This is a genomic window from Micromonospora sp. NPDC049114 (genome assembly GCF_040648635.1).
Classification (GTDB): Bacteria; Actinomycetota; Actinomycetes; order Mycobacteriales; family Micromonosporaceae; genus Micromonospora.
In genome coordinates, this window is record NZ_JBEZEA010000010.1 from 1 (window position 1) to 56,422 (window position 56,422).

The following is a 56,422-nucleotide window of genomic DNA, read 5'->3' on the forward strand; positions in this document are numbered from 1 at the left end:
CGCGCCCGCTCAGCCCCGGCCGCGCGCCCGCTCAGCCCCGGCCGCGCGCCCGCTCAGCCCCGGCCGCGCGCCCGCTCAGCCCGGCCGTGTGCTCAGCCCGGCCGTGTTCTCAGCCCGGCCGTGTTCTCAGCCGGCCGTGTGCGCCGCCCGGCCGTGTGCGCCGCTCGGCTGCGTGCGTTGCTCGCCCCCGTGCGCCGCTCGGCTGCGTGCGTTGCTCGCCCCCGTGCGCTGCTCGGCTGCGTGCGTTGCTCGCCCGCGCACGCCCCGCCTCCACCCGTTGGGCCTCCACGCGCGCACGCCCCGCCCCCGCGTGCCGGGCCCCCACCTCATGATCACGCTCGAACATGGATGTAGTGGCATCCCCGCGTTCGGTGGCCACTACATCCTGGATCGAGCGTGACCTTGATGCCTGCGGGCACCCCCGACCCCGCTCCCGGCCATGGAGCGCGCGCCCGTCACCAAGATCCGCGCAATATCAGGGATGTTGCTGTCTCCCGCGCGCCGGAGGCAGCAACATCCGGGAAGTTGCGTGGATCTTCACGCGGGGCACGAGACACGGGTCGCGCGGCGCGGCGCGGCGGCAGGTCGGGCGCGGGGCGTAGCGGCGCGGGGCGCGGGGCGCGGCGGCGCGGGGCGCGGGGCGCGGGGCGCGGCGGCGCGGGCGCGGGGCGCGGCGGCGCGGCACGTAGGTGCGGGGGCGCGGCACGTGGGGTGCGGGGGCGCGGCACGTGGGGTGCGGGGGCGCGGCACGTGGGGCCGGAGGGAGAAAGACGGGGTGCGCGCGGGGCGCGGGGGTGCGGATGTGAGCGCCGGACACGGTGGAGCCCCCGGTCCCGCACGGGACCGGGGGCTCTCCGACGGTCTCAGGTCAGCCGGCCTGCTCGGCGAGCTGGAGGAACTGCCGCTTGGCGGCGAGTGCCTGCTCGGCGTCCTTGATCCGGCGCGCGTCCCCGGCGCTCTGCGCCCGGGCCAGCCGCTCCTCGGCCTCCGCAACCTGCGCCCGCATCTGGGCGAGCAGCGGGTTGTCCTCCTTGGTGGTGCGGCGCCACGCCGAGTCCATCACGTCGCGGACCTTGTCGTCGATGACACGCAGCCGGCGCTCCAGCCCGGCGGCCGCCTCGCGGGGCACCCGGCCGGCCTCGTGCCACTGGGCCTGGATCTCCCGCAGCTTGGCCTGGGCGCCCTTCGGGTCGGCGTCGATGTCCAGGGCCTCGGCCTCGGCCAGCAGGGCCTGCTTACGCTCCAGGTTGCCGCGCTGCTCGTTGTCCCGCGCGGAGAACACCTCGCTGCGCCGGCTGAAGAAGGCGTCCTGCGCGGCCCGGAACCGCTCCCAGAGCTTCTGCTCGGCCTCCTTGGAGGCACGCGGGGCGGCCTTCCACTGCGTCATCAGCTCCTTGAGCTGGTTGGCAGTGGCCGCCCACTCGGTGGAGTCCTTGATCTTCTCGGCTTCGGCGACCAGCTCTTCCTTGACGGTCTGCGCCTGCTTGCGCGTCGCGTCCAGGGAGGCGAAGTGGGCGCCCCGACGCCGGGTGAAGCCGTCCCGTGCGGCGGCGAACCGTTTCCACAGCTCACCGTCGGCCTTCTTGTCGACCCCGCGAATGGTCTTCCACTCGTCGAGGATCTCCTTGAGCCGGTCACCTGCCGTCTTCCAGCCGGTGGACTCGGCGGCGAGCTTCTCGGCCTCCTCGACCAGCGCGGTCTTGCGGGCCAGGGCCTCGCCGCGGGCGGCGTCCCGGGCGGCGCGCGCCTCGGTGGCCTTCTCCTCGGCAAGTGTCGCCAGCTTGTCCAGCCGGGCGGCCAGGGCGTCGATGTCGCCGACCACGTGGGCCTCGGGCAGCGTGGTGCGGATCCGCCGAATTGTGCTCAACGAGTGCCCGGCGTCCGCCGCGCCCGAGTTGAGTCGTGCTTCGGTCAGGTCCACCTCGGTGACCAGGTCGGCGAAGCGGCGTGCGAAGTGCGCGAGACCCTCCTCCGGTGCTCCCGCCTGCCAGGATCCGACCACCCGCTCGCCCTCGGAGGTCTTGACGTAAACGGTGCCGTCCGCGTCCACCCGTCCGAAGGCAGTCCAGTCGCTCATGTGCCCATCCTCGTTCTCCCGGCGTCGAGGGAGCCATCCCCCGTCGCCGCCACGGCGCAGCCAAGTTACTTCCGGCATTGTCACAGGTCCGACCCGGTCCCCGTCGAGCGCCTATCGCCGACCGTGACCATACGGTGTCCTAGAGCCTGATTGACCGGATCGGCGCGTAGACGCACCGGGCGTTCCCGCTACGGTGAACGGGTGCCACTGGTCGCCGCCGCTGTCTGCCCGCATCCGCCCCTGCTCGTGCCGGAGGTTGCCGGTGCCGCCGCCAGCGAACTGGACGACCTGCGCGCGGCCTGTGACCTCGCCGTACGCCGACTGCTGGCAGCCGACCCGGACGCGGTGGTGCTGCTCGGCGTCGGCCCGTCGACAGGCCCGATCCGGCCCCCGGCCACCGGGTCCCTCCAGCCCTGGGGCGTCGCCCTGGACGTGCCCCTGGTCCCCGGTCAGCCGGACCGCGGCGCGGTGCTGCCGTTGAGCCTGACGGTCGGCGCGTGGCTGCTGGCCCGGCACGCCGAACGCCAAGCCGTGACCGCCGCGCCGGTGACCGCCGTGCAGGTGACCGCCGACGCCGGGTCGGTGGAGGTGGCTGCGCTCGCCGAGCAGGTCGCCGCGGCCGGTGACCGGGTGGCGCTGCTGGTGCTCGGTGACGGGTCGGCCTGCCGGGGGGAGAAGGCCCCCGGGTACGACGACCAGCGCTCCCTCCCGTACGACAAGCGGGTCGCCGCGGCCCTGGCCGGGGCGGACCTGGACGTCCTGCGCGACCTGGACGCGGGTCTGTCGGCGCAGTTGAAGGTCGCCGGCCGGGCGTCCTGGCAGGTGCTCGCCGAGGCGGCCCGGTCGAGCGGCGGCGGGTGGCGCGGCGAGTTGCTGCACGACTCGGCCCCCTACGGTGTGGCCTACTTCGTGGCGTCCTGGGAGCGGGCGTGACCGGCGGTGCGGCAGTCCCGGCCGGCACGGTCGTGGCGGTGGTCGGTCCGACGGCGGCGGGCAAGTCGGCGTTGAGCATCGCGCTCGCGCACGCGCTGGACGGGGAGGTGGTCAACGCCGACTCGATGCAGCTCTACCGGGGCATGGACATCGGCACCGCCAAGCTGACCCCGGCGGAGCGGGAGGGGGTGCCGCATCACCTGCTCGACATCTGGGAGGTCACCGAGCCGGCCAGCGTCGCGGAGTATCAGCGGCTGGCCCGCGCGGCGGTGGACGACATCCTGTCCCGAGGTCGGGTGCCGCTGCTGGTGGGTGGCTCGGGGTTGTACGTGCGGGCGGTGCTCGAACGCTTCGAGTTCCCCGGCACCGACGCGGCGCTGCGCGAGCGGCTGGAGCGGGAGTTGGCCGAGGTGGGCCCCGCGCCGCTGTACGCGCGGCTGCGCGCCGCCGACCCGGTGGCCGCCGAGGGCATCCTGCCCGGCAACGGCCGGCGGATCGTGCGGGCCCTGGAGGTGATCGAGTTGACCGGTGCGCCGTTCGCCGCGTCGTTGCCGCAACCGACTCCGTACTACCCGTCGGTGCAGCTGGGCGTCGATCTGGACACCGGGCTGCTGGACGAGCGGATCGCGCTGCGGGTGGACCGGATGTGGGCCGACGGTCTGGTGCCCGAGACCCGCGAGCTGGTGGGTCGGGGGCTGGCCGAGGGACGGACGGCCAGCCGGGCGCTCGGCTACCAGCAGGTGCTGCGCCTGCTCGACGGTGAGCTGACCGAGGCGCAGGCGCACGACGAGACCGTCCGGGCGACGCGGCGTTTCGTGCGCCGGCAGCGGTCCTGGTTCCGGCGCGACCAGCGGATCCACTGGCTGGATTCGGCGACTCCGGACCTGATCGGGGCCGCGCTGCGTCTGGTGCCGGCCGCTGCGCGATGATGGGGGCGTGGAGTTCACCAAGGGCCACGGCACCGGCAACGACTTCGTCCTCCTGCCCGACCCGGACGGTCAGCTCGACCTGACTCCGGAGCTGGTCGCGGCGCTCTGCGACCGGCGGCGGGGCATCGGCGCGGACGGCGTGCTGCGGGTCGTCCGGGCGGCCAAGCATCCGGACGGCGCCGGGCTGGCCGGCGAGGCCGAGTGGTTCATGGACTACTGGAACGCCGACGGTTCGTTCGCCGAGATGTGCGGCAACGGCGCGCGGGTCTTCGTGCGCTACCTGCTGGACAAAGAACTGGCCACGCCGGCCGGCGCGGCGCTGCCGGTGGCCACCCGGGCCGGCGTCGTGCGCGCGCTGGTCGAGGGCGACGCCGTGTCCGTCGAGATGCGCCGCCCCCAGGTGTACGACTCCTCGACCGCCACCCTGGGCGGTCTGACCCTGCCCGGCACGGTTGTGGACATCGGCAACCCGCACCTGGTCTGCGTCCTGCCGGCCGGCGTGGAACTGGCCGCGCTGGATCTCACCGTCGCGCCCGGGTTCGACCCGGAGGTCTTCCCGGCCGGCGTGAACGTGGAGTTCATCGTGGCGGGCGACCCGGTCGACGGCACCGACGGGCACTCCCTGATGCGGGTGTACGAGCGCGGCAGCGCCGAGACCCTGTCCTGCGGCACCGGCGCCTGCGCGGTGGGCGCGGTGGCCCTGCGCGACGCCGGCCGGGACACCGGCGTGGTCGCCGTGGACGTGCCCGGCGGCCGCCTGACGGTGACGGTCACCGAGACCTCGTGCTGGCTGTCCGGCCCGGCCGTCCTGGTCGCAACCGGCGAGGTCGACCTCTCCATCCTGTCCGCTGCGCCCGGGCGCTGAGGCCGGCCGCGCACCCGGCTGCGCGCCGGCGGCCAACTTCTGCTCACCGGCCGCTCACCGGCCGCTGCTGTCGGCCCTTTGCTCTGCTTCAACCCGCGCAACACCCGGTGTCCGATAACCGGACATCAGGTGTTGCGCGGGGTGAAGCAGAGCAAAGGAGGGAAACGACCCGGTCGGGGGCCTCCCTCGCCTAGCGCCCGCAGGCGTCGAGTTGCTCAGGGGGTGGCGCTGGCGTTCGCGGCGATCTCCGGGAGGTCCGACGGGCCGGGGTCGGCTGCCGGCAGGGGGCTGGGGTTGTGCGCGGCGGCGCGGACGGCGGCGGCGACCGCGGGGGCGACCCGGGAGTCGAAGACGCTCGGCACGATCACCGTCGGGTTGATCTTGTCCTCGCCGACGACGTCGGCGATGGCCTGGGCCGCCGCGATCGCCATCTCCTCGGTGAACTCCTCGGCGTGCGCGTCGAGCATGCCGCGGAACACGCCGGGGAAGGCGAGCACGTTGTTGATCTGGTTGGGCTGGTCCGAGCGGCCGGTGGCGACCACCGCGGCGTACTTGCGCGCCTCTCGGGGGTCGACCTCCGGGTCCGGGTTGGCCAGCGCGAAGACGATCGAGTCCTTCGCCATCTGCGCGATGTCGTCCCCGGTGAGCAGGTTCGGGGCGCTCACCCCGATGAACACGTCGGCGCCCCGGATCGCGCCCGGCAGGTCGCCGGAGTAGTTCTCCTTGTTGGTGTTCTCCGCCAGCCACTGCCAGGCCGGGTTGAGGTCGGTCAGCCCGCGGTGCAGGGCGCCCTGGCGGTCGTACGCGATGATGTCGCCGACGCCCTGGCGCAGCAGCAGCTTCATGATCGCGGTGCCCGCCGCGCCGGCGCCGGAGACGACGACCCGGACGTCCGCGAGCTGCTTGCCCACGACGCGCAGCGCGTTGGTCAGCGCGGCCAGCACGCAGATCGCGGTGCCGTGCTGATCGTCGTGGAAGACCGGGATGTCCAGCGCTTCGCGCAGCCGGGCCTCGATCTCGAAGCAGCGCGGCGCGGCGATGTCCTCCAGGTTGATCCCGCCGTACGCGGGCGCGATCGCCTTGACGATCTGCACGATCTCGTCGGTGTCCTGCGTGTCGAGCACGACCGGCCAGGCGTCCACGCCGCCGAAGCGCTTGAACAGCGCGGCCTTGCCCTCCATCACCGGCAGCGACGCGGCCGGGCCCAGGTTGCCCAGCCCGAGCACCGCCGAGCCGTCGCTGACGACCGCCACCGTGTTGCGCTTGATCGTCAGCCGCCGGGCGTCCGCCGGGTTCTCGGCGATCGCCATGCAGACGCGGGCCACCCCCGGGGTGTACGCCCGCGACAGCTCGTCACGGTTGCGCAGCGCGACCTTGGAGGTCACCTCGATCTTGCCGCCGAGGTGCAGGAGGAACGTGCGGTCCGACACCTTGCGCACGTCCACGCCGTCGAGCGCGGTCAGCGCCTCGACCACCTGATCGGCGTGACCGGCGTCGGCGGTGTCGCAGGTCAGGTCGACGATCACGTTCGTCGGGTCCGAGTCCACCACGTCCAGCGCCGTGACGATCGCTCCGGCCTCGCCGACGGAGGTGGTGAGCCGGCCGATCGAGGACGCGTCCGCGGTCACGGCGATCCGGATGGTGATCGAAAATCCGGCGCTCGGCAGTCGGGTGATGGCCACGGGATCCCTCCGTCACGGCTGTGCGGCCGGTCGGCCGCCGCCTGAGCATTTCTACCGGGTTGCCGTGGTCGACCGGTATTCGCCCCCACTTTTGGCGACCTCCAGCACGGGCATATAGCAGGTGCGTTCGGCGTTGTGTCATGTCAGGATTACGTTCTACTCATCATTTCGGACAGGAGAACCGCTTGCGAGACCAGGAGAGCTTCGTCCCCGTCGAGGACGAGTTCGACGACGTCACCACCGGCGAGATGGAGCTGTCGGAGCGACAGTCCCTGCGACGCGTCCCCGGCCTGTCAACCGAGCTCTCCGACGTCACCGAGGTGGAATACCGCCAGCTGCGGCTGGAGCGGGTCGTCCTGGTGGGCGTCTGGACCGAGGGCACGGTGACCGACGCCGAGAATTCCCTGACCGAGCTGGCCGCGCTCGCCGAGACCGCGGGCTCGCAGGTGCTCGAAGGGCTGATCCAGCGTCGCACCCGACCCGACCCGGCCACGTACATCGGCCGCGGCAAGGTCGACGATCTGGGCGCGGTGGTGCTCTCCACCGGCGCCGACACGGTCATCTGCGACGGTGAACTGTCCCCGTCGCAGCTGCGCAACCTGGAGCAGCGCACCAAGGTCAAGGTCGTCGACCGTACGGCGCTGATCCTCGACATCTTCGCCCAGCACGCCAAGAGCAAGGAAGGCAAGGCGCAGGTCGAGCTGGCGCAGCTCGAATACCTGCTGCCCCGGCTGCGCGGTTGGGGTGAGACGCTCTCCCGGCAGACCGGTGGTTCCGGCCGGGGTGGCGGCGCCGGCGGCGGCGTGGGCGTGCGTGGTCCCGGTGAGACCAAGCTGGAGACCGACCGGCGGCGCATCCGCCACCGCATCTCCCGGCTGCGTCGCGAGATCAAGAGCATGCGCACGGTACGCGTCACCAAGCGCGCCCGTCGCACCCGCAACTCCGTGCCCGCCGTGGCCATCGCCGGCTACACCAACGCTGGCAAGTCCAGCCTGCTCAACCGGCTGACCGGCGCGGGCGTGCTGGTGGAGAACGCGCTCTTCGCGACGCTCGACCCGACCACCCGCAAGGCGACCACCTCGGACGGGCGGCTCTACACGCTCTCCGACACGGTCGGCTTCGTCCGGCACCTGCCGCACCAGATCGTCGAGGCGTTCCGCTCGACGCTGGAGGAGGTCGCCGAGGCGGATCTGGTGGTGCACGTCGTCGACGGCACCCACCCGGATCCGGAGGAGCAGGTCCGGGCCGTGCACGAGGTGCTCGCCGAGGTCGGCGCGGACCGGCTGCCCGAGCTGCTGGTGGTCAACAAGACCGACGCGGCCGACGAGGACGCGCTGCTGCGTCTCAAGCGACTCTGGCCGGAGGCGATCTTCGTCTCGGCGTACTCGGGTCGGGGGATCGACGCCCTGCGGGCGGCGATCGAGGAGCGGCTGCCGCAACCCGCCGTGGAGGTACGGGCCGTCCTGCCGTACGACCGGGGTGACCTGGTGTCCCGGGTGCACCGCACCGGCGAGGTGCTCAGCACGTCGCACCTGCCGGAGGGCACTCTGCTGCACGTCCGGGTCAGTGCGGCGCTCGCCGCCGAGCTGGCGCCGTTCGACGTGCAGCGGGAGGGCCAGGCGGTCGGCAGCCGGCCCTGAGCGGCCCCGGCGTCATCCACCGGAAACGCGCGGCATGCGACACTGGCCGAATGCGCCGCGTTGTTTCCTCGGTCACGGTTGCCCTCGGCCTGCTCGGGGCAACCGTGGCGCTGGCCGGAGTCGCCGTAGCCGCTCCCGCTCCCGGATCATCCCAGCCGTCCGGCGCCATCCCCGGCAAGAAGCGCTGCTCGGTCACCGACGAGCGGCTGCGGGAGCTGTCCGGGCTGGTGGCGACCAAGACCGGCTACATCGTCATCAACGACGGCACCGATGTTGAGGCGCGCAAACGGATCTTCTTCCTCGACAGCAAGTGCAAGGTCGCCAAGGAGCCGGTCCGCTACTCGGGCCAGGGGCCGTTCGACACCGAGGACCTGGCCGTGTCGCCGAAGGGTGACATCCTGTGGATCGGTGACATCGGCGACAACACCAGCAACAAGGAGCGGCGGTCGCGGATCGCGGTCTGGACCATGCCGATCAACGGTACGAAGCAGCCCGTGCTGCACCGGCTCTCCTACCCCGAGAACAAGCCGCACGACGCCGAGGCGCTGCTGGTGGGGGCCGACGGCCTTCCGCTGATCATCACCAAGGTGTCGAGCGGCAACGCGGAGATCTTCACCCCGACGGCGAAGCTGAAGAACGGCGACACCGAGCCGGTGCCGATGAAGAAGGCCGGCGAGATCAAGCTGCCGAAGACCTCCACGGAGAACCCGCTCAGCGTCTACGGCCGGCTCGCGGTCACCGGGGCCGCCCGGTCGCCGGACGGTAGCCGCGTCGTCATCCGGACGTACGCGGACGCCTTCGAGTACGACGTGACCGGCGGCGACGTCCTCGGTGCGCTCACCACCGGCAAGCCCCGGGTGACGCCACTGGCCGACCCGTTCGGTGAGGCGATCTCCTACACGCCGGACGGGAAGACCTTCGTCACGGTCTCCGACGGCGGGCAGCTCACCGCGGACGAGCCCGTCGACATTCTGAGTTACACGCCGTCCACCAGCGTGGCGGCGCCCCTTGCCGCTCCCGGGGGTGGCAAGCCGGCGGCCGAGAAGTCCTGGATCGACGGGCTCAGTTTCGACGACATCACCTACCTCGTGGGCGCTGTCGGCGTGCTCGGTCTGCTGCTCGTCGGCGCCGGCATCTTCGGCATCCTGCGGGCCCGCCGCCGGCCACCCGCGGCCGACGATGCGGATTCGACGGACGGCCGGGACGATCGGCGCGGCGCGCTGCGGGACGAGGACGTCCCGCCCGGCGGTGGCCGTCCCGGCACGGGCGTGTACGGCGGTGCGGCGGCCGGTGGCGGCGGCGTCTACGGCGGTGCTTCGGGCCGGGGCGGTCCCGCTCCTGCCGGCGGTGCCGTGTACGGCGGCGGCGGTGCACGCCCGGCCGGTGGCGGTGGTGCGCGCCCAGCCGGTGAGGGCGGCGGCGGTTACGGCCCTGCCCGCCCCGGCGGTGGTGGCGGTGCTCCGGTCGGGGGCGGTGTCTACGGCGGCGGCGGCCGTGCCGGCGGCGGCCCTGGAGGCCGGCCCGGCGGTGCCGGTGGCCGACCGGGAGGCGCGGGCGGCGGAGTGTACGGCGGCGGTGGTGGCCAGCCCGGCGGCGGTCGGGCGGAGCCGCCACGGCGCGGTGGACAGGAGCCGGACTACCGGGGCCAGCGGCCCGGCCGTCGGCGGGACGGCGACGCGCCCGGCGACCCGTACGGGCAGTATCCCGGGGGCGGTCGTGGCCCTCGGGGCGACCGCTACTGACCCCGGTCGGCGACATCGGTCCGGCGGCGCGGGTGAGCGCGAAGGGCCACCCACCCGCGTGCCGGCCGGTCAGATTCGGCGGAGCACCGCCACGACGCGGCCCATGATGGTGGCGTCGTCGCCGGGGATCGGGTCGAAGGCCGGGTTCTGCGGCATCAGCCAGACGTGCCCGTCGCGTCGCCGGTAGGTCTTGACGGTCGCCTCGCCGTCGAGCATGGCGGCCACGATCTCGCCGGAGTCGGCCGTCGGCTGCTGCCGGACGACCACCCAGTCGCCGTCGCAGATCGCCGCGTCGAGCATCGAGTCGCCCTTGACCTGGAGCATGAACACCTCGCCCTCCCCGACCAGCTCGCGGGGCAGGGGGAAGATGTCCTCCACGGCCTGCTCGGCGAGGATCGGCCCACCGGCGGCGATGCGACCGAGCATCGGCACGTACGCCGGGGTGGGTCGTTGGGCGCGGGACAACTCGTCGTCGATGGCCTCGCTGGGGGCGCGGACGTCCACCGCCCGGGGGCGGTTGGGGTCGCGGCGCAGGAACCCCTTCTTCTCCAGCTCCTTGAGCTGGTAGGCGACGCTCGACGGTGACACCAGGCCGACCGCCTCGCCGATCTCCCGGACGCTCGGCGGGTAGCCGTGCCGCTCGACCCAGGTGCGGATGAACTCCAGGATGCGACGCTGGCGGGCGGTCAGGTCGACCGTCGCCGGGTCGGGGAAGGCGCTGACTACCGGGGTGACCGGGCGCACGGCGGGCTGACCCGTCCGGCTGCGCGCGGCGCTGCGGCGTCGGGTGGCCGGCGGGCCCGCCTCGGTGATCTGCTGCGGGCTCTTCGGCCGGCTGGCCCGGTCCTCGGTCACGTCCGTCCTCCCTGGTCGGCGCTGGGTGCCTCGTCGGCTCGTGGTGCGTGCGGTGGTGCCACGGATGGTGCTCGGTTGGTGCGTCGCCGGGTGCGGTGAAGATCCATCGCGCCCGGTTGTTCCTGACCGTATAGGTGAGATCGGTCATTTTCAAACATCTGTACGACCTCTCACCGGCGTGTCGGGGTGAAAAACCGCCCCGGTCGTACGGATGTTCTGATAAATGGTACGTCGGATAGCACGGATGTTCGATCGGTGGCTGTTTTCCGGGGCGTTCCGGCCGTGCGGCCGGTAACCGGGGCGGGTTCTCGGCGTTGGTTCTGCGGTGGCGCGGCGGTGTGCGGATGACCGGATGGTCCGTGACGCGCCGGACACGCCGGCCAACTTGACCGGGGTTCGCCAGCGACATACGGTCAACCCCTAGATGTAGTAGTGACATGGGCGTAAGTTGCCTACAGGTTGGGTTCGACTACCGACCGCACTCCCGTAATGTTGATCACGACAGGCGTCACCCGAGGTGGTGCCGTCGTGGCGGACCGTGTCCGGGAGTGCTGGGTGCGTCCGCGGTTGATCATGATTTTGGAGGTTGGGCGATGCGGTGTCCGTACTGCCGGCACGCCGACTCCCGGGTGGTCGACTCGCGGGAGGCCGACGACGGCCAGCTCATCCGGCGGCGGCGCTCCTGTCCGGAGTGCGGTAAGCGGTTCACCACCGTCGAGGAGGCGGTCCTCGCGGTCGTCAAGCGCAGCGGGGTGACCGAGCCGTTCAGTCGCACGAAGATCATCGGCGGGGTGCGCAAGGCGTGCCAGGGCCGGCCGGTGGACGACGACTCACTCGCGCTGCTCGCACAGCGGGTGGAGGAGACCGTCCGGGCCAAGGGGGCCGCCGAGATCCCCAGTCACGAGGTGGGCCTGGCGATCCTGGGCCCGCTGCGCGACCTGGACGAGATCGCCTACCTGCGGTTCGCCAGCGTCTACCGCTCCTTCGACTCGCTCGCCGACTTCGAGCGCGAGATCGAGACGTTGCGGGCCGTGGCGCGAGCCCGGGAGCAGGGCCGGGCCGACGCGGTCGAGGCCGCCGGCCGTACCAGTTGACTTCACTGTTTTTCGAGAGATCAGGACGCGCGGTGGGTGACCGCGCAGACGAGGGGGGCGACGGCGTGACAACGAGCCGTTCACGGAACAAGGCAGGCGCGGGGCTGAAGATCGAGCGGGTGTGGACGACGGAGGGGGTCCACCCGTACGACGAGGTGTCCTGGGAGCGCCGCGACGTCGTGATGACGAACTGGCGGGACGGCTCGATCAACTTCGAGCAGCGCGGGGTTGAGTTCCCGGAGTCGTGGAGCGTCAACGCGGCGAACATCGTCACCACCAAGTACTTCCGGGGCGCGGTGGGGACCCCGGAGCGGGAGTGGTCGCTCAAGCAGCTGATCGACCGGGTGGTCACCACCTACCGCACCGCCGGCGAGGAGTACGGCTACTTCGCCAGCCCGGCCGACGCGGAGGTCTTCGCCCACGAGCTGACCTGGATGCTGCTGAACCAGGTGTTCAGCTTCAACTCGCCGGTCTGGTTCAACGTCGGCACGCCGTCGCCGCAGCAGGTCAGCGCCTGCTTCATCCTGGCCGTCGACGACTCGATGGACTCGATCCTCGACTGGTACAAGGAGGAGGGGCTGATCTTCAAGGGCGGCTCCGGCTCCGGCGTCAACCTGTCGCGGATCCGCTCGTCCCGCGAGCTGCTCTCCTCCGGCGGCAACGCCTCCGGCCCGGTCAGCTTCATGCGCGGCGCGGACGCCTCGGCCGGCACCATCAAGTCCGGCGGCGCGACCCGCCGGGCGGCCAAGATGGTCATCCTCGACGTCGACCACCCGGACATCCAGGAGTTCGTGGTCACCAAGGCGCGCGAGGAGGACAAGATCCGCGCGCTGCGCGACGCCGGGTTCGACATGGACCTCGGTGGCTCCGACATCGTCAGCGTCCAGTACCAGAACGCCAACAACTCGGTCCGCGTCTCCGACGAGTTCATGTCGGCGGTGGAGAACGGCAAGGGCTTCGACCTGCGTGGCCGGCTGGACGGCGCGACGATCGAGACGGTCGACGCCAAGAACCTCTTCCGTTCCATCGCCCAGGCCGCCTGGGAGTGCGCCGACCCGGGCCTGCAGTACGACGACACGATCAACGACTGGCACACCTGCCCGGAGACCGGGCGGATCACCGCGTCGAACCCGTGCTCGGAGTACCTGCATCTGGACAACTCCTCGTGCAACCTCGCCTCGCTCAACCTCATGAAGTTCCTCCGCGCCGACGGTGGCTTCGAGGTGGAGAAGTTCGTCAAGTCCGTCGAGTTCGTCATCACCGCGATGGACATCTCGATCTGCTTCGCGGATTTCCCGACCGAGAAGATCGGCGAGACGTCCCGCGCCTACCGGCAGCTCGGCATCGGCTACGCCAACCTCGGCGCCCTGCTGATGGCCACCGGCCTGCCGTACGACTCGGACCAGGGCCGTTCGGTCGCCGCGGCGATCACCTCGCTGATGACCGGCACCGCCTACCGCCGCTCGGCCGAGCTGGCCGGCGTCGTCGGCCCGTACGACGGCTACGCCCGTAACGCCGAGCCGCACAAGCGGGTCATGCGCAAGCACGCCGCGGCCAACGACGAGATCAAGCCGACCAGCCCGGTGGCCACCGCGATCGTCCGCGAGGCGACCAAGCAGTGGACCCAGGGCAACAAGATCGGTGACAAGTTCGGCTGGCGTAACGCGCAGGCCAGCGTCCTCGCACCGACCGGCACCATCGGCTTCATGATGGACTGTGACACGACCGGCGTGGAGCCGGACCTGGCGCTGGTCAAGTTCAAGAAGCTGGTCGGCGGCGGTTCGATGCAGATCGTCAACCAGACGGTTCCGCGCGCCCTGCGCAGCCTCGGCTACCCCGAGGAGCAGGTCGAGGCGATCGTCGAGCACATCGCCGACAACGGCCACGTGGTGGACGCCCCCGGCCTCAAGCCGGAGCACTACCCGGTCTTCGACTGCGCGATGGGGGAGCGGTCGATCGCCCCGATGGGCCACGTGCGGATGATGGCGGCGATCCAGCCGTTCGTCTCCGGCGCCATCTCCAAGACGGTCAACATGCCGGAGGCGGCCACCGTCGAGGACGTCGAGAAGATCTACTTCGAGGGCTGGAAGCTCGGCCTCAAGGCGCTGGCGATCTACCGGGACAACTGCAAGGTCGGCCAGCCGCTCTCGGTGGCCAAGTCCAACAAGGCCACCACGCCGGCCGCCGTAGAGACCGCTGCCGCCGCGCCGGCCGCGGTGGAGAAGGTCATCGAGTACCGGCCGGTGCGCAAGCGCCTGCCGAAGAAGCGCCCCTCCGAGACGGTCAGCTTCTCCGTCGGTGGCGCCGAGGGTTACCTCACCGCGTCGTCCTACCCGGACGACGGCCTCGGCGAGGTCTTCCTCAAGATGTCCAAGCAGGGCTCGACCCTGGCCGGTGTGATGGACGCCTTCTCGGTGGCCATCAGCATCGGCCTGCAGTACGGCGTGCCGCTGGAGACGTTCGTCAGCAAGTTCACCAACATGCGCTTCGAGCCGGCCGGCATGACCGACGACCCGGACGTGCGCATGGCGGCCTCGGTGATGGACTACATCTTCCGTCGCCTGGCACTGGACTTCCTGCCCTACGAGCGCCGCGCCGAGCTGGGCATCTTCACCGCCAGCGAGCGGGCCGCCCAGCTGCGGGCCGAAGCCGACGCGGAAGCCGCCGGGGTCACCGGAGCGGAGCTCACCGCGATGGCGTCATCCGCGCCGGTCGAGGCCCCGGCCAAGCCGGAGGCCGTCGCCCAGCCGGCCCAGGAGATGGCCGACGTGGCCGCCGCCAAGCCGGCACCGAGCGTGGGTTCCAGCACCGAACTGCTGGAGGCCGTGATCGGCAAGGCCGCCGACGCGCCGCTCTGCTTCACCTGCGGTACGAAGATGCGCCCCGCCGGTAGCTGCTACGTCTGCGAGGGCTGCGGCTCCACCAGCGGCTGCAGCTGACGTACGCCTCAGCGCTGCCCCGGCCTCCTGCGAGGTCGGGGCAGCGCTGTTCTACGGCTCTTTCCGATTCGGGGATGTCCGCGAAGTCGGGCGGTGTCAGCCGAATTCGATCTCCAGTAGAGGGCTTCCGGTGATCCAGCTCTCCAAGCTTCCGGCCCAGTCCAAGGTCGGGACGATTTCGCCGAACACGAGTACCCGCTCGTCCTCGTTGGTGACGGGACGCCCTCGCACCTGAAGATCCAGGCCAGCCACATGCAGCGTGAACTCGGGATGTGCGAGCACGTTGGCGTACCAGTCACGCGAACCAGGGCTCCCGGTGAGCCAGTAGCGGCCAGCGGCCCGATAACGCCATATCTCGGTTCTTCGCGGCTGACCGCTCCGCCGTCCGGTCGTCGTGATCTCCACAGTTCGCTGCCGCTCCAGCGCCTGCCGCGTCTCCTCCGTAACCGTCATGCGTTCATGCTCGGGCCTTGAGTGGACTTCAGGTCAAGGCCGTAGACCCGGCGGTTGGTTGCCGGCCAGAGGAGATGCGACGCTCGCTGCGTGACGAGCCCTCCCCGATGAGCGTGAGGCGGTGCCTGCTTCGACGCACCGACGGCTGACACAACCACTCTGCCCGGGCGGGTGAGCCCTGCGCGGATCGCCGATAGGTCAGGCCCTGATTTCTCCCTGCCATGTCTTGAGCGTCAGCATCTGGCCATCGAAGTCCAGCCTGAGGCCGGTGACCTCGTTGACCTCGTTGCGGATCTCTTTCAGGTGAGCGAGTGGTCTCGTGATGACCGACGCGAACGGCGGTTCAGCCGAGGCGTCCCGCGACAACCATCGCCCACCGTCGTAGTCGTAGGGATCGGGCAAGCCGTCGTCGGTTCGGTAACACCCGTGCTCCGACGAACGAAGAAGAGGTGTGAACGCGCGAGAGAGGACGGCCTGTGAATGAGCCGAGCCGAGCCGATGACGACATCTCCGGCATTGGAACCGATCCGGTGGCCTTCGAGGTCTTCTACCGGCGGCACCTGGAGGCGGTGGGCCGGTTCGTGGCACGCCGGGTCGACGACCCCCATCTCGCCGCCGACCTGACCGCCGACGTGTTCCTGGCGGTGATCGAGTCGGCGGCCGGCTACCGGCCGGACCGGGGTAGCCAGATCGGCTGGCTGTACGGGGTGGCCCGCAACGTCATCGGCGACGAGCGGCGTCGGGCGGCCCAACGACTGCGGGTGACCGGTCGACTGGCCGGACGACGGGACCTCGGCCCCGATGACATCGCCCGCATCGAGGAGCGGATCGACGCCGAGTCGGTGGCCCGCCGCACCCATCGCGCGCTGAGCGAGCTGCCCGAGGACACCCGGACGCTTGTCGAACTCGTCGCCGTGGACGGGCTCACCGTCGCGGAGGCGGCGACAGTGCTCGGGATGTCACCGGTCGCCGCTCGGGTCCGCCTGCACCGTGCCCGCCGGCTCGTCCGCGCCCTGCTCGCCCGCCCGGTCACCACCCTCGCCTGAGATGAGACGAAGCTGACGATGAACACGACTGAACGGTCGCCGCAGGGTTTCGAGGAGCAGCTTCTCAGGGACCTGAGCGCACACGTCGCCCGACGGGCCGAGCTGGCGTCGGCGGGCCGTCCGGCCGGACGCCGTACCTGGTTCCCGCGCGGTTGGCGCCTCGCCGGAGCGGCCGGGCTGGCGGTCGCGCTGACCGCCGGTGGTCTGGCGGTCCAGACCATGAGGCTGGGCGATCAGTCGCCGCCCACGGCCAGTGCGTCGGAGATCTTCCACCTGGCGGCCGACGCCGCTCGGCAACAGCCGGAACTCACCGCCCGGCCCGAGCAGTACGTCTTCACGGAAACCCTGGCGACGATCCGGGACATGCCGGCCAGTGGCCCGTACCGGACCATCCGGAACCAACTGTGGCAGTCGGCCGGTGGAGTCGCCTACACGCAGGGACGCTATCGACCGGAGAGCGACCCGAACGGGTGGAGCGAGCTCAGGGTGCTCCGCATCGATGATCCCGCCGATCCCGAGAAGGAACTTGACGCGTTCCAGCCGCCCGCGTACCACGGCGATCTGCCCACCGATCCGGACGAGCTGCTGCGCTACCTTCGGGCGCACCCGGTCGACCTGCATCTACCCGAAGGCGCCGACGAGGAGGCCGTCTACGGGGGCGAGAGCATGGCGTACACCACCGCGTGGTCGATGCTCGACGGATACGTGCCACCCCGAGCGCTCGCGGCGCTGTTCGAACTGCTGGCACGGCAACCCGGAGCGGTGGTCATCTCGGGTGACGTGGTGGACGCCGCCGGCCGGCATGGGGTGGCGATTCGGATGCCCGGGGTGATCGGTGGAAACCTGGACCTCATCTTCGATCGGGACTCCCACGTCTACCTCGGCACCCGCAACTCGTTGGTGCGTAACGGCAAGGAGTCCCTGTACAACACTGTCGCGCTACTGCGCGTCGCGATCGTCGACCGACCGGGCCAGCTGCCCTGAGTGGTGCCGGGATCGAGAAGGCCGGTGGGTCGGCGCACGAGCACGGGGCTGACCCACCGAACGCTGGGCTGCGACGATGAGGGCATGACAACCGCTGAGGCGTACGTCGAGTTCGCGCGCCGCGAGGCACACGGGGTATCGCCCACGTACGAGCGACTGTCCGACGTCGTCGCCCACGACGGCGTCCTGCTCGCCCTCCTCGACACGCTCCCGCCGGCCAAGCGTCAGCCGAATCTGCTGTTCGGCGTGGTCCGTTGGTTGGGCGGCCCGGTCGACGACCCGACCGCGTTCCACGACTTCACGGTGGCGCACTGGCCGGCCGTCGAGGCGGAGATGCGGACCCGGGCCACCCAGACCAACGAGGCCGGCAGGTGTGCGGTCCTGCTGCCGGTGCTCGCCGCGCTGCCGCAGCCCCTCGCCCTGCTGGAGGTCGGTGCGTCCGCCGGCCTCTGCCTCTACCCCGACCGGTACGCCTACCGGTACGGCGAGCACCGGATCGGGTCCGGCGAGCCGGTCCTGGAGTGCGCGGCCAGCGGCTTCGAACCGCCGACACGCGTACCCCAGGTGGTGTGGCGGGCCGGCCTGGACCTGAACCCGCTCGACGTGACCGCCCCCGACGACGTGTCCTGGTTGGACGCCCTGATCTGGCCGGAGCGCGGGCACCGACGGGCCCGCCTGCGCGCCGCCGCTGCGGTCGCTGCGGCCGACCCGCCGCTGCTGATCCGCGGCGACCTGGTGGACGACCTGCCGGCGCTGGCGGCGCGGGCGCCAGAGGACGCGACGCTTGTCGTCTTCCACACCTCGGTGCTCTACCAGGTGCCCGTCGCCCGTCGGGAGGCGTTCGTCCGGCTGGTGCGGGAGCTGCCGGGACACTGGATCGCCAACGAGGCCCCGGAGGTGCTGCCCTACGACGGGCTGCCCGACTCGCCGGACGCGGCGCTGCACAACGTCCTCGCGCTGGACGGGCGACCGCTGGCCTGGACCCGGGGGCACGGCCAGGCGATCACGTGGTTCGGGTGACACCCTGGCTCACGCGGCCGGTGCGCGTATCGGGGCGCGCAGGGCGCGGATGAACCAGTCCACGGCCGGCGTGACCGCGCCGCCACCCGACCAGCCGTTGATCACCGACAGCAGGTCGAGGTAACGGTCCCGGCGCGGGTCGTTGGCCAGAACCAGCCGGTCGAGCAACCGCTGGCGCAGGTCGGCGTCGTCGGGGAGGCCGTGCAGACGGGCGTACCGGCTGGTGACCGCCGCGACCACCGGCTCGGCCTCGGGGCCAGCCGGATCGAGGCCGGCGGCCAGGGCGGCCACCACCCCGTCCCGGACCACGGCGACGGCGTCCGGGCGGGGCAGCCCGGGCACGTCGTGGTCGGCGGCGTGCTGGCGAACGAGCCGTCGCATGCTCGCCCGAAAGGCCGGGTCCCGGCACAGGTCGGCCAACTCCACCCACGCCCGCACCTGCTCGGTGGTCGGGTCGTCGGGCAGCTCGGGTGTCATCGAGACGAGCACACCCGGGTACGGCGCCGGGTCGCCGGTGAAGACGCTGTCCAGGAAGTCGTCCACCAGTTGCCGCCGTTCGTGGGCGGTGAGCCGGGCCAACCGGTGCAGATCGTCCACCTCGGACGGACCCGCCTCGCGCCTCGCCGCGACGGTCAGGACGGCCTGGCGCAGCCGCAGCACCCGGACCTGCACCGCCAGCGCCTCGGCGTGCGCGGCGGCCACCTCGTGCAGGGGCACCTCGCGGTCCACGACCCGACGGATGGAGGCCAGGTCCACGCCCAGGTCGCGCAACGTCCGGACCAGTTCGAGTCGCGCCACGGCGTCCGGGCCGAACTGGCGGTAGCCGGCCGGGCTCCGGTCGGTCGGCGGCACGATCCCGCTGTCGGCGTAGTACCGGATGGTCTTGACGCTCAGCCCGGTGCGTCGGGCCAGGTCGCCGATCGTGTAACGCTCGTCACCGCTCATGCCCCCACCCTGCGGTCTCCCTCCGCTGGAGACTCAAGCCGACGGGACTCTACGACGCAAGCGGCGGCGTGTCCCGCATCCGTCGCAGCGGCGAGCAGACCACGAACAGGCACGCCGCCCAGGTGCCCAGCACGCACACCCAGAGCGCGCCGCGCAGCCCCAGGGTGGTGCCGAGCGCCCCGCCGGTCAGCGCGCCGAGCGGGACCACCCCGAAGCAGATCCAGAGGAACGCGGCGTTGACCCGGCCGAGGATCGCCGGCGGGGTGATCCGCTGCCGGTACGACATCGCCGCGACGTTGAACAGCACCGCGTTGGCCGAGAACGCGGCCAGCCCGACGCCGTAGAGCAGCAGCCCCCAGCCGGGTCGGGCCAACGGCATCAGCAGATAGAACGGGCCCGGGACGGTCATCGCCAGCCAGATCACCCGGGCCGAGCCGAGCCAGGCCGACAGCCGGGCGGCCAGCACCCCCACCACCAGCCCGCCGACGGCGCTGACCGAGAAGACCAGACCCACCTGCACCGGCGCGGCGTGCAGCTCCCGCACCAGGAAGGTCACCTCGATCGAGGCGGACGCCATCACCCAGAAGTTCGACCACGTCGTGCAGGCCAGGATGCTGACCAGGATCGGCTGCCGCCGGATGAAGCCGAGCCCGTCGGTCAACTCCACCCGCAGGGGTACGCGGGGAGCCGGCTCGCGGCGTACCGGCGCCTCCCGGATCAGGATCAGCGTCAGCGCGCTGACCAGGAAGGCGAACCCGTTGGCCAGGAAAGTGCGGGCGGCGCCGACCAGCCCGATCAACGCGCCGCTGACCGTCGGACCGACGAGCTCGGCGGCGTCCTGGCTGATGGTCAGCTTGGCGTTGCCGTCCACCAGCAGGTCCGCCGGCACCAGCCGGGGCAGCAGGGTCTTGTACGCCACGGTGAACAGCACGGTGAGCACGCCACCGAGCCCGACCACCGCGTACAGGAAGGGCAGGGTGAGGTGGCCGACCAGGGCGGCCACCGGCAGGGACAGCAGGAGCGCGGCCCGACCCAGGTCGCACGCGATCATCAGCCGCCGCTGGTCGAGCCGGTCGGCGACGATGCCCGCCGGCAGCGAGAACAGCAGGTACGGCAGCCAGGCCAGGACGGTCAGCAGGGAGACCTGGAACACGCTGGCGTGCAGGGTGTCCGCGGCGAGCAGCGGCACCGCCACGTTGGCGATGCGGGTGCCCAGCTCGCTTACCGTCTGGCCGCCCCAGAGCAGCAGGAAGTTCCGGCTGCGCCACAGCGACGGGATGGCCCCCGCCTCGACCGCCGGGGACTGCTGCACCTGCTGACTCACCGTCGCCGCCTGTCCGTGCGGGTTAAGCGCCGCCGGCCGGCGGCCCGCGGACTCTATCCACAGCGCGAGCCGTCCGACACCGCATTTCCGCTGCCCCGGCCGTCGCCGCGCAACGCGGGCCGGGGCACTGCCGGCCGGACAAACGACCTGGGTACGGTCGTCGGGCCGTCCGGCGGCGGACGGCGAATGGAGGCTCGACCGTGTCCATCGCGCTCATCACCCTCGGCGGGACCATCGCGATGGGCGGGGTGGACGCCGGCCGTTCCGGCGTGGTCACCCGGCTCACCGGCGCGGACCTCACCGCCGCCGTCCCGGGGCTGGCGGATCTGGGCGTGCCCGTGGACGTGCGGGACACCCACGCGGTGCCGAGCGCACACCTCACCGCGCGGCAACTGCTCGCCGTGGTCGACGAGGCGTCCCGGGCGGTGTCCGCTGGCGCGACAGGTGTCGTGGTCACCCAGGGCACCGACACCCTCGAGGAGACGGCGTTCCTGGCCGACCTCATCTGGCCGCACGCCGCCCCGCTGGTCTTCACCGGCGCGATGCGCAACCCCACCCTGGCCGGCGCGGACGGGCCGGCGAACCTGCTCGCGGCGCTGCGGGTGGCCGCCGTGCCGGACACCCGAGACCTGGGCGTGCTGGTCGCCGTCAACGACGAGGTGCACGCCGCGCGGTGGCTGCGCAAGACCCACAGCACCAGCACCGCCACGTTCACCTCGCCCAACACCGGCCCGCTGGGCCAGGTCATCGAGGGGGAGGTGCGGGTGCTGACCCGCCCGGTGCGCCACGAGCCGTTGCCGCCCGTCGACCCGGACCGGCTCGACGCGACCCGGGTGGCGCTGTACGTGGTCACCCTGGACGACGACGGCGCGCTCCTGCACGGCCTCGCGGACACCCACCACGGCCTGGTGGTCGCGGGGTTCGGGGTCGGGCACGTGCCCGCGACGCTGGTCCCGGTGCTCGGCGATCTCGCCAACCGGATCCCGGTGGTGCTCACCAGCCGCAGCGGCGCCGGCTCGGTGCTGCGCCACACGTACGGGGCGGTCGGCTCGGAGACCGACCTGCAACGGCGGGGACTGCGTAACGGCGGTTTGCTCGACCCGTACAAGGCGCGGGTGCTGCTGCGGCTGCTGCTGGCCGCCGGCGCGGACTCCGACGAGCTGACCGCCGCCCTGGCCCGGCACGGTTGAGTCGCCGTCGTCGGGGCGCCTCTAGACTGCTGCGGGTGACCCGGAAGGACCGCTGCTGGTGACCGGTGAGCGACGACCCCTGGCGGATCGACCGCTCACCGAGCCGCACCCGTCCCGGCTGCCGCCCGGGCACCCCGGGCGGGCCCGGATCCTCGCCGCGCACGCCGCCGCGCTGGCCGCCGGGGAAGCCGGTTACCTCGACCCGGCGACGGGGTTGTTCGTGCTCAGCGCCGGCTTCCTCGCCCGCCGCGGCACGTGCTGCGGCCGGGGCTGCCGCCACTGCCCGTACGTGGACGATCCACCCTCGGAATGAGGACTTCCGCCCGACCCGGACACCCCGTACGGTGTCCGACGGACATCCGGCGGGGCCACTTCCGCCGTCGGTCGGCGAGAGGGTGGAGCGTGCGCGGGCGGATCGTGGTCGCCGGGCTGGCGGGCCTGCTGGTGAGCGGCTGTGCCGCCGAGGCCGAGCCGGTGGCGGTGCCGCCGCAGGCGCCGGTCGCCCTGGACGTGTCGGCGGCCTCCTCGGGGGGCGCCTGCCGGCTGCTGGACTTCGCGGTGATCGAGCAGCTCGTCAAGGTGCGCTTCGACGTGGCGGCGGCCAGCGAGCGGGGTGACACGCACACCTGCGTGGTCCGGGCCGAGCGCGCGGCGCTGCCCGAGCTGATGCTCAGTGTGTCCGAGACCACCATCGACAAGACCACCTTCGGCGCGGACGTGGTGCCCGACAAGGCGGCGAAGGTCACCGGACTGGGTCAGCAGGCGTACCGGCGTACCACCGCCGCGGCCGGCGGGCACGGCCCGGTCGCCGAGGTCGGCTGGCTGGCCGCCGACGGTCGCCTCGCCACGCTGACCTGGACCGGCGCCCGTGCCGCCGACCGCGCGGCCGTCGACAAGCTGGCCGGGGACCTGGTCGGGCTGGCGAAGAAGGTGGACACCCGGGCGCTGTGACGCCCGGGTGTGCGGCCGATCAGTTGGCGGCGACGAAGACCCGGGAGGCGACCTCGCGAGGCAGCCGCACCCGGTCACCGGAGCGGTCGATCGACACCCCGTCGCGCTCCTGAGCCACGGTCACCGTGGCGCCGGGGTCGACGCCAGCGGCGTGCAGCTGGCGCAGCACGTCGGAGTCGGTCTGCACGCTCTCGCAGATCCGGCGGACCACTACCGGCCCGGACAGCCCGGGGAAGGCCAGGTTGCGCTCACCCTCGCCCGGCTCGCTGGCCGGAGCCTCGGGGGAACCCAGCTCCTCCAGGCCCGGAATCGGGTTGCCGTACGGCGAGCGGGTCGGCCGGTTGAGCAGGTCGTACACCCGCTTCTCGACGGCGTCGCTCATCACGTGCTCCCAACGGCAGGCCTCCTCGTGGGCCTCCTCGTAGGGCATCCCGATGACGTTGACCAACAGCAGTTCGGCGAGGCGGTGCTTGCGCATCACGGAGACGGCGCTGCCCCGGCCGAGCGGGGTGAGCGTCAGGTGCCGGTCGCCCTCGACGGTGAGCAGGCCGTCGCGCTCCATCCGGGCCACGGTCTGGCTGACGGTGGGTCCGCTCTGCTTGAGGCGCTCGGCGATCCGGGCACGCAGGGGCGGCACCCCCTCCTCCTCCAGCTCGAGGATGGTGCGCAGGTACATCTCGGTCGTGTCGACCAGATCGTGAGACTTCATAAGGTATGCGGCCCTCCGATGCACGATGCTACCCTGCCGCGCGGCGAGCGACCGCTGCCGAATCGCGTGGTGGTGACCCGGATGGTGTTGGATGGTCGGCATGTCCGGTACCGAGGAACTGCTCGTCGAGGTGGACCGGCTCGCCGCCGAGCTCGACGACGCCGACCCGCCCACCCTCCTCGACGTCCGCTGGCGGCTCACCGGCCCGCCCGGCCACGACGACTACCTGGCCGGCCACCTGCCCGGCGCGGTCTTCGTCGACCTGGACACCGCGCTGTGCGGGCCGCCCGGGGCCGGCGGCCGGCACCCGCTGCCCAACCCGGGCGCGCTACAGGCCGCGCTGCGGACCGCCGGCGTCCGCGCCGGTCACCCAGTTGTGGTGTACGACGGCGGCGACGGCCTGGCCGCCGCGCGGGCCTGGTGGACCTTGCGCTGGGCCGGGCACCGGCCGGTGCGACTGCTGCACGGGGGCTTCCCGGCCTGGGTGGCCGCCGGACGACAGGTCTCGACCACCGCGCCCGCCCCGGCCGACGGTGACGTCGAGGTGCGCCCCGGTGACCTTCCGGTGCTGGACGCCGGGCAGGCCGCCGCGCTGGCGTCCGCCGACGACGCAGTGCTGCTCGACGTGCGCGCGGCACCCCGCTACGCGGGCGAGGTCGAGCCGATCGATCCGGTCGCCGGTCACGTGCCCGGCGCTGCCAACCTGCCCGCCGGCGAGTACGTGGGCGCCGACGGGCGTTTTCCGGCCGCCGACGTGCTGCGCGAGCGGTTCGCCGCGGTCGGCGCGACCGGGGCGCGGGCGGTCGGGGCGTACTGCGGCTCCGGGGTGACCGCCGCGCAGGCGGTCCTCGCGCTGCACCTGGCCGGCCGCACGGACGCCGCGCTCTACGTGGGTTCGTGGAGCAACTGGGTGGCCGACCCGGCCCGCCCGGTCGCGTCCGGGCCGACACCCGGCCGCTGACCAGCGCGTGCGGTGGGCCGACGACGGTCCTCGTGCGACGATGGGCTCATGTCCGACGACACGGTAGTGGTGTGGGACCCCTCGCTGCTCGCCTATGACATGGGCGACCATCCGCTCGACCCGGTGAGGGTGGAGCTGACCGTCGCGCTCGCCCGGGAGCTGGGCGTTCTGGAGCGTCAGGGGGTGCGCGTCGTCAAGCCGGAGCCCGCCGACGACGCGGCGCTCACCCGCGTGCACGACCCGGCCTACCTGGCCGCCGTGCGTGCCGCCCCACGTGATCCACTCTTCGCCGGGTACGGCCTGGGCACCTCCGACAACCCGGTCTTCGAGGGGATGCACGAGTCCAGTGCGCTGATCGCCGGGGCGACGCTGGCCGCGGCCGAGGCGGTCTGGCGCGGTGACGCGCGTCGGGCGGTGAACGTGGCAGGTGGCCTGCACCACGCGATGCCCGCCCGCGCGTCCGGCTTCTGTGTCTACAACGACCCCGCGGTGGCCATCGCCCGACTGCTCGATCTGGGCGCCGAGCGGATCGCCTACGTGGATGTGGACGTGCACCACGGCGACGGGGTGCAGGACATCTTCTGGGACGACCCGAGGGTGCTCACGGTCAGCCTGCACGAGACACCGCTCGCGCTCTTTCCGGGCACCGGTTTTCCGGACGAGACCGGCGGGCCGGGCGCGCAGGGCACCGCGGTGAACATGCCGCTGCCGCCGGGCGTCGACGACACCGGCTGGCAGCGGGCGTTCCACGCGATCGTGCCGTCGGTGCTGCGCGCGTTCCGGCCGCAGGTGCTGGTGAGTCAGTGCGGCGCGGACGGGCACCGGCTGGATCCGCTGGCCGACCTGAACCTGACGGTGGACGGGCAGCGCGCCACCTACCTGGCGTTGCGGGCGCTCGCCGACGAGCTGTGCGAGGGCCGCTGGGTGGCCACCGGCGGCGGCGGGTACGCGCTGGTCGAGGTCGTGCCCCGAGCCTGGACCCACCTGTTGGCGGTGGCGACCGGCGCTCCGATCGACCCGGCGACGCTCACCCCGCCGGGCTGGCGTGAGCTGGCCGCGGCCCGTCGGCCGGGTCGGGAGATTCCGCTGCGGATGACCGACGACGCGGACCCGTCGTACGAGCCGTGGCAGCCGACGGGCGAGCCGAACGCGGTGGACCGGGCGATCGCGGCGACCCGTAAGACCGTCTTCCCGCTGCTCGGGCTCGACCCGTACGACCCGCGGGACTGAGCCGGGCCGTTTCCTGTGACGACCGTGGACCAGCCGGTGGACGTGCTGCTCAGCGACGGCAGCACCGTCCAGTTGCGACCGATCAGCCCGGACGACGCGCCGGCCGTCGTGGCGATGCACAGCCGGTTCTCCGAGCGCACCCGCTACCTGCGCTACTTCTCGCCGTATCCGCGCATCCCGGAGCGGGATCTGGTCCGGTTCGTCACTGTGGACCACCACGACCGGGAGGCGTTCGTGGTGCTGGCCGGGGACCGGCTCGTCGCCGTCGGCCGGTACGAGCGGCTCGGTCCGCAGGCGCCGGAGGCGGAGGTCGCCTTCGTGGTCGAGGACGCCTTCCAGGGCCGGGGCATCGGCTCGGTGCTGATGGAGCACCTGGCGGACGCCGCGCGGCGCAACGGCATCATGAGTTTCGTCGCCGAGGTGCTGCCGGCCAACGGGACGATGCTGCGGGTCTTCTCCGACTTCGGCTACCAGGTCCAGCGCGCGTACGCCGACGGCGTGGTGCACCTGAGCTTCCCGATCGCCCCGACGGAGGCGACCCTGGAGGTGCAGCGCGGCCGGGAGCACCGCACCGAGGCCCGCTCGATCGCCCGGCTGCTCGCCCCGCGAGGCATCGCCGTATACGGCGCGAGCGCCACCGGCCAGGGCGTCGGCGCGGCAGTGCTCGGGCATCTGCGGGACGGCGGGTTCACCGGCGCGGTGGTGCCGGTGCACCCGAGCGCGTCGACGGTGGCGGGCCTGCCCGCGTACCCCTCGGTGGTCGACGCCGGGGTGGCGGTGGATCTGGCGGTGGTGGCGGTCCCGCCGGAGGCGGCGACCGCGGTGGTCGCCGACGCCGCCGCCGCCGGGGTGCACGGCCTGGTCGTGATCTCGGCCGGCTTCGCCGAGGCCGGCGGTGAGGGCGCGGCCACGCAACGTGCGCTGGTCCGCGCGGCGCACGCGGCGGGGATGCGCGTGGTCGGCCCGAACTGCCTGGGCGTGGCCAACACCGACCCGGCGGTACGCCTCAACGCCACCCTCGCCCCGGCGCTGCCGCCGGCCGGTCGGGTGGGCATCTTCAGCCAGTCCGGCGCGTTCGGGGTGGCGCTGCTCGCCGAGGCGGACCGGCGGGGCCTCGGGCTGTCCAGCTTCGTGTCGGCCGGCAACCGGGCCGACGTGTCGGGCAACGACCTGCTGCAGTACTGGCAGGACGACCCGGGCACCGACGTGATCATGTTGTACCTGGAGACGTTCGGGAACCCGCGCAAGTTCGCCCGGCTGGCCCGGCGGATCGGCCGGGCGAAACCGGTGGTGGCGCTCGCCTCACCGGCCCGCCCGCCCGGGGTGGGCGACTCGGCCGGTCCGGACGAGGTGGCGGTGGCCGCGCTCTTCGCCCAGTCCGGGGTGATCCGGGTGGACACCGTGCCGGAGCTGCTCGACGTGGGGGTGTTGCTGGCCAACCAGCCGCTGCCGGCCGGCGGCCGGGTCGGCGTGGTCGGCAACTCGTCGGCGTTGACCGGCCTGGCCGCCACGGCGTGCGTCGGGCAGGGCCTGACCGTCGCCGACGGCTACCCGCGGGACGTCGCACCGAGCGCCGGCGCCGACGAGTTCGCCGCCGCCCTCGCCGAGACGGCCGCCGACGACGGGGTGGACGCACTCGTCGTGGTCTTCGCCCCGCCGCTGCCCGGCCAGCGCACCGAGGTGGACGCCGATGTCACCGCCGCGTTGCCGGCCGCCCTCGCCCTGGGCAAACCGACCGTGGCGACGTTCCTGGTCGGTCGGTTGCCCGCCGGGGTGCCCGCGTACGGCGGCGTGGAGGAGGCCGTCCGGGCGCTCGCTCGGGTGCACCGGTACGCCGAGTGGCTGCGTCGCCCGCCCGGGGTCGCGCCCGAGCTGCCCGGGATCGACCGGGACGCCGCGGCGGCCGCGCTGCGCGCCGACGGCACCGACGTCGAGGCGCTGCTGGCCGCGTACGGCATCGAGACCGTCGCGTCGGTGCCCGTGGCCTCGGTCGACGCGGCTGTCGACGCGGCGACGCGGGTGGGTTTCCCGGTGGCGCTCAAGGCCGCCGCCGCGGGGCTGCGGCACCGGCTCGACCTGGGCGCCGTCCGCCTCGATCTGCCCGACGAGGCGAGCGTCCGCCGCGCGTACGCCGACATGGCCGCCGGCTTCGGCGCGGACGTGCTGGTGCAGCCGATGGTCCCGCCCGGTGTGGCCTGCGTGGTGGAGTTGGTGGAGGATCCGGCGTTCGGGCCGGTGGTCGGCTTCGGTCTCGGCGGGGTCGCCACCGAGCTGCTGGGCGATCGGGCCTGGCGGGCGGTGCCGCTGACAAACACCGACGCCGCCGAGCTGGTCGACGAACCTCGGGCGGCTCCGCTGTTGCGGGGGCACCGGGGCGCGGCGCCGGTGGACCGGGCGGCCCTGGCCGACCTGCTGCTGCGGGTCGGTCAGCTGGCCGACGAGCAGCCCCGGGTGCGCTCGGTGACCCTCAACCCGGTGCTCGCCCGCCCGGACGGCATCTCGGTCCTGCACGCCCAGGTGCGGGTGGGCGGCGTGGTCGCCCGTCCGGACACCGGCCCCCGGCGTCTCTGAGCGCGGCAGCTCAGGCGCGGCTGGAGATCTGCTGGACGGCCCAGGCGTTGCCGTCCGGGTCGGTGAAGAAGACGAAGCCGACGTTGTCCAGCGGGTCCGGCACCGGGCGCGGGTTCTGGCCCACCACCTGGATGTCGCTGACCTCCACGCCACGGGCGACCAGCTCCGCGTGGGCCCGCAACAGGTCGGGCACCACCAGTTGCAGGCCCCTCAGCGAACCCGGCGGCATCTCCGGGACCACGCCCTTGCCGATCACGATCGAGCAGCCGGAGCCGGGCGGGGTCAACTGCACGATGCGGGCGTCGTCGCTGATCACCGTGTCGTGGTCGACGGCGAACCCGAGCTGGTCGGCGTAGAACGTCTTCGCCCGGTCCAGGTCGGAGACCGGCACGATCACCACTTCCAACGTCCAGTTCACGGCACTCTCCTCGCTCGTCGCGGAGTCGGTCGGCGCCACAGTCAAGCACCTCGACAGCGGGCAGGGCCCCGGCGAACCGCCGGGGCCCTGCCCGCTGTCGAGTGCGTCAGCAGGCGTACGCCTCCAGGCGCTGCGCCCGCTCCGGAGCGCGCAGCTTCAGCAACGTCACCTTCTCGATCTGCCGGATGCGCTCACGGGACAGGCCGAACTCGCGGCCGACCTCGTCCAGGGTGCGCTGCCGGCCGTCGTCCAGCCCGAACCGGAGCCGGATGACCGCCTGCTCCCGCTGCGACAGCGTGGCGAGCACGATGCTCACCTCGTTGCGCAGTTCGCCCTGCGCGGCGCCCTCGCCCGGGTCGGTGCGCGGGTCCACCGACGCCACGAAGTCACCGAGTGCGCTCTCGCCGTCGTCGCCGACGGTCTGGTCCAGGCTGACCGGCTCGCGGTCGTACGAGATCAGCTCGATGACCTGGAACTCGGGGATGTCCAGGGCCCGGGCGACCTCGGCGACTCCTGGCTCGCGACCCAGCGTCACCGCCAACTCCCGGCGGGCCCGGACCATCCGGTTGACCTGCTCGACCATGTGCACGGGGATGCGGATGGTGCGGGCCTGGTCGGCCATGGCACGGGTGATCGCCTGCCGGATCCACCAGGTGGCGTACGTGGAGAACTTGTAACCCTTGGCGTAGTCGAACTTCTCCACCGCCCGGATGAGGCCGAGGTTGCCCTCCTGGATCAGGTCGAGGAAGGCCATCCCGCGTCCGGTGTAGCGCTTGGCGATGCTGACCACCAGCCGCAGGTTCGCCTCCAGCAGGTGGTCCTTGGCGGCGCGGCCCTCGGCGACGATCAGCTCCAGGTCGGCCCGCAGCTCCTCGGAGACCGGGGTGCAGGTGGCGAGCTTCTCGTCGGCGAACAGGCCGGCCTCGATCCGCCGGGCCAGGTCGACCTCCTGCGCCGCGGTCAGCAGCTTGGTCCGGCCGATCCCGTTCAGGTACGCCCGGACCAGGTCGGTGGAGATGCCGCGCTCGTCGGTGGCGTCCAGGTCGGTGAGGGCCTCGGCGGACCCGTTGGTCTCGGTGCTGGTGGCTGCCGGGCGCGTCCGGTGTTCCGTCATCTGCAGGACCATCTCTGTCTCTCCCCGTTTCCACGTCTGTGCCGTGTCTCCGGCCCAGTGGTGCCGGTGTGAGACACAGCTTGGCGGGCGGGGCGTAAAACGGGAGTGAGGCGATCGGGCACCCGACAGGAATCCGGCCGGATCGTTGCCGCGGTGTGTCATCCCGGCGGTTGCGGGCCCGGCCCGGCTACGTTGCGGACGGTCGGCCGCCCCGGGTCGGCGTGGTCCGACGATGGAGGACGGTGTGGTCTTCAGGCGGCTCATGAAGGCGATGGGGGTCGGCGGCCCCTCGGTCGAGACGGTGCTCGCCGACCCGGACTGCCGCCCCGGCGGGCAGCTGGAGGGCCACGTCCACGTGCTCGGCGGCGACCACCAGGTCGAGATCGACCACGTCACGCTCGGCCTCGTCACCCGGGTCGAGGTGGAGAGCGGCGACAACGACTACGACACCACCCAGGAGTTCCACCGCCAGCGGGTCACCGGTGCGTTCCGGCTGGAGCCGGGGCAGCGCCACGACCTCCCGTTCCGGTTCGACGTGCCCTGGGAGACACCCGTCACCGAGCTGTACGGGCAGCACCTGCACGGCATGACGATGGGCCTGCGGACCGAGCTGGAGGTCGCCCGCGCCGTCGACTCGAGCGACCTGGACGCCGTGTCGGTGCACCCGCTGCCCGCGCAGGAGCGGCTGCTGGAGGCGTTGCTGCGCCTCGGCTTCCGGTTCGCGCGGGCGGACGTGGAGCGTGGGCACCTCTACGGCGTACGGCAGACGTTGCCGTTCTACCAGGAGATCGAGTTCAACCCGGCACCGCAGTACGCCCGCTCGATCAACCAGTTGGAGGTCACCTTCATCGCCGACGCGCGGCAGATGCAGGTGGTGCTGGAGGTCGACAAGCGCGGCGGCGTCTTCACCGAGGGCCGGGACACCTTCGGCCGGTTCACTGTCGAGCACGCCACCGCCGACGACACCGACTGGACCGTCGAACTGGACACCTGGCTCCGCCAGTCCCTGACCCGCCGAGGCCTCTTCTCCTGACCTCTACAGGGGCGGGGTCAGAGGTCCAAAAGGAGGGTCTGGGGGCCGATGTTGAGGCTCTCCACCAGCATGTGGGCGCGGAAGCGACCCGTCTCGACGGTGGCTCCTCGTTGGCGTAGGGCGTCGACCACAGCTGTCACCAGGGGTTCGGCCACCTCGGCGGGGGCCGCCGCGGTCCAGCTTGGACGGCGGCCCTTGCGGGCTTCGCCGTAGAGGGTGAACTGGCTGACCAGCAGGATCGGCGCGTCGGTGTCGGCGGCGGACCGTTCACCGTCCAGGATGCGTAGCTCGTGGACCTTGCGGGCCATCGTCTGAGCGGTCTCCGCCGTGTCGGTGTGCGTCACCCCGAGCAGCACCAGCAGGCCGTTCTCGATCGCGCCGACCACCTCGCCATCGACGGTCACGCTGGCCCGCCCGACGGTCTGCACCACCGCCCGCATCAGCGCGCCACCGCGCACATCGTCCGCATCACCCGGTCACCGGCTCGATGAAGCCGCGCTCCACCAGGTGCGCGACGATCGGGCCGGCGGCCTCGGCCATCTCCGCGGGTTCGACGTCGTGGGCCGCCGCGAGCAGGGCGAGCTGGTCGCGCAGCGGCAGCCGGCCGTCGGCCCCACCGACCAGGGCCAGCACCAGCGGGTCGATCTCCTCGGTCCAGCGCAGGCCGTTCGGCATCGCGAGCACCTGCCGGTCCACCGCCCAGCCCTCGTCGCCCATGGTGGCCTCCTGGCGCAGCTGAAGGCCGTCGGTGGCCCGGTAGCGCTCGGCGAGCAGCGCCTCGGTGCCGCGTACCCGCAGGAAGTCCTGGCGGTCGAACCAGCCGCCGATCTGGTCGCCCAGCGGTGGCTGGACCCGCTGACGCAGGTCCTCCACGCGGACCACCGGGTCGGCGTGCCCGCCTTGGCGCAGCGACACGATGCCGAAGCCGATCGCCTCGATCTTGTGCGCGTCGAACCAGTCCAGCCAGACGGCGGCCCGCTGCGGGTCGGCGCCCTCGCCGACGTCGGTGAGCCACAGGTCGACGTACGCCATCGGGTCGGCCACCTCGCGCTGGATCACCCAGGCGTCCAGGCCGGTGCCGGCGAACCAACCGGCCACCCGCTCGTCCCACTCCTCGCCGGCGACGTGCACCCAGTTCGCCAGGTACTGCATGGTGCCGCCCTCGGTGAGCAGGCCGGGGGCTGCGGTGGCCAGCTCGGCGGCGATCGCGTCACCCACCCGCCCCGAGTCGCGGTAGACGTGCGTGGTGGTGCCGGGGCCGACGACGAACGGTGGGTTGCTCACCACCAGGTCGAAGCGGCGGCCGGCCACCGGTGCGACCAGGTCGCCCCGCAGCAGCTCCCAGTCCTGGCCGTTGAGGGCGGCGGTGGTCGCGGCGAAGCGCAGAGCCCGCTCGGAGAGGTCCGTGGCGGTCACCGTGTCGGCGTGGGTGGCCAGGTGCAGGGCCTGGACGCCGGAGCCGGTGCCGAGGTCCAGCGCGCTGCCCACCTGCCGGCGTACGGTCGCGCCGATCAGGGTCTGGGTGGCGCCGCCGATGCCCAGCACGTGCTCGGCGTGCAGCGGGCGACCCGGTCGGGCGCTGGCCGGCACGTCGGCGAGCACCCACCAGTCGTCGCCGTACGGCTCCAGGTCGACGCCGGCACGCAGGCCGTCGCCGTACCGCTCGACCAGCCCACCCGCGATCGCCTCCGCGAGGCTGAGCGGTGCCAGGGCGGTGGCCACCGCGCTCTCCGGCTCGGTCTGGTCGCAGATGAACACCCGGATCAGGGTGCCGAGCGGATCGCCGTCCTCGGTGGCGCGCAGCGCGGCCCGGTAGTCGTTGCGGGAGACCGCAGCGGTGGCCTGCGCGCCCAGCCGCTCGGCGATGCCGTGGCTGGTGAACCCCGTCCGGGTGAGCGCGGTCCGCAGCGCGTCGACGCCGGCGGGGGAGAGCAGCATGTCGTGTTGGTCCACGCTCTCATCCTGCCGGTCGCCCCGTCCCGCGTCGGCAGCACCCGCCGGACGACTGCCGGAGCGTCGGCGACCGCCCGGTTCCGCGCGCCAGGCAAGATGGCAGGTATGACGCTCGTGCTGCCCATCGCCCCGGAGGCCAACCGGCTGCTGGAGCGCAGTCCGCTGGCCCTGCTCATCGGCATGACCCTGGACCAGCAGGTGCCGATGGAGAAGGCGTTCTCCTCGCCGTACGTCCTCACCCAGCGGCTCGGCCGCGACCTGGACGCGGCGGAGCTGGCCGGCTACGAACCGCAGGCCCTGGTCGCGCTCTTCGCCACCCCGCCCGCGCTGCACCGGTTCCCGAAGGCGATGGCCGCCCGGGTGCAGGAGGTCTGCCAGGCGCTCGTGGAGCGCTACGACGGCGACGCCGCGCTGCTGTGGGCCGACGTCGCCGACGGGCCGGAGCTGCTGCGGCGGGTGGCCGGGCTGCCCGGCTTCGGCAAGCAGAAGGCGCAGATCTTCGTGGCCCTGCTCGGCAAGCGGTTCGGGGTGACCCCGCAGGACTGGCGGGAGGCTGCCGGCGGGTACGGCGATCCCGGCGCGTACCGGTCGGTGGCCGACGTCACCGACGCCGATTCGCTGCGCCGGGTGCGGGAGTACAAGCAGCAGATGAAGGCGGCGGCGAAGGCTGCCCAGGGCTGACGCTCAGGCGGCGGTCGGGTGGGCGAGCGACGCCAGCGCCCGCCGGACGTCGGCGAGGGAGACGGTCGCGGAGTCGTCCAGGTCGGCCAGGCCGGCCTCGATCCACTGCCGCATCAGCGTGGTGACCCCGATGCCCCGGGCGTCGGCGGCGGCGCGGACCCGCTCGTAGGTGTCCAGCGGCAGCCGGACCGATCGACTCACCATCGGCACGTCGGTGTCGGGGGTGGGCAGGTCCACCGCCGGACTCTGGTCGATCAACTCGGCGATCCGGTCGTCGCCGCTGTGGAACTGCTTGGTCGCGTCGTTACGGTGCATCGTCACGGCCCCCCTCATCGGCGATCTCTCCGCACGGCCTCGTCGTAGCGCTTGGACTCGATGTCGCTCAGCTCGCGGGCGGAGAGGATGTCCCAGTCGTTGTCGGTGCCATCGGCCTCGGCGAGCAGCACGGCCAGTCGGCGACCCCGGCGGGCGGCGGCGTAGACCACCATCACGTCGTCGCCCAGGTGGCGGATGACCCGCCGGGCGCTGTGCAGCGCCTCCCAGACTTCCCCGGGTGTGACGTCGTAGACCCTCAGGTTGGCCAACGCCTCGTCGGTGAAGCTGAACCTGCTGCCCACAGCGCGCAGCGTACCACGCGCGTAACACGGATGGGCCTGGTCAATTTTCGCTGATCACGCCTTTGTGGTGACAGGATGAGGCGTAATCCCCTCGAGGAGGTTCATGGTGAAGCGTCAGGCGTACCAGCCGATTCTGATCACCGATGCCTCGCGCAGCCAGAATGATCAACTCACCAGCCGTCAGCGCCGCTATGTCCTCATGATGGGCATCCGGGTGGCCTGCATCGTCGCCGGCGCGATCCTGGTCGGCGCGAACGCCCCACTGCTCTGGGTCTGGCTGCCGCTGTGCGCCCTCGGCATGGTGCTCATTCCGTGGCTGGCCGTGCTGCTGGCCAACGACCGGCCACCCAAGGAGGAGCACCGGTTGGCCAATCGGTTCCATCCCCGGCGGCAGGACGAGGCGCCGCCGATGAGTCTCACGGCCGAGGAGCGCCCGCACAAGGTCATCGACGTCGAGCCCTGACCCGCCCAGCGGGCCAGGGCTCGACCGTGACGGCCGCGGGTGCCTGCGGCCGTGCTCCGGCCCCTACGGCTGGGGCCGTGCTCCGGCTGTGGAGACGGCCAGCGCGCCGAGGTCGGTGGCGCGGCTCAGTGCCGCGGTCGGGCTGGCGCCGGCGAGCCACGCGGTGAGCAGACCGGCCGCGAAGGCGTCGCCCGCTCCCGTGACGTCCACCACCGCCACCCGACGGGCCGCAGCCGTGCAGACCGGCGTCGTGCGATCGACCCAGACCGCTCCCGCCGCGCCACGCTTGACCACCACCCGCCGAGCCGTCGCCGACAGCGCCCGCCCCTGTGCCGCCGGGTCCAGCCCGCCGGCCAGCACCGTGGCCTCGTCCGCGTTGACCAGCAGCAGGTCGACATCGCGTACCCAACCCAGGAACGTCCGCGCGCCCGCGCGCCGCAGCGGCGCCGCGGACGCCGCGTCGACGCTGGTGGTGAGCCCGCGCTCGCGGGCGGCGGCCAGCGCCCGCAACCCCGCGCCGCGCGAACCGGCGTCCAACAGGGTGTACGCGGACAGGTGCAGATGCCCCGCGTCGGGCACCGCCGCGAGGGCCTTCTCCACGTGCTCGGCGCTCAACGCGAGGTTCGCGCCCCGCGACGTGACCATGGTCCGCTCGCCGTCGGTCGCCAGCACGATCACCGTGCCGGTCGGGGCGTCCACCACCCGCTCGACCGCGCAGTCCACGCCCGCGCGATCCAGCTCGGCGATCCGGTCGCGCCCGGCGTCGTCGTCACCGACGGCGCCGACGAGCGTGACGGCCACCCCCTGCGCGGCGAGCCAGGCGGCGGTGTTGGCCGCCTGCCCGCCGCCGCCGAAACTGATCTCGGCCCCGGTGTCCGAACCGGCCGCGAGCGGCCCGGACAGCACCGCCACCACGTCGGTGATCACGTCCCCGACGACGACCACGCGGGCCGGAGGGGTCATGCCGGTACGGCGGAGGTGCGGGCGACGGCGGCGACCGCGATGCGCGCGGCCAGGTCGGCGTTGCGCAGGATGATCCGGACGTTCACCGCCAGGCTCGCGCCCTCGGTGGCCGAGTGGAAGTGCGCCAGCAGGTACGGCGTGACGGCCTTGCCGGTGATCCCGTCCCGCTCCAGCAGGGCCAGGCCCTCGGCGAGGGTCCGGTCGTGCAGCTCCGGGTCGAGCTGCTCGTCGACCGGCAGCGGGTTGGCGACGAGCAAGCCCCCGAGGTGCACGGCGTGCCCGTCCCGGGCGGCCAGCACGGCGGCGACCTGCTCCGGCGAGTCCACCGACCAGTCCAGGTCGAAGCCCGCGTCGGTGAGGTAGAAGCCGGGGAACCGGCGGGTGCGGTAGCCGATGACGGCCACCCCGAGGGTCTCCAGGCGCTCCAGCGTCGCGCCCACGTCGAGGATCGACTTGACCCCGGCGCAGACCACCGTGATCGGGGTCTGGGCCAGGGTGACCAGGTCCGCCGACTCGTCGAAGGTGTGCGCCGCCTCCCGGTGCACCCCGCCCAGGCCACCGGTCGCGAACACCCCGATTCCGGCGGCGGCGGCCACCGCGCTGGTCGCCGCCACGGTGGTGGCGCCGTCCGCGCCGGTCGCCGCCGCGACAGCCAGGTCGCGGACGGAGAGTTTCGTCACTCCATCGACGGTGGCCAGCCGGGTCAGCTGCGCGTCGTCCAGCCCGACCACCAGCTCGCCACCGATCATGCCGATGGTCGCCGGCACCGCTCCGGCGTCCCGGACCGCCTGCTCGATCTCCCGGGCCACCCGCAGGTTCTGCGGACGGGGCAGGCCGTGCGAGACGATGGTGCTCTCCAGGGCGACGACGGGTCGGCCGTCGCGCAGGGCTTCGGCGACCTCGGTGCCGTAGCTGATGCGAAAGTCAGTCACACCGGCACGGTACGGGGTCGGACCCGGGCCGGGCTCAAGTGGACCCGGCCGTGATGACCTGCCAAACTTGACGGTCGGAGGTGCAGACGTGAGCACAGAGGTTCTCGAGCGTCCGGAGCTGAAGGACGCCGACACCGGTCCCGAGATGTTCCATTACGTCCGCAAGGAGAAGATCGCCGAGAGTGCCGTCATGGGCACCTTCGTCGTCGCGCTCTGCGGGGAGACCTTCCCGGTCACCAAGGCGGCCAAGCCGGGCTCGCCGGTCTGCCCCAAGTGCAAGGAGATCTACGACTCGTACCGCGAGTGAACCGGGGCCGGCGCTCCGGCCGGCGACGTAGCCTGCGGCGGTGACCACCTCCACCGCCCTGCTCCTCGCCGACCTGACCGGGGTGGCCGTCTTCGCCGCCTCCGGTGCCTCGGCGGCGGTGGCCAAACGACTCGACCTGTTCGGGGTCGCGTTCGTGGGCTTCGTGGCCGCGCTCGGCGGCGGGATCCTGCGCGACCTGGTCATCGACGAGGTGCCGCCGCTCGCCTTCGCCGACTGGCGGTACGCCGCCACCGCGGCGATTACCGCGCTCGCCGTCTTCTGGCTGCACCCGCAGCTCGCCCGACTGCGCACCACGGTGCTGGTGCTCGACGCGGCGGGCCTCGGTCTGTTCACCGTCACCGGCACGCTCAAGGCGCTCGACGCCCGGGTTCCGGCGGTCGGCGCCTGCCTGATCGGCATGCTCACCGCGATCGGCGGAGGGCTCGGCCGGGACCTGCTGACCGCCGAGATCCCGGTCGTGCTGCGCCGGGAGATCTACGCGCTGGCCGCACTTGCCGGTTCGGTCCTGGTGGTGCTGCTGTACGTCAGCGGCCAGACCGGGCCCGCGCCGCTCACCGCCGCCGCCGTCCTGGTGGTCGGGCTGCGCCTGATCGCGCTGCGTCGACGCTGGTCCGCGCCGGTGGCCACGCTGCGCCCGCCGCGCGCCGACGGTGCCGATCCCCGCACGGACCGGGAGTGGTGAACGTTCGTCGGATGTGACCAGCGTGGCGTCGCCTGGGCCGGCGGGCCCGCGCTGGTTATGCTGAGTCGGCCTTCGCGGCAGCTTCTGCGCGGAGGCGTTTTCATGGGCGGCGGTACTCGTGGCCCTCGCCCGGTGTCCGCCCTCGTGCGGTCGGAGAGGAGCTTTCGCGTGGCAGCCCGGACGCCGGTGCTCGAGACGTTCCCGGCCCTACGTGCCTGGCAGCGCAAGGCCCTGGTGGAGTACCTGCGCCGCCGTACCGAGGACTTCACCGCGGTCGCCACGCCGGGCGCCGGCAAGACCACCTTCGCCCTGCGGATCGCCGCCGAACTGCTCGGCGACGGCACCGTCGAGGCGGTCACCGTGGTCGCGCCCACCGAGCACCTGAAGAACCAGTGGGCCGAGGCCGCGGCCCGGGTGGGCATCCAGCTCGACGCCGCGTTCCGCAACGCCGACGTGCACTCGGCGGCCGACTTCCACGGTGCGGTGGTCACCTACGCCCAGGTGGGAATGGCCCCGCAGGTGCACCGGCGGCGCACCATGACCCGTCGCACCCTGGTCATCCTCGACGAGATCCACCACGCCGGCGACTCCCGTTCCTGGGGCGACGGCGTCAAGAACGCCTTCGAGCCCGCCGTACGCCGGTTGATGCTCACCGGTACGCCGTTCCGCTCCGACGACAACCCGATCCCGTTCGTCACGTACGAGCGGGGCGGTGACGGGCTGCTGCGCTCCCACGCCGACTCGGTCTACGGCTACGCGGACGCGCTGCGCGACGGGGTCGTCCGGCCGGTGCTCTTCCTCGCGTACTCCGGGGAGACCCGCTGGCGCACCAACGCGGGGGACGAGTTGGCGGCCCGCCTCGGCGAGCCGATGACCCAGGATCTGGTGGCGCAGGCGTGGCGTACCGCCCTGGACCCGGCGGGGGACTGGATGCCGCAGGTGCTGCGGGCCGCCGACGCCCGACTCACCGTGCTGCGCAACGCCGGCATGCCCGACGCCGGCGGTCTGATCATCGCCACCGACCAGCAGACCGCCCGCTCGTACGCCAAGCTCATCGAGCAGGTGACCGGCGAGAAGGCCGCAGTGGTGCTCTCCGACGACCAGGGCGCGTCCGCGCGGATCGCGACGTTCGCGGCGTCCGACCAGCGGTGGCTGGTCGCGGTGCGGATGGTGTCCGAGGGCGTCGACATCCCCCGACTGGCGGTCGGTGTCTACGCCACCAGCGCCAGCACCCCCCTCTACTTCGCCCAAGCGATCGGCCGGTTCGTGCGGGCCCGCCGCCCCGGCGAGACCGCGTCGGTCTTCCTGCCCAGCGTGCCGCACCTGCTCGGGCTGGCCAGCGAGATGGAGAACGAGCGGGACCACGTCCTCGGCAAACCCAAGGACTCCGACGGCTTCGACGACGAACTGCTGGAACGCGCGCAGCGCGACGACCAGGCCAGCGGGGAGCTGGAGAAGCGGTTCGCCGCACTCTCGGCCACCGCCGAACTGGATCAGGTGATCTTCGACGGCGCGTCGTTCGGGACCGCCGCCCAGGCCGGCACCCCCGAGGAGGAGGAGTACCTCGGCCTGCCCGGCCTGCTCACCGCCGACCAGGTCTCCCTGCTGCTCACCAAACGGCAGGCCGCACAGCTCGCCGCCCAGCGCCGTCGTACGGCCGACGGGGCCGCTCAGCCGGCCGCTGCGCCCTCCGCGGCGCCGCCGGTACCCATGAGTGCCGCCCAACGCCGTGTGGCGCTCCGGCGCCAACTGAACGCTCTCGTGGCCGCCCGGCACCATCGCACCGGCCAACCCCACGGCAAGATCCATGCCGAGTTGCGCCGGCTCTGCGGCGGCCCGCCGAGCGCCCAGGCCACCATCGAACAGCTCGAGGAACGCATCGCGACGGTGCAGACCCTCTGAACGGGTGCCGGAAGCCCCCACGGTCACGATCGACACCGTGTCGCTGATGTGAGGGGATCGGGGGCGGCCGGATGACCCCATGGCGCCGATATCGAGTCGGCCACGCGCACCGAGTGACCCCTGGATGGCGAAAGCCGGCCGGAGACACCCATCGGGTGCCTCCGGCCGGCTATGTCGATATGCGGATCTAGTTCGCCATCAGGTCGGCGCCACGCCAGCTGAAGTCGGGCTCCGCTGCGAACCGCTCGGTGATCTTCACGAGATCCTCCGCGTACTTGTTCGCGTGGTGCCCGCAGAACACCAGTTCGCTCCCACCCGCCAGAGTGATCCGGAGCTTCCCGGCAGCATTGCAGCGGTCGCACCGTTCATCGGCGGCTGGGGGAACCACCGTCTCGGGCGGCGGCGTGAGGGTCGAGTTCATCGCCTTCCTCCTCTGGTCGTCACCGATGAACAATCTCTTCGGTCGTTGCTCACCTATCGTGCAACACCCGTGCCGGGCACTGCCTTCCCTGTGTGCCCGCGGGGGACCGAGGTCACACATGGCAGGGACAGTGTGCCGTGAACCCAGGGTGCCACGTCAACGATCACATTCGTGCATCCGGACGATCACCATCTGGTGTTGCACACCAGGTGATCAAAACGACACGTCCGGTTGACGAAACCGGCTCAGTCCAGGTAATCCCGCAGGACCTGCGACCGGGACGGGTGACGCAGCTTGGACATCGTCTTGGACTCGATCTGCCGGATCCGCTCCCGGGTCACCCCGTAGACCTGACCGATCTCGTCAAGCGTCCGCGGCTGACCGTCGGTCAGGCCGAAACGCAGCCGGACCACACCCGCCTCACGCTCGGAGAGCGTCTGCAGCACCTGCTGGAGCTGGTCCTGCAGGAGCGAGAACGAGACCGCGTCGACGGCGACCACAGCCTCGGAATCCTCGATGAAGTCACCGAGCTGGCTGTCGCCCTCGTCACCGATGGTCTGGTCCAGCGAGATGGGCTCCCGGGCGTACTGCTGGATCTCCAGCACCTTCTCCGGTGTGATGTCCATCTCCTTGGCCAGCTCCTCCGGCGTGGGCTCACGGCCCAGGTCCTGGAGCAGCTCGCGCTGTATGCGGCCGAGTTTGTTGATGACCTCGACCATGTGCACCGGGATACGGATGGTGCGGGCCTGGTCGGCCATGGCGCGCGTGATCGCCTGCCGGATCCACCAGGTGGCGTACGTGGAGAACTTGTAGCCCTTGGTGTAGTCGAACTTCTCCACCGCGCGGATGAGGCCGAGGTTGCCCTCCTGGATGAGGTCCAGGAAGGCCATGCCGCGCCCCGTGTACCGCTTGGCCAGGGAGACGACCAGACGGAGGTTCGCCTCGAGGAGGTGGTTCTTGGCGCGCTCGCCGTCGCGGGAGATCCAGCCCAGGTCGCGGACCATCTCCCGGGCGAGCTTCTCCTCGCCCTCGTCGGCCGCGCGCAGCTGCTCGGCGGCGTAGAGCCCGGCCTCGATCCGCTTGGCCAGCTCCACCTCCTGCTCGGCGTTGAGCAGCGGGACCTTGCCGATCTGCTTCAGGTACGCCCGGACGGAGTCGGCGGAGGCGGTCAGCTCGGCGTCACGCCGGGCCTGCTTGAGCGCCTCGGACTCCTCGTCGTCCCACTCGAAGTCGTTGTCGGTGGCCGACGCGGCGGCGTCGGTCTCGGCGGCCTGGGCCAGCTCGGCCGGCTCCTCCACCACCACGTCCTCGATGGCGGCGGCGAGCTCCTCGGGGTCGATCTCACCCTCGGCGCCCTCGCCCTTGGCCTTGCCGCCGGCCTTGACCGGCTTGGCTCCGGCCGCCGCGGCGACCGTCGCCTTGGTGGCGCGGGTCGACTTGGTCGCCTTCGCCGGGGTGGCCGCTGCGGCGGCGACCTCGGCGGTGCTGCCGGCGGTCTTGCGAGCGGCCACCTTGCGCGGCGCCGGCGTCGACGGCGCCTCGTCGGAGGCGGGCGCCTGCTTCGGGGCGGGCGCGGCGGCCTTCTTGGTGGTCTTGGCGGTGGTGGCCCGGGACGCGGGGGTCGTCGAGCGGGCCGCGGCGACCCGGCGGCGGGTGCTCGCCGAGCCGTCCACCACAACGGTCACTCCCGCCTCGGAGAGCGCCCGCAGGATCTTCTTGGCCTGGGCCGGAGTCACCTCGGCGGTCTCGACGGTGCGCGCGAGCTGAGCCGACGTGAGCTGACCACCGGCGCTCTGCGCGTGGGCGATCAGGGTGTCGGTGAGCGAGCGAACGTCGGCGCCGGGCTGGCGGGGTTCTGTCACGAATGACCTTCCGGAGGCGAAGAGCGGGCACGGCCGGATCGTCCGGCACAGCGTGGGGCAACCGGGCCGGGCGATGTGGTTGAGGGACCCCCGTGTCCCGGGCCGGCCGGTGGTCGGCGGTCCGTGGCGCGTGGGCAGGGGTGAATTGTAACGCCGTCTGCGGCGATCATCCTGCGCCGCACGGCGTAACGGCGGCGGGACCGCCGATTCGGCGCAGATGTGGACTTTGTAAGGATGATACTCGCGCACGGCCCGGAACGCCCCGGTCGTACGGGAAGGGGACCCTGGAATGGACCGTTCGGCGCCGCCACCGCGGGAACTGTTGGCGATCGCGCTCGACGTGGCGCGGGACGCCGCGGCCACCGCGTACCGGATGCGGGCCGAGGGCGTGTCCGTGGCGGCGACCAAGAGCACCGTCACCGACGTGGTCACGGCTGCGGACCGGGCCGTCGAGCGGCAGGTCCTCGACGCCCTGCGCGCGCTGCGGCCGGGGGACGCGGTCCTGGGCGAGGAGTACGGCACACAGGCCACCGGCCCGGCGGAGCCGGGCGGTGTGCGGTGGATCGTCGACCCGATCGACGGCACCGTGAACTACCTCTACGGGTTGCCGTACAGCGCGGTGTCGCTGGCCGCCGAGGTGGACGGGGTGGTGGTCGCCGGCGTGGTGCGCAACGTGAACACCGGCGAGGAGTGGACCGCCACCGCCGGTGGCGGCGCCTGGCGCGACGGCGTGCGGCTGCGCTGTTCCGGCGAGACGGACCTCGGGCAGGCGCTGGTCGGCACCGGCTTCGGCTACGACGCCGGTCGGCGGGCGCACCAGGCGTCGGTGGTGGCCGGGCTGATCGCGTCGGTGCGGGACATCCGCCGCCTGGGAGCGGCCGCCCTGGACCTCTGCCTGGTGGCGGAGGGGCGGCTGGACGCGTACTTCGAGAAGGGCCTGGCCGCCTGGGACCTGGCCGCCGGCGGGCTGGTGGCCGCCGAGGCGGGCGTGCGGGTCTCCGGCCTGGCCGGTAGCCCGCCCGGCCCGGACCTGGTGATCGCGGCCCCGCCCGCCCTGTTCGCCGAGCTGCACGACCGGCTGGCCGCCCTGGACGCGTCCGGCGGCCCCTGACCGCGCCGCGGTCGTGGACCGGGGCGCCCGGCGCGGGCGTCCCGGTTACGCCGTCACTTCTTGGCGGCGGGGGACGGGCAGGAGCCCGCCGGCGCGACAGGTGGGCCCAGGTCGCCGAGGGACTGGTTGACCTCGGTGGTGGTGGCGAGTTGCTGGAAGCCGTTGCCCAACACCACGTCGACCACGTCGTCCGTGCGCTTCTCGTCGTAGACCGGCTCGGCGTTGTTGAGGAAGTACGCCTTGAGCAGGTGGGCGGAGCTGACGCCCTTGGGGCCGTACCGCAGCACGGCGACGTCGTCGATCCCCTTGGGCGCGTTGCCGACCTTCTTGACCTGGAACTTGCGGTTGCGGAAGTCGTCCGCGACGGCGCCGGCCCGGCCCGGCTCGATTGTCGCGTTCAGGACGTTGATCTTGACGTCCTTGGGCTCGTGCAGCGTCACGTCGGCAAGCGGCCAACCGTCCGGGCAGCCGCCCGCCGCGCCGGCCTCGCCCTGGCTGTCGCGGACGATCGCGGTGATCACGAACGCCAGGGCCAGGACCCCCAGCAGGCCGACGACGACGAGTGCCCGCACTCGCGCAAAACTCATCTGGGCGCTCCCGAGACCTCAGGTGGGTGGCGGCGGCCGCCAACGATCGCACTGACCGCCGGCCGTCGAATACGCCGCTGAGGTTAACGGTTGTCCGGCCGTCGCGTGGAAACAGTCCGACATGCCGGCGCGGCGACCGTGAACCGGGTACTACTACCCCTATCTTCGTGTCGCCTGAATCACATTGGGAACAACTTGGCGTGCGGGGGCGTACATCTCAGCCGCAAGGGCGGTATACATGCCTCGCCCAAGGGGGGGTAAGGTTCCGCGCTCGCAGGGGAGTGGCCCCAGCGGTCCCGACCCGTACGGTCCCCCGGGTCGGGTGCCCGACACAAGTGGTTGCCGGCCAGCGGAACCGAAACAGCGTCGTCCGGCGTTACAACCGGAAGCGACAACATCGATATGGGAGAGTGACATCCGATGGCCACCGACTACGACGCTCCGCGTCGCGACGAGGTCGACCTCGGCGAGGACAGCCTGGAAGAGCTCAAGGCCCGGCGCGTCGACTCACAGTCGGGCGCGGTGGACGTCGACGAGGCCGAGGTCGCCGAGAGCTTCGAGCTGCCCGGTGCCGACCTGGCCGACGAGGAGCTCACTGTCAAGGTGCTACCGATGCAGCAGGACGAGTTCCGGTGCGCCCGCTGCTTCCTGGTTCACCATCGCAGCCAGCTGGCGGTCGAGCGCAACGGCGAGCTGATCTGCCGAGAGTGCGTCTGACACTCACGACACCGGCGGCGGCCTCCTAATCGGGGCCGCCGCTACCGGTGTAGGCATGCAACGCCGGTGGGTACCTGCTTGACTCGTAGCGGGTAGCCACACCACCGGGAGGTCCGACCCATGAGCGATCGAGGCGACACCACCGGCGACGGCGCGGACGATCTCGGCGCCACCGTCGCGGCGTTGACCGCGGACGACATCGAGCCGGCCCGGCGGCGGCAACTGCTCACCCGGATGGTGGGGCAGGCCCGCAGCCGAGGCATTTCCGACCTGTTCAAGCCCCGCGCCGCCGTGCGCTGGATGACCGACACGGTGGCCGAGATCGCCCCGCACGTACCGGTGCGGGACCTGGCCACCCTGCGTCGACACTTTCCCGGCCTGGACGACGCCGCCCTGGCCGAGCGACTGATCCGCAACGCCTCCCGCGCCACGGCCGGGATCGGCGCGGCCGGCGGGGGAGTCGCCGCCGTCGAATGGACCGTCGCACCCACGCTGCTCTCCGCGCCCGTGCTGCTCGCCGCCGAGACCGTCGCCGTCGTGGCGGTGGAGCTGAAACTGATCGGTGAGCTGCACGAGCTCCACGGCGTGTCGCTGCCGGGCGCCGGCAGCCAACGAGCGGTCGCCCTGGTGCACTCCTGGGCCACCCAGCGCGGGGTCAACCCGATGGTGCCCGGCGTGGGGGTGGGCGCGGTGCTCGGCACCGCAGCCCGCAAGGAGATGCGCGACATGCTGCTGCGCCGATTCGGGCGCAACCTCACCACCCTCGGGCCGTTCCTGACCGGCGCGGCGGTGGCCAGCTTCCTCAACCGCCGGGCCACCCGGCAGATGGCCGACCAGCTCCAGGTGGACCTGCGCCGCCGCGGCATCGCCCGGCCGGCGCCGCCGCCGGCCCTGCCCGGCCCGCCGACGGGCACCTGAGCGGGGTCGTCGGCATCGGTCAGCCCGGCTCGCCGGCCGTACGGTCGGCGGGTCGGCCGGCGTCCCGCGCGGCCAGCACCGCCTCGGCCAGCTCGACCGGACGCCTCGTGCTCACCACCCAGAAGGGGGTCGGATCGGCCGGGTCGTCGAGCACCACCTGCACGGCGCCGCCGATCCAGGGCCGCTGCACCACGAAGGCGAGAGGGTCCGCGCCCACACCGAGCACCTCGCGGCGACCGGCGACGTCCAGCGGGATCACGTCGGCCACGAAGCGCACCGGCAGGCGGGCGTCGTCCACCCGCAGCTCGGCGTCGACGACCGCGACGCGGATCCGGCCCACCCACCACAGCCCGGCAGCGGTGAGCGGCAACAGCACGGCGAACGGCAGCCAGGCGCGGACGCCGCCGGCGCCCATCCAGATCTCGACGGCCAGCAGCGCGGCGGCCACCAGCCCGGTCAGCCACAGCCACCAGGGCAGGTCCAGCCGTTCGGCGTACGCCGGACGGGCCGGCGCCGGCGGCCGATCGGCGGACGGAGAGGGCGACATGCTCACTCCTGCGAGGGTACGGCGCACGGCGGGCCGGCCAACCGGCAGGATGGCAGGGTCACCGGAGACAACCGGACGAAGAGGGGACCCGTGACCGACGTCGTACCCGTGCCCGTACGGCTGCTCGATGCCGAGCTGCCGCTGCCCACGTACGCCCATCCCGGCGACGCCGGGGCCGACCTGGTGGCCGCCGCGGACGTGGAGCTGCCGCCCGGCGGTCGGGCCCTGGTGCCCACCGGCGTGGCCGTCGCCCTGCCGGACGGGTACGTGGGCCTGGTCCATCCGCGGTCCGGCCTGGCGGCCAGGCTCGGCGTGACGGTGCTCAACGCGCCCGGTACGGTCGACGCCGGCTACCGGGGTGAGATCATGGTCAACCTGATCAATCATGATCGGGACACGCCCGCGAAGATCTCCCGTGGCGACCGGATCGCCCAGCTCGTGATCCAGCGGGTCGCGCGGGCGCGGTTCGAGCCGGTGGCCGAGCTGCCCGGGTCCTCGCGCGGGACCGGCGGGCACGGCTCGACCGGCGGGCACGCTCAGCTGGTGCCGTCACCGGCCGGCCAGGAGTGGGTCGACCAGCGGCGGGCCGAGCCGGGCCACGGGCAGACGGAAGAGGTGGCAGGGTGATTGTGAACAGCGGAGGGTGGGCGCAGTGATCTTCTCCCGAAAGCGGGCCGATGCCGGGCGGCACACCCGCGACGAGCGGACCACCGAGGTCCTCGACGAGGGCACCGGGACGTCCGCGCCGGCGCTCGTGCGCGGGCCGTACGACATCTCCGAGGTCGACGACGAGGTGCAGCGCCTCGACCTCGGCAGCCTGCACATCCCGGCGGTGGCCGAGGTGGAGGTGCGGGTGCAGGCCGACCCGCAGGGCGTGATCCAGCAGGTCGTGCTGGTGCACGGGGACAACGCGCTGCAGCTCGGCGTCTTCGCCGCCCCCCGGTCCGAGGGGATCTGGGACGAGGTGCGCGAGGAGATCCGGCAGTCGCTGCTGCGCGACGGCGCCGCCGCCCAGGAGGTCGAGGGCGAGTACGGCCCGGAGCTGCACGCCCAGGTGCGCACCCCGGACGGCCCGACGAACCTGCGGTTCGTCGGCGTCGACGGGCCGCGCTGGATGGTCCGGGGCGTCTTCCAGGGCCCGGTGGCCACCGATCCGGCCAGCGCCGGGCCGCTCGCCGAGTGCCTGGACGGCCTGGTGGTCGACCGTGGCCAGGAGGCGAAGCCGGTCCGTGAGCCACTGCCGCTGCGCCTGCCCCGCGAGATCGCCGACCAGGCCGACGCCGAGGGCGGGGACACCTCCGCCGCCGCCGAGCCCCGCCAGGTCTGACCGGGCCCGCACCGGCCCGCCGGAACCGGCCCCGTCGGCGTACGCTGGCGGGACGGTTCCGGCGTCGCCGGAGCTGGGCCGGTGCCGGCGGCGAGCCGGTGAGCGTGGAGAGGGTGACGCGGAGGTCATGACGACCGACGAGAGCCGGGTGTCGCTGCGGCGCATCCTGCAACGGTTCACCGCCAGCGAGGCCGAGATCGACGCGCAGGAGTTGCGGCAGGAGAGCGCCGAGTGCGGCGGTGTCCTGGCCCAGCAGTGCTCCCGGGGCCAGGTGGTCTCGGTGGCCGGTCGGCTGCGCACAGTGGTCTACACGCCGCGCACCAACCTGCCCACCCTCGAGGCCGACCTGTACGACGGCAGCGACGTCGTCACCCTGGTCTGGCTGGGGCGCCGGCACATCTCCGGGATCGAGCCGGGGCGGCACCTGACCGCGCGTGGCCGGGTGGCGATGCGCGACGACCGCAAGGTCATCTACAACCCGTACTACGAGCTGGACTCGCCGAAGTGACGGCACCGCGGACGGAAGGCCGGGCATGACGACGGGACAGCACCGGGCAGCACAGCCGGAGACCGATCCTCCGCAGGACGACGAGCCGCTGCCCACGATCGCCGAGCAGATGGCCGACCAGCTCGGCGGCTGGCGGGGGCTTGTCGAGTCCAGCATCCCGGTGGTCGTCTTCGTGCTCGCCAACATCATCGGCGACCTGCGGCCCGCCGTGATCGCCTCGGTGGCCGTCGCGCTGCTGATCGCCGGGTTGCGGCTGGCTCAGCGCCGGCCGATCCGGCACGCGGTCAACGGGCTGTTCGGGGTCGGTATCGGCGCCGCCATCGCCTGGCGCACCGGTGACGAGCGGGATTTCTACCTTCCCGGCATCCTCTACGGCATCGGCTACGGCATCGCCCTGCTGATCTCGGCGGCCATCCGCCAGCCCCTCGTCGGGTGGATCTGGTCGGTGCTGGTCGCCAAGGGCCGCTCCGAGTGGCGGGCCGACCCGAAGCTGGTGCGCGTCTTCACCCGGCTGACCGTGCTCTGGGGCGTGGTGTGGCTCGCCAAGGTGGGCGTGCAGGCCGGGCTCTACCTGGCCCACCAGGACACGGCGCTGGGCGTGGCCCGGCTGGCGCTGGGCTACCCGCCGTACGCGCTGCTGCTGCTCATCACCGTCTGGACGGTGCGCCGGGTCACCCGGGAGCCGCAACCCACCCCGCTGCCGGGCGCCTGAGCGACAGCGCCGCCCGCGCCCCGCGGCTCAGTGGGAGCCGCGGGTCCGCTCGACGCTGTCCGGACCGAGGATGACCGCGCGGACGTCGTCCTCCACCTCGGCGGTGCAGACGAAGATCAGCTCGTCGCCGGCCTCGATGGGATCGTCCGGGCTGGGCACCAGGACGCGCTTGCCGCGCAGGATCGCCACCAGGGCGGAGTCGCGGGGCAGCGGCACCGCGTGCAGGGGCTGACCGACGTAGGGCGCGGTCGGCGGGAGGGTGATCTCGACGAGGTTGGCCTCGCCCTGCCGGAAGGTCATCAACCGGACCAGGTCGCCGACGGTGACCGCCTCCTCGACCAGGGCGGCCATCACCCGCGGCTTGCTCACCGCGACGTCGACGCCCCACTGCTCGGTGAAGAGCCACTCGTTCTCCGCCCGGTTGACCCGGGCCACCACCCGGGGCACCGCGAACTCGGTCTTGGCCAGCAGCGACAGCACCAGGTTGGTCTTGTCGTCGCCGGTGGCCGCGACCACCACGTCGCAGCCGGCGACGTTGGCCTCCTCCAGGCTGGCGACCTCGCAGGCGTCGGCGAGCACCCACTCGGCGGCCGGAACCCGGTCCGGCCGGAGCATCTTCGGCTGCCGTTCGATGAGCATCACCTGGTGGCCGTTCTCGATCAGCTCCTGAGCGATCGAGCGACCCACGTTGCCGGCGCCCGCGATGGCGATCCGCATGGCTCAGTGCCCCCCTTCCGGCGGGGTCGCCGCCACCGACGTGACAGTCGCCACGATGTCGTCGCTGACCAGCATGAACACCTGGTCGCCCTCCTGGACGACTGTGGACGCGGTGGGCAGCGTGCCGATGCCGAAGCGGATCAGGTAGGCCACCCGCGCGCCGGATGCCTCCTCCAGGGCGCGCACCGGCCGGCCGATCCACTCCTTGTGCACCGGGACCTCGACGATCGACACGGTGCTCGTCGGGTCGCGGAAGATCTCCACGTTGCCCTCGGGCACGAGGTGCCGCAGCATCCGGTCGGCCGTCCAGCGCACGGTCGCCACGGTGGGAATGCCCAGCCGCTCGTAGACTTGGGCCCGGCGCTGGTCGTAGATCCGGGCCGCGACCCGGGACACGCCGAACGTCTCCCGGGCCAACCGCGCCGAGATGATGTTGGAGTTGTCGCCGCTGGAGACGGCCGCGAAGGCGTCCGCGCGCTCGATGCCGGCCTGGCGCAGCACCTCGCCGTCGAAGCCCGCCCCGGTCACCGTGATTCCGGCGAAGTCGGGGCCGAGCCGGCGGAAGGCGTCGGCGTCCTGGTCGATCACCGCCACCGAGTGTCCCCGGGACTCCAGGCTGTGGGCGAGGGTCGACCCGACCCGGCCACATCCCATGATCACGACGTGCACGCTGTCCCTCCCAAGGTGCGTACCGCTGCCGCTGGCCCTTTCGCCGCCGGTGGCTCCGAGTCCGAGCCTGCCACGTCCGGGTCGACAGCGGGACCGACCGTACCGCGTCCTGTCTGCCACCCGTGATCGCCCACCCCCGCGTTCGGACCGTGGTGGTCGTACCCTTGGCGTTCGTGGCCAGACCCACCTCGCTGTTGAAGCGACTGCTCCTCGGTCGACCGTTCCGGTCCGACCGACTGCAGCACACCCTCCTGCCGAAGCGCATCGCGCTGCCCGTGTTCGCCTCCGACGCGCTGTCCAGCGTTGCGTACGCGCCTGACGAGATCCTGCTGACCCTCTCCATCGCCGGGGCGTCGGCGTTCCTGTTCTCCCCGTGGATCGCCCTCGCGGTGGTCGTGGTGATGCTCACGGTGGTGGCCAGCTACCGGCAGAACGTGCACGCCTACCCCTCCGGCGGCGGCGACTACGAGGTGGCCACGGTCAACCTCGGACCGAAGTTCGGGGTCGGGGTGGCCAGCGCCCTGCTTGTCGACTACGTGCTCACCGTGGCCGTGTCGGTCTCCTCCGGCGTGGCGAACCTCGGCTCGGTGGTGCCCTTCGTGGCCACCCACAAGGTCATGATCGCGGTGCTCGCGGTGGTCCTGCTGACCGCCGTCAACCTGCGCGGACTGCGCGAGTCGGGCACCGCGTTCGCCATCCCCACGTACGGCTTCGTGATCGTGATGGGCGGAATGCTGCTCACCGGTCTGTTCCGCGTCTTCGTCCTGGGTGACGACCTCCGTGCGCCCAGCGCCGACCTGGTCATCCAGGCCGAGCACAGTGTGACCGGGTTCGCGCTGGTCTTCCTGCTGCTGCGGACGTTCAGCTCGGGCGCCGCCGCGCTCACCGGCGTGGAGGCGATCTCCAACGGCGTGCCCGCGTTCAAGGCGCCCAAGAGCCGCAACGCCGCCACCACGCTGCTGCTGCTGGGCGCGATCGCGGTGAGCCTGCTCGTCGGGATCATCTGGCTGGCCCGGCTGACCCACCTGCAGTTCGTCGAGGACCCGGCCCTGCAGATCGTCTCGGGCCCCGACGGGTACGTGCAGAAGACGGTGACCACCCAGCTCGGCGAGACGGTCTTCGGCTCCGGCTCGTTCCTGCTCTACGTGGTGGCCGGGATGACCGCGCTCATCCTCTTCCTGGCCGCGAACACCGCGTTCAACGGTTTCCCGGTGCTCGGCTCGATCCTCGCCCAGGACCGCTACCTGCCCCGCCAGTTCCACACCCGGGGCGACCGGTTGGCCTTCTCCAACGGCATCACCTCGCTCGCCCTCTTCGCGATCGTGCTGATCGTCGGGTTCCAGGCCGAGGTGACCCGCCTCATCCAGCTCTACATCGTCGGTGTCTTCGTCTCGTTCACCGTCTCCCAGGCCGGCATGATCCGACACTGGAACCGGCGCCTGCGCACCGAGCGGGACCCGGAGGCGCGCAAGCGGATGCACCGCTCCCGGGCCATCAACACCTTCGGCATGGGTCTGACCGGCACGGTGCTGGTGATCGTCCTGATCACCAAGTTCCTGCTCGGCGCCTGGATCGCGATCGCGGCGATGGCGGTGATCTACGCGCTGATGCTGGCCATCCGCCGGCACTACGACCGGGTCGCCACCGAGCTGACCCCGCCGGACGAGGGCCGGGCCGTGCTGCCCGCCCGGAACCACGCGATCGTGCTGGTCAGCAAGCTGCACCAGCCGACGCTGCGGGCCATCGCGTACGCCCGGGCCACCCGGCCGGACACGCTGACCGCGGTGACCGTCAACGTGGACGAGAAGGACACCCGCGACCTGCAGGCCGACTGGGAGCGGCGGGAGATGGCGATCCCGCTCACAGTTGTCGACTCGCCGTACCGGGAGATCACCCGGCCGATCCTGGACTTCGTCGCCTCGACCCGTCGTTCGTCACCGCGCGACGTCGTCACCGTCTTCATCCCCGAGTACGTGGTGGGGCGCTGGTGGGAGAACCTGTTGCACAACCAGAGCGCGCTGCGCCTCAAGGGTCGACTGCTCTTCGAACCGGGGGTGATGGTGGTCAGCGTCCCGTGGCAGCTCGCCTCGACCGCCAGCAAGAACCTGGACCGGCTGGACGCCACGCTCTCCCGTACGCCCGCGCGCGGGCCGCGGGGCACCGTGCCACCAGTGGTCACCGCGCCGCCGCCGGACGAGTCCGGCCCGGTGGACAGCGAAACGGTCGGGAACGGCCGTGACTGAGCGGACCACGCCGTCCGTGACGGCGGCTACCGAACGGGGCCTGGCGGAGGCGGAGCGGGTCGAGCTGACAGTCGACGCCGTAGCCCCCGGCGGGCACTGCGTGGCCCGGGTGGACGGGCAGGTGGTGTTCGTCCGGCACGCGCTGCCCGGTGAGCGGGTGATCGCCGAGGTCACCGAGGTGCACCGGGGGTTCGTCCGGGCCGACGCGGTGACCGTGCTGGACCCCTCACCGGACCGGGTGGAGCCGCCCTGCCCGTACGCGAGGCCGGGCGCCTGCGGCGGCTGCGACCTGCAACACGTCGCCCCGGACGCGCAGCTGGCCTGGAAGACCGCGGTCGTGCGCGAGCAGCTGGTCCGCCTCGGCGGGCTCGCCGACGCCGAGCTGGACCGGCTGGGCGTCCAGGTCGAGGCGCTGCCGGGCGGGTCGCTGGGCTGGCGCTCGCGGGTCCGCTACGCGGTCGACGCCGCGGACCGCGCCGGCCTGCTCAAGCACCGCTCGCACGAGGTCGTGCCGATCGATCGCTGCCGGATCGCCCACCCGGCCATCCAGCAGCTGCCCGTGCTCACCCCGACCGGCACGCGCTGGCCGGCGGCCGAGGCGGTGGAGACCGTCGCCAGCACCGGCGGGGACGTGAGCGTCGCCGAGGTCCGCGACGGGGTGGCCACGCCGGTGAGCGGGCCGACCGAGGTCCGCGAGGTGGCCGCCGGACGGGACTGGGCGCTGCCCGCGTCCGCCTTCTGGCAGGTGCACCCGGCCGCGGCGGACACCCTGTCCACTGCCGTGCTGGAGCTGCTCGACCCGCGGCCGGGCGAGGTGGCCTGGGACCTCTACGGCGGGGCCGGGCTGTTCGCGGCGGCCCTCGCCGGCCGGGTCGGCGACGCGCGGGTCACAGTTGTCGAGTCGAGCCCGACCGGGGCGGACGCGGCCCGGGTGAACCTTGCCGACCTGCCCCGGGTCGAGGTGGTCGCCGCCCGGGTGGAGACCGCGCTGGCCCGCCGACGGATCACCGGCCCGGTCGACGTGGTGGTGCTCGACCCGCCGCGCTCCGGCGCGGGCGCCCCGGTGGTGCGCGACATCGTCGCCGCCGGTCCGCGCGCCGTCGCGTACGTGGCCTGCGACCCGGCCGCCTTCGCCCGGGACGTGCGCACCTTCGCCGAGCTGGGCTGGCGGCTGGCCGCGCTGCGCGGCTTCGACCTGTTCCCGATGACCCAGCACGTCGAGCTGGTGGGCCTCCTGCTGCCGGTCGACACTCCTGATGTGGACCGGCCCTGACCAGGCGCTCAGCGGCCCACTGCGGTGCGTACGGCTCGGGCCAGGCTGCGGAGTGTCGGACGGCCGATAGACTCTCCGGTCATGAGTGTTGAAGAGGACACGGCCAACCACGGCCGGTTGCTGGGGACGGTCCGCGGTCCGCAGGACGTCAAGCGGATGTCGGGCGAGGAGCTGGATGTGCTCGCCGCGGAGATCCGCGACTTCCTGATCGCCAAGGTCTCCCGCACCGGCGGGCACGTCGGGCCCAACCTCGGTGTGGTCGAGCTGACGCTGGCCATGCACCGCGTCTTCGACTCCCCCCGGGACCGGCTCCTGTTCGACACCGGCCACCAGGCGTACGTTCACAAGATCATCACTGGGCGCCAGGCCGGCTTCGACAAGCTCCGCCAGCGCGGTGGCCTCTCCGGCTACCCCAGCCAGGCCGAGAGCGAGCACGACCTCATCGAGAACTCGCACGCCTCCACCGCGCTCTCCTACGCCGACGGCCTGGCCAAGGCGTACGCCCTGCGGGGTGAGGCGCGCAGCGTCGTGGCAGTGGTCGGTGACGGCGCGCTGACCGGCGGCATGTGCTGGGAGGCGCTGAACAACATCGCCACCGCCGGCAACTCCCTGGTCATCGTGGTCAACGACAACGGGCGGTCCTACTCGCCGACCATCGGCGGCCTGGCCGACCACCTCTCCTCGCTGCGGCTCAACCCCGGCTACGAGAAGGTCCTCGACACGGTCAAGGACGCCCTGGGCTCCACCCCGCTGGTCGGCAAGCCGATGTACGAGGTGCTGCACGCGGTCAAGAAGGGCATCAAGGACGCGGTCGCCCCCCAGGCCATGTTCGAGGACCTCGGCATCAAGTACGTCGGCCCGGTGGACGGGCACGACGTGGCGGCCGTCGAGTCGGCGCTGCGCGCGGCGAAGAACTTCGGCGGCCCGGTGATCGTGCACGCGGTCACCCGCAAGGGCTACGGCTACCGCCCCGCCGAGGAGGACGAGGCCGACTGCCTGCACGGCCCCGGCGGCGCCTTCGACGTGGAGACCGGCGCCCTGCTGGCCGCCCCGGCGGTGAAGTGGACCCACGTCTTCTCCGACGAGCTGCTGGCCATCGCCGACGAGCGCCCGGACGTGGTGGGCATCACCGCCGCCATGGCCGAGCCGACCGGCATCGCCAAGCTGGCCCGCAAGTACCCCGAGCGGGTGTACGACGTGGGCATCGCCGAGCAGCACGCCGCCACCTCGGCGGCCGGTCTGGCGCTGGGTGGGCTGCACCCGGTGGTCGCGGTCTACGCCACCTTCCTCAACCGCGCCTTCGACCAGGTCCTGCTGGACGTGGCGATGCACAAGCTGCCGGTGACCTTCGTGCTGGACCGCGCGGGCATCACCGGTCCGGACGGCCCCAGCCACTACGGCATCTGGGACATGTCGGTCTTCGGTGTGGTGCCCGGCCTGCGGATCGCCGCTCCCCGGGACGCCGCCACGCTGCGTGAGGAGCTGCGCGAGGCGCTGGCCGTCGACGACGGCCCGACAGTCGTGCGGTTCCCCACCGGCACGGTCGCCGCGGACCTGCCGGCCGTGCGCCGGGTCGGCCCGGTCGACGTGCTGGCCGAGTCGGCGCGTACCGACGTGCTGCTCGTCGCCGTCGGCTCCTTCGGCCAGCTGGGCATGGAGGTCGCGGCCCGGGTCGCCGAGCACGGCTACGGGGTCACCGTCGTCGACCCCCGCTGGGTCCGCCCGGTGCCGGCCGAGCTGGTCGAGCTGGCCGCCCGGCACCGCCTCGTGGTCAGCGTCGAGGACGGCGTCCGCGTCGGCGGTGTCGGCGACGCCCTCGGCCAGGCCATGCGCGACGCCGACGTCCGGGTGCCGCTCAAGGACCTGGGCGTACCGGCCGACTGGCACCCGCACGGCACCCGTGCACAGATCCTCGCCGACCTCGGCCTGACCGCCCAGGACGTCGCCCGGAACGTCACCGGCTGGATCTCCGGCCTGGACGCCACCCCGGACCGGCTGACCCCCAGCGACACGGCAGCCCAGAACTAGCTCGACTGTCCAGCTCGACCCGGCGGCGGGCACCCCCACGGGGCGCCCGCCGCCGGCGTTCCCCGCCCCGGACCGGTCGATCATGGAGTTGTGGTCCCTCGCAAAAGGGGCGGACAGGTATTCAACGCCCACCACCAGTTCGTGATCGACCGGTTGGGTGGGGGGGGTTAGCGTGGGCGGGGGCTTACCGAGCGGTAGTGGGTCTTGTCGGTGTTGGCCAGGCTGTAGGTCTGGGTGCTGTCCGGCTCGGGGACGACCACCAGGCCGGGACGCTCCACCAGCAGCGGGGTGCCCGGCGGCACCGAGAGGGAGCTGTCCCGGGTGGCCCGCCAGCTGAGCACCACCAGGGGCTGGCCGGGCACCGGCAGCTGGTACGTCTGCAACGGCGTGGCCCGGTCGGCCGGCGAGACCACCGGCGCGCTTCCGTCCGCCGGCCGGTAGACGACAGCGGTCATCATGCCGGCGTCGGTGTCCCAGCTGAGCTGCTGCAACTCGGCCGGTTCGCCACCGCCCAGAGCCACCTCGCCGAGTGAGCGGACCGAGAGCTTCGCCATCGGCCAGGACGTCGGCACCGACTTCGGCGCGTCCCGGTCGCCGATCCGGCGCGGGATGCTGCCGAACGGACCCCGCTCGCCGGCCAGCACGCAGGTGTCCAGGCCGGTGAGCGCCCGCCGGCCCGCGCCGGACTCGTCACGGACCAGCGGATAGCGCGGGTCGGTCGTGCCGGTGCCCAGGTCGAGCAGCCGGTCGGCGGCCCGCCCACGGGGCAGCGACTCGGTGGCCCGCAGGGTCGCCGTCACGCCGACCGCCGTGCAGGCCGGCACGTCGACCGGGGCGCTGAGGCCGTCGGCGACGGTCAGCGCCCGGCCCTGCGGGCCGAGCAGTTGCTGCACGCGGGCGGAGACCAGATAGCGCCGACCACCGGCCGTCTGCACCGGCAGCACGTCGGAGTAGACCAGGTAGCCGGGGTCGGTGTACTCGGTGGCGCGGGCGATCGCGTACCGGCCGCCGTCGCCGGCGAGTTGCAGCAGCCAGGACGCGCTCTCGCCGGGCACGTCGGCCGCGACCAGGGCCACCGGCGCCCCGTCGACCCGGCCCGAGAAGAGAATGCCGGACGAGGGCAGGTGCGCCCGGTCGTCGGCCGGTGAGCGCCAGTCGCGGACGGCCCTGGTGACCGCCGCCGTCGCCGCCGCGTCACCGGCCAGGTCGCCCCGGGGCGGCCACACGGCAAGCGTGCCGTCGAGGCTGTCGTACCCCACCCGCAGGTCACGGGGCGTGCGCTCCGCGACGGGACCGCACGCGGTGGCGGTCAACAGCGCGGTCAGCAGGACGCTGAGCGCCCTGCCGTGCCGGCGGCCCGGAGTCACCTGATCCGCCCCCGATCGCCTCGCCGTCGTTGTGGGAAAGCGCCATAGTACGAGATGTCCGACGCGACGCCGCCGCTGGCCGGTCCCGCACCCACCACAATGGACGTCCCGGGGGCTTTAGTGCCTTTTCGCCGCTCGGGTAGACTCCGCCGACTGTGACGCCTGCCGAGTCCCGCGCCCTGTCCGCGC

The 56,422-nt window shown here is 72.7% G+C and carries 55 protein-coding genes; 32 read left to right on the forward strand and 23 right to left on the reverse strand.

The window, feature by feature from the left end:
* Positions 1–868: 868 nt before the first annotated feature.
* Positions 869–2,077 (reverse strand): DUF349 domain-containing protein, encoded by a 1,209-nt coding sequence (locus tag AB0B39_RS24555; protein ID WP_357575504.1) that lies wholly within the window; start codon positions 2,075–2,077, stop codon positions 869–871.
* 201 nt (positions 2,078–2,278) lie between these two features.
* Between AB0B39_RS24555 and AB0B39_RS24560 the strand changes: the two genes are divergently transcribed.
* From AB0B39_RS24560 to dapF, 3 genes are read left to right on the forward strand one after another with little or no spacing between them, the layout of a single operon-like run.
* Entirely contained in the window at positions 2,279–3,010 is a 732-nt protein-coding gene (locus tag AB0B39_RS24560; protein WP_357575505.1) for a hypothetical protein, read from the forward strand.
* A complete protein-coding gene (gene miaA / locus AB0B39_RS24565; RefSeq protein ID WP_357499074.1) occupies positions 3,007–3,939 on the forward strand; it encodes a tRNA (adenosine(37)-N6)-dimethylallyltransferase MiaA in 933 nt (310 codons plus the stop codon). The genes AB0B39_RS24560 and miaA overlap by 4 nt, the downstream gene beginning before the upstream one ends.
* Before the next feature lie 7 nt (positions 3,940–3,946).
* Positions 3,947–4,804 carry a diaminopimelate epimerase gene (gene dapF, locus AB0B39_RS24570; RefSeq protein ID WP_357499076.1) on the forward strand — a complete coding sequence of 286 codons (858 nt, stop codon included), beginning with the start codon at positions 3,947–3,949 and terminating at the stop codon, positions 4,802–4,804.
* A 215-nt stretch (positions 4,805–5,019) separates the two neighbouring features.
* Here the strand turns inward: dapF and AB0B39_RS24575 are convergent, their stop codons facing one another.
* Entirely contained in the window at positions 5,020–6,486 is a 1,467-nt protein-coding gene (locus tag AB0B39_RS24575) for an NAD-dependent malic enzyme (protein WP_357499078.1), read from the reverse strand.
* Between the two features lie 185 nt (positions 6,487–6,671).
* Between AB0B39_RS24575 and hflX the strand changes: the two genes are divergently transcribed.
* Both hflX and AB0B39_RS24585 read left to right on the forward strand, forming a co-directional pair.
* Positions 6,672–8,126 (forward strand): GTPase HflX, encoded by a 1,455-nt coding sequence (gene hflX, locus AB0B39_RS24580; RefSeq protein WP_234591467.1) that lies wholly within the window; start codon positions 6,672–6,674, stop codon positions 8,124–8,126.
* A 50-nt stretch (positions 8,127–8,176) separates the two neighbouring features.
* Complete coding sequence (locus AB0B39_RS24585) at positions 8,177–9,868, forward strand: hypothetical protein (protein WP_357575506.1); 1,692 nt, start codon at positions 8,177–8,179, stop codon at positions 9,866–9,868.
* A 69-nt stretch (positions 9,869–9,937) separates the two neighbouring features.
* Here the strand turns inward: AB0B39_RS24585 and lexA are convergent, their stop codons facing one another.
* Positions 9,938–10,723: a transcriptional repressor LexA gene (lexA, locus tag AB0B39_RS24590; RefSeq protein ID WP_091400540.1), complete on the reverse strand. Its 786-nt coding sequence runs from the start codon at positions 10,721–10,723 to the stop codon at positions 9,938–9,940.
* A gap of 593 nt (positions 10,724–11,316) precedes the next feature.
* On the opposite strand from lexA, the gene nrdR reads away from it, so the two are divergent.
* On the forward strand, positions 11,317–11,817 hold the full coding sequence (gene nrdR / locus AB0B39_RS24595; RefSeq protein ID WP_234587987.1) for a transcriptional regulator NrdR: 501 nt from the start codon (positions 11,317–11,319) through the stop codon (positions 11,815–11,817).
* Between the two features lie 32 nt (positions 11,818–11,849).
* Complete coding sequence (locus tag AB0B39_RS24600) at positions 11,850–14,756, forward strand: vitamin B12-dependent ribonucleotide reductase (RefSeq protein WP_357499085.1); 2,907 nt, start codon at positions 11,850–11,852, stop codon at positions 14,754–14,756.
* Positions 14,757–14,852: 96 nt separating this feature from the next.
* Here the strand turns inward: AB0B39_RS24600 and AB0B39_RS24605 are convergent, their stop codons facing one another.
* Both AB0B39_RS24605 and AB0B39_RS24610 read right to left on the reverse strand, forming a co-directional pair.
* Complete coding sequence (locus tag AB0B39_RS24605; protein ID WP_357575507.1) at positions 14,853–15,209, reverse strand: nitroreductase family deazaflavin-dependent oxidoreductase; 357 nt, start codon at positions 15,207–15,209, stop codon at positions 14,853–14,855.
* A 198-nt stretch (positions 15,210–15,407) separates the two neighbouring features.
* Complete coding sequence (locus AB0B39_RS24610; RefSeq protein ID WP_357575508.1) at positions 15,408–15,611, reverse strand: hypothetical protein; 204 nt, start codon at positions 15,609–15,611, stop codon at positions 15,408–15,410.
* A 74-nt stretch (positions 15,612–15,685) separates the two neighbouring features.
* On the opposite strand from AB0B39_RS24610, the gene AB0B39_RS24615 reads away from it, so the two are divergent.
* The 3 genes from AB0B39_RS24615 to AB0B39_RS24625 all read left to right on the forward strand — a co-directional run bounded on the left by AB0B39_RS24615 (position 15,686) and on the right by AB0B39_RS24625 (position 18,259).
* Positions 15,686–16,255, forward strand: coding sequence for a sigma-70 family RNA polymerase sigma factor (locus AB0B39_RS24615; protein WP_234587980.1), 570 nt, complete (start codon positions 15,686–15,688; stop codon positions 16,253–16,255).
* Positions 16,256–16,273: 18 nt separating this feature from the next.
* On the forward strand, positions 16,274–17,239 hold the full coding sequence (locus AB0B39_RS24620; RefSeq protein WP_357575509.1) for a CU044_5270 family protein: 966 nt from the start codon (positions 16,274–16,276) through the stop codon (positions 17,237–17,239).
* A gap of 84 nt (positions 17,240–17,323) precedes the next feature.
* Complete coding sequence (locus AB0B39_RS24625; RefSeq protein ID WP_357575510.1) at positions 17,324–18,259, forward strand: DUF2332 domain-containing protein; 936 nt, start codon at positions 17,324–17,326, stop codon at positions 18,257–18,259.
* A 9-nt stretch (positions 18,260–18,268) separates the two neighbouring features.
* Here the strand turns inward: AB0B39_RS24625 and AB0B39_RS24630 are convergent, their stop codons facing one another.
* Both AB0B39_RS24630 and AB0B39_RS24635 read right to left on the reverse strand, forming a co-directional pair.
* A complete protein-coding gene (locus AB0B39_RS24630; protein WP_357575511.1) occupies positions 18,269–19,204 on the reverse strand; it encodes a MerR family transcriptional regulator in 936 nt (311 codons plus the stop codon).
* 49 nt (positions 19,205–19,253) lie between these two features.
* Entirely contained in the window at positions 19,254–20,528 is a 1,275-nt protein-coding gene (locus AB0B39_RS24635; RefSeq protein WP_357498488.1) for an MFS transporter, read from the reverse strand.
* A 200-nt stretch (positions 20,529–20,728) separates the two neighbouring features.
* Between AB0B39_RS24635 and AB0B39_RS24640 the strand changes: the two genes are divergently transcribed.
* The 3 genes from AB0B39_RS24640 (at position 20,729) to AB0B39_RS24650 (ending at position 22,669) form a co-directional block, all read left to right on the forward strand.
* The gene (locus AB0B39_RS24640; protein WP_357575512.1) at positions 20,729–21,718 is read left to right on the forward strand and encodes an asparaginase; all 990 of its coding nucleotides are present in this window, start codon (positions 20,729–20,731) and stop codon (positions 21,716–21,718) included.
* A gap of 58 nt (positions 21,719–21,776) precedes the next feature.
* Entirely contained in the window at positions 21,777–22,031 is a 255-nt protein-coding gene (locus AB0B39_RS24645; protein WP_234587969.1) for a DUF5522 domain-containing protein, read from the forward strand.
* An 89-nt stretch (positions 22,032–22,120) separates the two neighbouring features.
* The gene (locus tag AB0B39_RS24650; protein ID WP_357575513.1) at positions 22,121–22,669 is read left to right on the forward strand and encodes a hypothetical protein; all 549 of its coding nucleotides are present in this window, start codon (positions 22,121–22,123) and stop codon (positions 22,667–22,669) included.
* Between the two features lie 19 nt (positions 22,670–22,688).
* On the opposite strand, the gene AB0B39_RS24655 is transcribed toward AB0B39_RS24650, so the two are convergent.
* Positions 22,689–23,378, reverse strand: a complete 690-nt coding sequence (locus tag AB0B39_RS24655; protein WP_234587967.1) for a metal-dependent transcriptional regulator — start codon at positions 23,376–23,378, stop codon at positions 22,689–22,691.
* A 100-nt stretch (positions 23,379–23,478) separates the two neighbouring features.
* Between AB0B39_RS24655 and AB0B39_RS24660 the strand changes: the two genes are divergently transcribed.
* Genes AB0B39_RS24660 through AB0B39_RS24670 form a run of 3 tightly spaced genes read left to right on the forward strand, consistent with a single transcriptional unit; the run spans position 23,479 to position 28,140 of the window.
* Entirely contained in the window at positions 23,479–24,339 is an 861-nt protein-coding gene (locus AB0B39_RS24660; RefSeq protein WP_357575514.1) for a sulfurtransferase, read from the forward strand.
* Between the two features lie 48 nt (positions 24,340–24,387).
* Positions 24,388–25,569 carry an acetoin utilization protein AcuC gene (locus AB0B39_RS24665; RefSeq protein ID WP_357498498.1) on the forward strand — a complete coding sequence of 394 codons (1,182 nt, stop codon included), beginning with the start codon at positions 24,388–24,390 and terminating at the stop codon, positions 25,567–25,569.
* A 15-nt stretch (positions 25,570–25,584) separates the two neighbouring features.
* Positions 25,585–28,140, forward strand: coding sequence for a GNAT family N-acetyltransferase (locus AB0B39_RS24670; RefSeq protein WP_357575515.1), 2,556 nt, complete (start codon positions 25,585–25,587; stop codon positions 28,138–28,140).
* 10 nt (positions 28,141–28,150) lie between these two features.
* Here AB0B39_RS24670 and AB0B39_RS24675 read toward each other — a convergent pair whose 3' ends face one another.
* Entirely contained in the window at positions 28,151–28,558 is a 408-nt protein-coding gene (locus tag AB0B39_RS24675; protein WP_357498501.1) for a VOC family protein, read from the reverse strand.
* Between the two features lie 106 nt (positions 28,559–28,664).
* A complete protein-coding gene (sigB, locus tag AB0B39_RS24680; RefSeq protein ID WP_305076144.1) occupies positions 28,665–29,684 on the reverse strand; it encodes an RNA polymerase sigma factor SigB in 1,020 nt (339 codons plus the stop codon).
* Between the two features lie 232 nt (positions 29,685–29,916).
* Here sigB and AB0B39_RS24685 point away from each other — a divergent pair, with 232 nt between their 5' ends.
* A complete protein-coding gene (locus AB0B39_RS24685; protein ID WP_357575591.1) occupies positions 29,917–30,705 on the forward strand; it encodes a sporulation protein in 789 nt (262 codons plus the stop codon).
* A gap of 17 nt (positions 30,706–30,722) precedes the next feature.
* Here AB0B39_RS24685 and dtd read toward each other — a convergent pair whose 3' ends face one another.
* Positions 30,723–31,145 (reverse strand): D-aminoacyl-tRNA deacylase, encoded by a 423-nt coding sequence (dtd, locus tag AB0B39_RS24690; RefSeq protein WP_357498503.1) that lies wholly within the window; start codon positions 31,143–31,145, stop codon positions 30,723–30,725.
* A 28-nt stretch (positions 31,146–31,173) separates the two neighbouring features.
* Complete coding sequence (locus tag AB0B39_RS24695) at positions 31,174–32,658, reverse strand: methyltransferase (protein WP_357498505.1); 1,485 nt, start codon at positions 32,656–32,658, stop codon at positions 31,174–31,176.
* 105 nt (positions 32,659–32,763) lie between these two features.
* On the opposite strand from AB0B39_RS24695, the gene AB0B39_RS24700 reads away from it, so the two are divergent.
* The gene (locus AB0B39_RS24700) at positions 32,764–33,339 is read left to right on the forward strand and encodes an HhH-GPD-type base excision DNA repair protein (RefSeq protein WP_357575516.1); all 576 of its coding nucleotides are present in this window, start codon (positions 32,764–32,766) and stop codon (positions 33,337–33,339) included.
* 3 nt (positions 33,340–33,342) lie between these two features.
* Here AB0B39_RS24700 and AB0B39_RS24705 read toward each other — a convergent pair whose 3' ends face one another.
* Positions 33,343–33,654: a BrnA antitoxin family protein gene (locus AB0B39_RS24705; protein WP_234587992.1), complete on the reverse strand. Its 312-nt coding sequence runs from the start codon at positions 33,652–33,654 to the stop codon at positions 33,343–33,345.
* Between the two features lie 14 nt (positions 33,655–33,668).
* Positions 33,669–33,956: a hypothetical protein gene (locus tag AB0B39_RS24710; protein WP_357498509.1), complete on the reverse strand. Its 288-nt coding sequence runs from the start codon at positions 33,954–33,956 to the stop codon at positions 33,669–33,671.
* 103 nt (positions 33,957–34,059) lie between these two features.
* Between AB0B39_RS24710 and AB0B39_RS24715 the strand changes: the two genes are divergently transcribed.
* Positions 34,060–34,419: a DUF3099 domain-containing protein gene (locus tag AB0B39_RS24715; protein WP_234587958.1), complete on the forward strand. Its 360-nt coding sequence runs from the start codon at positions 34,060–34,062 to the stop codon at positions 34,417–34,419.
* A gap of 63 nt (positions 34,420–34,482) precedes the next feature.
* Here AB0B39_RS24715 and AB0B39_RS24720 read toward each other — a convergent pair whose 3' ends face one another.
* On the reverse strand, positions 34,483–35,382 hold the full coding sequence (locus AB0B39_RS24720; protein ID WP_357498511.1) for a PfkB family carbohydrate kinase: 900 nt from the start codon (positions 35,380–35,382) through the stop codon (positions 34,483–34,485).
* Complete coding sequence (locus tag AB0B39_RS24725) at positions 35,379–36,314, reverse strand: pseudouridine-5'-phosphate glycosidase (protein ID WP_357575517.1); 936 nt, start codon at positions 36,312–36,314, stop codon at positions 35,379–35,381. Before AB0B39_RS24725 ends, AB0B39_RS24720 begins: the two co-directional genes overlap by 4 nt.
* A gap of 88 nt (positions 36,315–36,402) precedes the next feature.
* Between AB0B39_RS24725 and AB0B39_RS24730 the strand changes: the two genes are divergently transcribed.
* The 3 genes from AB0B39_RS24730 (at position 36,403) to AB0B39_RS24740 (ending at position 39,226) form a co-directional block, all read left to right on the forward strand.
* Positions 36,403–36,621 carry a DUF3039 domain-containing protein gene (locus AB0B39_RS24730; protein WP_007456912.1) on the forward strand — a complete coding sequence of 73 codons (219 nt, stop codon included), beginning with the start codon at positions 36,403–36,405 and terminating at the stop codon, positions 36,619–36,621.
* Between the two features lie 40 nt (positions 36,622–36,661).
* On the forward strand, positions 36,662–37,324 hold the full coding sequence (locus AB0B39_RS24735) for a trimeric intracellular cation channel family protein (RefSeq protein WP_234587955.1): 663 nt from the start codon (positions 36,662–36,664) through the stop codon (positions 37,322–37,324).
* Positions 37,325–37,492: 168 nt separating this feature from the next.
* Complete coding sequence (locus AB0B39_RS24740) at positions 37,493–39,226, forward strand: DEAD/DEAH box helicase (RefSeq protein WP_234587954.1); 1,734 nt, start codon at positions 37,493–37,495, stop codon at positions 39,224–39,226.
* A 187-nt stretch (positions 39,227–39,413) separates the two neighbouring features.
* Here AB0B39_RS24740 and AB0B39_RS24745 read toward each other — a convergent pair whose 3' ends face one another.
* Complete coding sequence (locus tag AB0B39_RS24745) at positions 39,414–39,647, reverse strand: hypothetical protein (RefSeq protein ID WP_357498515.1); 234 nt, start codon at positions 39,645–39,647, stop codon at positions 39,414–39,416.
* Between the two features lie 245 nt (positions 39,648–39,892).
* Positions 39,893–41,509: an RNA polymerase sigma factor gene (locus AB0B39_RS24750; RefSeq protein WP_357575518.1), complete on the reverse strand. Its 1,617-nt coding sequence runs from the start codon at positions 41,507–41,509 to the stop codon at positions 39,893–39,895.
* 289 nt (positions 41,510–41,798) lie between these two features.
* Between AB0B39_RS24750 and AB0B39_RS24755 the strand changes: the two genes are divergently transcribed.
* Positions 41,799–42,620, forward strand: coding sequence for an inositol monophosphatase family protein (locus tag AB0B39_RS24755; RefSeq protein WP_357498517.1), 822 nt, complete (start codon positions 41,799–41,801; stop codon positions 42,618–42,620).
* Between the two features lie 53 nt (positions 42,621–42,673).
* On the opposite strand, the gene AB0B39_RS24760 is transcribed toward AB0B39_RS24755, so the two are convergent.
* Complete coding sequence (locus AB0B39_RS24760; protein ID WP_357498627.1) at positions 42,674–43,192, reverse strand: LytR C-terminal domain-containing protein; 519 nt, start codon at positions 43,190–43,192, stop codon at positions 42,674–42,676.
* Positions 43,193–43,627: 435 nt separating this feature from the next.
* Between AB0B39_RS24760 and AB0B39_RS24765 the strand changes: the two genes are divergently transcribed.
* Both AB0B39_RS24765 and AB0B39_RS24770 read left to right on the forward strand, forming a co-directional pair.
* On the forward strand, positions 43,628–43,924 hold the full coding sequence (locus tag AB0B39_RS24765; protein ID WP_007075406.1) for a DUF4193 domain-containing protein: 297 nt from the start codon (positions 43,628–43,630) through the stop codon (positions 43,922–43,924).
* A 120-nt stretch (positions 43,925–44,044) separates the two neighbouring features.
* A complete protein-coding gene (locus AB0B39_RS24770) occupies positions 44,045–44,842 on the forward strand; it encodes a hypothetical protein (RefSeq protein ID WP_234587949.1) in 798 nt (265 codons plus the stop codon).
* Between the two features lie 19 nt (positions 44,843–44,861).
* Here AB0B39_RS24770 and AB0B39_RS24775 read toward each other — a convergent pair whose 3' ends face one another.
* The gene (locus AB0B39_RS24775) at positions 44,862–45,389 is read right to left on the reverse strand and encodes a DUF3093 domain-containing protein (RefSeq protein ID WP_357498519.1); all 528 of its coding nucleotides are present in this window, start codon (positions 45,387–45,389) and stop codon (positions 44,862–44,864) included.
* Positions 45,390–45,479: 90 nt separating this feature from the next.
* Between AB0B39_RS24775 and dut the strand changes: the two genes are divergently transcribed.
* From dut to AB0B39_RS24795, 4 genes are all read left to right on the forward strand, one after another.
* A complete protein-coding gene (gene dut / locus AB0B39_RS24780; RefSeq protein ID WP_357498521.1) occupies positions 45,480–46,016 on the forward strand; it encodes a dUTP diphosphatase in 537 nt (178 codons plus the stop codon).
* Between the two features lie 25 nt (positions 46,017–46,041).
* Positions 46,042–46,716, forward strand: coding sequence for a DUF3710 domain-containing protein (locus AB0B39_RS24785; protein WP_357498523.1), 675 nt, complete (start codon positions 46,042–46,044; stop codon positions 46,714–46,716).
* 127 nt (positions 46,717–46,843) lie between these two features.
* Positions 46,844–47,224, forward strand: a complete 381-nt coding sequence (locus AB0B39_RS24790) for an OB-fold nucleic acid binding domain-containing protein (protein WP_357498525.1) — start codon at positions 46,844–46,846, stop codon at positions 47,222–47,224.
* 25 nt (positions 47,225–47,249) lie between these two features.
* A complete protein-coding gene (locus tag AB0B39_RS24795) occupies positions 47,250–47,936 on the forward strand; it encodes a DUF3159 domain-containing protein (RefSeq protein ID WP_234587938.1) in 687 nt (228 codons plus the stop codon).
* Positions 47,937–47,963: 27 nt separating this feature from the next.
* On the opposite strand, the gene AB0B39_RS24800 is transcribed toward AB0B39_RS24795, so the two are convergent.
* Together AB0B39_RS24800 and AB0B39_RS24805 are read right to left on the reverse strand one after the other, a co-directional pair.
* Positions 47,964–48,653 (reverse strand): TrkA family potassium uptake protein, encoded by a 690-nt coding sequence (locus AB0B39_RS24800; protein WP_234587936.1) that lies wholly within the window; start codon positions 48,651–48,653, stop codon positions 47,964–47,966.
* A gap of 3 nt (positions 48,654–48,656) precedes the next feature.
* Positions 48,657–49,322 carry a TrkA family potassium uptake protein gene (locus tag AB0B39_RS24805; RefSeq protein WP_234587934.1) on the reverse strand — a complete coding sequence of 222 codons (666 nt, stop codon included), beginning with the start codon at positions 49,320–49,322 and terminating at the stop codon, positions 48,657–48,659.
* Between the two features lie 173 nt (positions 49,323–49,495).
* Between AB0B39_RS24805 and AB0B39_RS24810 the strand changes: the two genes are divergently transcribed.
* The 3 genes from AB0B39_RS24810 to dxs all read left to right on the forward strand — a co-directional run bounded on the left by AB0B39_RS24810 (position 49,496) and on the right by dxs (position 54,866).
* On the forward strand, positions 49,496–51,565 hold the full coding sequence (locus tag AB0B39_RS24810) for an APC family permease (protein WP_357498528.1): 2,070 nt from the start codon (positions 49,496–49,498) through the stop codon (positions 51,563–51,565).
* Positions 51,566–51,581: 16 nt separating this feature from the next.
* Positions 51,582–52,838, forward strand: a complete 1,257-nt coding sequence (locus tag AB0B39_RS24815; RefSeq protein WP_357575592.1) for a TRAM domain-containing protein — start codon at positions 51,582–51,584, stop codon at positions 52,836–52,838.
* 81 nt (positions 52,839–52,919) lie between these two features.
* Positions 52,920–54,866: a 1-deoxy-D-xylulose-5-phosphate synthase gene (dxs, locus tag AB0B39_RS24820; RefSeq protein ID WP_357498530.1), complete on the forward strand. Its 1,947-nt coding sequence runs from the start codon at positions 52,920–52,922 to the stop codon at positions 54,864–54,866.
* Positions 54,867–55,033: 167 nt separating this feature from the next.
* Here dxs and AB0B39_RS24825 read toward each other — a convergent pair whose 3' ends face one another.
* Positions 55,034–56,194: a hypothetical protein gene (locus AB0B39_RS24825; protein ID WP_234587989.1), complete on the reverse strand. Its 1,161-nt coding sequence runs from the start codon at positions 56,192–56,194 to the stop codon at positions 55,034–55,036.
* Positions 56,195–56,422: the final 228 nt, after the last annotated feature.

What these genes read in the sequence shown, in the direction of transcription:
- AB0B39_RS24765 (WP_007075406.1), top strand. Translation starts at nt 43,628, where the DNA reads ATGGCCACCGACTACGACGCTCCGCGTCGCGACGAGGTCGACCTCGGC.
- AB0B39_RS24770 (WP_234587949.1), top strand. Translation starts at nt 44,045, where the DNA reads ATGAGCGATCGAGGCGACACCACCGGCGACGGCGCGGACGATCTCGGC.
- AB0B39_RS24800 (WP_234587936.1), bottom strand. Translation starts at nt 48,653, where the DNA reads ATGCGGATCGCCATCGCGGGCGCCGGCAACGTGGGTCGCTCGATCGCT.
- AB0B39_RS24705 (WP_234587992.1), bottom strand. Translation starts at nt 33,654, where the DNA reads ATGCACCGTAACGACGCGACCAAGCAGTTCCACAGCGGCGACGACCGG.
- AB0B39_RS24720 (WP_357498511.1), bottom strand. Translation starts at nt 35,382, where the DNA reads ATGACCCCTCCGGCCCGCGTGGTCGTCGTCGGGGACGTGATCACCGAC.
- dxs (WP_357498530.1), top strand. Translation starts at nt 52,920, where the DNA reads ATGAGTGTTGAAGAGGACACGGCCAACCACGGCCGGTTGCTGGGGACG.
- AB0B39_RS24795 (WP_234587938.1), top strand. Translation starts at nt 47,250, where the DNA reads ATGACGACGGGACAGCACCGGGCAGCACAGCCGGAGACCGATCCTCCG.
- AB0B39_RS24665 (WP_357498498.1), top strand. Translation starts at nt 24,388, where the DNA reads ATGTCCGACGACACGGTAGTGGTGTGGGACCCCTCGCTGCTCGCCTAT.
- AB0B39_RS24625 (WP_357575510.1), top strand. Translation starts at nt 17,324, where the DNA reads ATGACAACCGCTGAGGCGTACGTCGAGTTCGCGCGCCGCGAGGCACAC.
- AB0B39_RS24605 (WP_357575507.1), bottom strand. Translation starts at nt 15,209, where the DNA reads ATGACGGTTACGGAGGAGACGCGGCAGGCGCTGGAGCGGCAGCGAACT.
- nrdR (WP_234587987.1), top strand. Translation starts at nt 11,317, where the DNA reads ATGCGGTGTCCGTACTGCCGGCACGCCGACTCCCGGGTGGTCGACTCG.
- AB0B39_RS24790 (WP_357498525.1), top strand. Translation starts at nt 46,844, where the DNA reads ATGACGACCGACGAGAGCCGGGTGTCGCTGCGGCGCATCCTGCAACGG.
- sigB (WP_305076144.1), bottom strand. Translation starts at nt 29,684, where the DNA reads ATGGTCCTGCAGATGACGGAACACCGGACGCGCCCGGCAGCCACCAGC.
- AB0B39_RS24660 (WP_357575514.1), top strand. Translation starts at nt 23,479, where the DNA reads ATGTCCGGTACCGAGGAACTGCTCGTCGAGGTGGACCGGCTCGCCGCC.
- AB0B39_RS24620 (WP_357575509.1), top strand. Translation starts at nt 16,274, where the DNA reads ATGAACACGACTGAACGGTCGCCGCAGGGTTTCGAGGAGCAGCTTCTC.
- AB0B39_RS24700 (WP_357575516.1), top strand. Translation starts at nt 32,764, where the DNA reads ATGACGCTCGTGCTGCCCATCGCCCCGGAGGCCAACCGGCTGCTGGAG.
- AB0B39_RS24655 (WP_234587967.1), bottom strand. Translation starts at nt 23,378, where the DNA reads ATGAAGTCTCACGATCTGGTCGACACGACCGAGATGTACCTGCGCACC.
- AB0B39_RS24775 (WP_357498519.1), bottom strand. Translation starts at nt 45,389, where the DNA reads ATGTCGCCCTCTCCGTCCGCCGATCGGCCGCCGGCGCCGGCCCGTCCG.
- dtd (WP_357498503.1), bottom strand. Translation starts at nt 31,145, where the DNA reads ATGCGGGCGGTGGTGCAGACCGTCGGGCGGGCCAGCGTGACCGTCGAT.
- AB0B39_RS24715 (WP_234587958.1), top strand. Translation starts at nt 34,060, where the DNA reads ATGGTGAAGCGTCAGGCGTACCAGCCGATTCTGATCACCGATGCCTCG.
- AB0B39_RS24745 (WP_357498515.1), bottom strand. Translation starts at nt 39,647, where the DNA reads ATGAACTCGACCCTCACGCCGCCGCCCGAGACGGTGGTTCCCCCAGCC.
- AB0B39_RS24630 (WP_357575511.1), bottom strand. Translation starts at nt 19,204, where the DNA reads ATGAGCGGTGACGAGCGTTACACGATCGGCGACCTGGCCCGACGCACC.
- AB0B39_RS24755 (WP_357498517.1), top strand. Translation starts at nt 41,799, where the DNA reads ATGGACCGTTCGGCGCCGCCACCGCGGGAACTGTTGGCGATCGCGCTC.
- AB0B39_RS24555 (WP_357575504.1), bottom strand. Translation starts at nt 2,077, where the DNA reads ATGAGCGACTGGACTGCCTTCGGACGGGTGGACGCGGACGGCACCGTT.
- AB0B39_RS24585 (WP_357575506.1), top strand. Translation starts at nt 8,177, where the DNA reads ATGCGCCGCGTTGTTTCCTCGGTCACGGTTGCCCTCGGCCTGCTCGGG.